The 57,306-nt window shown below is 56.1% G+C and carries 51 protein-coding genes, 1 tRNA gene and 2 pseudogenes (1 of these 54 only partly in view); 23 read left to right on the top strand and 31 right to left on the bottom strand.

Annotation, left to right across the window (positions count from 1 at the left end):
- Both RUA4292_RS08210 and RUA4292_RS08205 read right to left on the bottom strand, forming a co-directional pair.
- A protein-coding gene (locus RUA4292_RS08210; protein WP_058277241.1) for an adenylate/guanylate cyclase domain-containing protein crosses the window boundary here: on the bottom strand, nucleotides 1–650 show its start. It extends 1,120 nt beyond the left edge of the window; only the first 650 of its 1,770 coding nucleotides appear in the window; its start codon is at nucleotides 648–650; its stop codon lies off the left edge, out of view.
- Between the two features lie 94 nt (nucleotides 651–744).
- Nucleotides 745–1,386 carry a GNAT family N-acetyltransferase gene (locus tag RUA4292_RS08205; protein ID WP_233493383.1) on the bottom strand — a complete coding sequence of 214 codons (642 nt, stop codon included), beginning with the start codon at nucleotides 1,384–1,386 and terminating at the stop codon, nucleotides 745–747.
- 239 nt (nucleotides 1,387–1,625) lie between these two features.
- Between RUA4292_RS08205 and RUA4292_RS08200 the strand changes: the two are divergent.
- Nucleotides 1,626–2,434: pseudogene (locus RUA4292_RS08200) on the top strand (fumarylacetoacetate hydrolase family protein).
- A gap of 55 nt (nucleotides 2,435–2,489) precedes the next feature.
- On the opposite strand, the gene phnY reads toward RUA4292_RS08200, so the two are convergent.
- Both phnY and RUA4292_RS08190 read right to left on the bottom strand, forming a co-directional pair.
- Nucleotides 2,490–3,950, bottom strand: a complete 1,461-nt coding sequence (gene phnY / locus RUA4292_RS08195) for a phosphonoacetaldehyde dehydrogenase (protein ID WP_058277173.1) — start codon at nucleotides 3,948–3,950, stop codon at nucleotides 2,490–2,492.
- Nucleotides 3,951–4,124: 174 nt separating this feature from the next.
- On the bottom strand, nucleotides 4,125–5,144 hold the full coding sequence (locus tag RUA4292_RS08190; RefSeq protein ID WP_058277172.1) for a GlxA family transcriptional regulator: 1,020 nt from the start codon (nucleotides 5,142–5,144) through the stop codon (nucleotides 4,125–4,127).
- Between the two features lie 150 nt (nucleotides 5,145–5,294).
- On the opposite strand from RUA4292_RS08190, the gene RUA4292_RS08185 reads away from it, so the two are divergent.
- Nucleotides 5,295–5,975, top strand: coding sequence for a GntR family transcriptional regulator (locus RUA4292_RS08185; RefSeq protein ID WP_058277171.1), 681 nt, complete (start codon nucleotides 5,295–5,297; stop codon nucleotides 5,973–5,975).
- A gap of 13 nt (nucleotides 5,976–5,988) precedes the next feature.
- On the opposite strand, the gene RUA4292_RS08180 is transcribed toward RUA4292_RS08185, so the two are convergent.
- The 6 genes from RUA4292_RS08180 to RUA4292_RS08155 all read right to left on the bottom strand — a co-directional run bounded on the left by RUA4292_RS08180 (nucleotide 5,989) and on the right by RUA4292_RS08155 (nucleotide 12,579).
- Complete coding sequence (locus RUA4292_RS08180; protein WP_058277170.1) at nucleotides 5,989–6,945, bottom strand: ABC transporter ATP-binding protein; 957 nt, start codon at nucleotides 6,943–6,945, stop codon at nucleotides 5,989–5,991.
- Complete coding sequence (locus RUA4292_RS08175; RefSeq protein ID WP_058277169.1) at nucleotides 6,942–7,919, bottom strand: ABC transporter ATP-binding protein; 978 nt, start codon at nucleotides 7,917–7,919, stop codon at nucleotides 6,942–6,944. Before RUA4292_RS08175 ends, RUA4292_RS08180 begins: the two co-directional genes overlap by 4 nt.
- Nucleotides 7,920–7,923: 4 nt before the next feature.
- Complete coding sequence (locus RUA4292_RS08170; RefSeq protein ID WP_082637042.1) at nucleotides 7,924–8,829, bottom strand: ABC transporter permease subunit; 906 nt, start codon at nucleotides 8,827–8,829, stop codon at nucleotides 7,924–7,926.
- Nucleotides 8,826–9,833 carry an ABC transporter permease subunit gene (locus RUA4292_RS08165; RefSeq protein WP_058277167.1) on the bottom strand — a complete coding sequence of 336 codons (1,008 nt, stop codon included), beginning with the start codon at nucleotides 9,831–9,833 and terminating at the stop codon, nucleotides 8,826–8,828. The genes RUA4292_RS08170 and RUA4292_RS08165 overlap by 4 nt, the downstream gene beginning before the upstream one ends.
- A complete protein-coding gene (locus tag RUA4292_RS08160) occupies nucleotides 9,833–10,927 on the bottom strand; it encodes a M24 family metallopeptidase (RefSeq protein WP_058277166.1) in 1,095 nt (364 codons plus the stop codon). The genes RUA4292_RS08165 and RUA4292_RS08160 overlap by 1 nt, the downstream gene beginning before the upstream one ends.
- 68 nt (nucleotides 10,928–10,995) lie before the next feature.
- Nucleotides 10,996–12,579: an ABC transporter substrate-binding protein gene (locus RUA4292_RS08155; protein ID WP_058277165.1), complete on the bottom strand. Its 1,584-nt coding sequence runs from the start codon at nucleotides 12,577–12,579 to the stop codon at nucleotides 10,996–10,998.
- A gap of 372 nt (nucleotides 12,580–12,951) precedes the next feature.
- On the opposite strand from RUA4292_RS08155, the gene RUA4292_RS08150 reads away from it, so the two are divergent.
- Nucleotides 12,952–13,542: a beta-barrel domain-containing protein gene (locus RUA4292_RS08150; protein WP_058277164.1), complete on the top strand. Its 591-nt coding sequence runs from the start codon at nucleotides 12,952–12,954 to the stop codon at nucleotides 13,540–13,542.
- A gap of 70 nt (nucleotides 13,543–13,612) precedes the next feature.
- Here RUA4292_RS08150 and RUA4292_RS08145 read toward each other — a convergent pair whose 3' ends face one another.
- A complete protein-coding gene (locus tag RUA4292_RS08145) occupies nucleotides 13,613–14,230 on the bottom strand; it encodes a TetR/AcrR family transcriptional regulator (protein WP_058277163.1) in 618 nt (205 codons plus the stop codon).
- Between the two features lie 207 nt (nucleotides 14,231–14,437).
- On the opposite strand from RUA4292_RS08145, the gene RUA4292_RS08140 reads away from it, so the two are divergent.
- The 5 genes from RUA4292_RS08140 (at nucleotide 14,438) to RUA4292_RS08120 (ending at nucleotide 18,979) form a co-directional block, all read left to right on the top strand.
- Nucleotides 14,438–15,367, top strand: a complete 930-nt coding sequence (locus RUA4292_RS08140; protein WP_058277162.1) for an AEC family transporter — start codon at nucleotides 14,438–14,440, stop codon at nucleotides 15,365–15,367.
- Nucleotides 15,368–15,468: 101 nt separating this feature from the next.
- Entirely contained in the window at nucleotides 15,469–16,302 is an 834-nt protein-coding gene (fghA, locus tag RUA4292_RS08135; RefSeq protein ID WP_058277161.1) for an S-formylglutathione hydrolase, read from the top strand.
- A 3-nt stretch (nucleotides 16,303–16,305) separates the two neighbouring features.
- A complete protein-coding gene (sthA, locus tag RUA4292_RS08130; RefSeq protein ID WP_058277160.1) occupies nucleotides 16,306–17,763 on the top strand; it encodes a Si-specific NAD(P)(+) transhydrogenase in 1,458 nt (485 codons plus the stop codon).
- Nucleotides 17,760–18,215: a YaiI/YqxD family protein gene (locus RUA4292_RS08125; RefSeq protein ID WP_058277159.1), complete on the top strand. Its 456-nt coding sequence runs from the start codon at nucleotides 17,760–17,762 to the stop codon at nucleotides 18,213–18,215. Before sthA ends, RUA4292_RS08125 begins: the two co-directional genes overlap by 4 nt.
- Before the next feature lie 143 nt (nucleotides 18,216–18,358).
- A complete protein-coding gene (locus tag RUA4292_RS08120; RefSeq protein ID WP_058277158.1) occupies nucleotides 18,359–18,979 on the top strand; it encodes an HAD family hydrolase in 621 nt (206 codons plus the stop codon).
- Between the two features lies 1 nt (nucleotide 18,980).
- On the opposite strand, the gene RUA4292_RS08115 is transcribed toward RUA4292_RS08120, so the two are convergent.
- Complete coding sequence (locus tag RUA4292_RS08115) at nucleotides 18,981–20,219, bottom strand: MFS transporter (RefSeq protein ID WP_058277157.1); 1,239 nt, start codon at nucleotides 20,217–20,219, stop codon at nucleotides 18,981–18,983.
- Between the two features lie 146 nt (nucleotides 20,220–20,365).
- Between RUA4292_RS08115 and zapE the strand changes: the two genes are divergently transcribed.
- A complete protein-coding gene (gene zapE / locus RUA4292_RS08110) occupies nucleotides 20,366–21,424 on the top strand; it encodes a cell division protein ZapE (protein ID WP_058277240.1) in 1,059 nt (352 codons plus the stop codon).
- Nucleotides 21,425–21,501: 77 nt separating this feature from the next.
- Here zapE and RUA4292_RS08105 read toward each other — a convergent pair whose 3' ends face one another.
- The 4 genes from RUA4292_RS08105 to RUA4292_RS08090 are packed head-to-tail and all read right to left on the bottom strand — an operon-like array spanning nucleotide 21,502 to nucleotide 27,753.
- Nucleotides 21,502–22,776 carry a bifunctional folylpolyglutamate synthase/dihydrofolate synthase gene (locus tag RUA4292_RS08105; RefSeq protein ID WP_058277156.1) on the bottom strand — a complete coding sequence of 425 codons (1,275 nt, stop codon included), beginning with the start codon at nucleotides 22,774–22,776 and terminating at the stop codon, nucleotides 21,502–21,504.
- Nucleotides 22,773–23,705, bottom strand: a complete 933-nt coding sequence (gene accD / locus RUA4292_RS08100) for an acetyl-CoA carboxylase, carboxyltransferase subunit beta (protein WP_058277155.1) — start codon at nucleotides 23,703–23,705, stop codon at nucleotides 22,773–22,775. Before accD ends, RUA4292_RS08105 begins: the two co-directional genes overlap by 4 nt.
- Before the next feature lie 60 nt (nucleotides 23,706–23,765).
- Nucleotides 23,766–24,662: a CPBP family intramembrane glutamic endopeptidase gene (locus RUA4292_RS08095; RefSeq protein WP_058277154.1), complete on the bottom strand. Its 897-nt coding sequence runs from the start codon at nucleotides 24,660–24,662 to the stop codon at nucleotides 23,766–23,768.
- The gene (locus tag RUA4292_RS08090; RefSeq protein ID WP_058277153.1) at nucleotides 24,655–27,753 is read right to left on the bottom strand and encodes an ABC transporter transmembrane domain-containing protein; all 3,099 of its coding nucleotides are present in this window, start codon (nucleotides 27,751–27,753) and stop codon (nucleotides 24,655–24,657) included. The genes RUA4292_RS08095 and RUA4292_RS08090 overlap by 8 nt, the downstream gene beginning before the upstream one ends.
- A 245-nt stretch (nucleotides 27,754–27,998) precedes the next feature.
- Here RUA4292_RS08090 and RUA4292_RS08085 point away from each other — a divergent pair, with 245 nt between their 5' ends.
- From RUA4292_RS08085 to RUA4292_RS08075, 3 genes are all read left to right on the top strand, one after another.
- Nucleotides 27,999–28,760, top strand: a complete 762-nt coding sequence (locus RUA4292_RS08085; RefSeq protein ID WP_058277152.1) for a DUF6478 family protein — start codon at nucleotides 27,999–28,001, stop codon at nucleotides 28,758–28,760.
- A gap of 11 nt (nucleotides 28,761–28,771) precedes the next feature.
- Entirely contained in the window at nucleotides 28,772–29,131 is a 360-nt protein-coding gene (locus RUA4292_RS08080) for a hypothetical protein (RefSeq protein ID WP_058277151.1), read from the top strand.
- A gap of 89 nt (nucleotides 29,132–29,220) precedes the next feature.
- Nucleotides 29,221–30,747, top strand: a complete 1,527-nt coding sequence (locus tag RUA4292_RS08075; protein ID WP_058277150.1) for an MFS transporter — start codon at nucleotides 29,221–29,223, stop codon at nucleotides 30,745–30,747.
- A 48-nt stretch (nucleotides 30,748–30,795) separates the two neighbouring features.
- On the opposite strand, the gene RUA4292_RS08070 is transcribed toward RUA4292_RS08075, so the two are convergent.
- The 6 genes and pseudogenes from RUA4292_RS08070 to RUA4292_RS08045 form a co-directional block, all read right to left on the bottom strand.
- A complete protein-coding gene (locus RUA4292_RS08070; protein ID WP_058277149.1) occupies nucleotides 30,796–32,136 on the bottom strand; it encodes a S41 family peptidase in 1,341 nt (446 codons plus the stop codon).
- Between the two features lie 6 nt (nucleotides 32,137–32,142).
- The gene (locus tag RUA4292_RS08065; protein ID WP_058277148.1) at nucleotides 32,143–33,273 is read right to left on the bottom strand and encodes a murein hydrolase activator EnvC family protein; all 1,131 of its coding nucleotides are present in this window, start codon (nucleotides 33,271–33,273) and stop codon (nucleotides 32,143–32,145) included.
- On the bottom strand, nucleotides 33,270–34,787 hold the full coding sequence (gpmI, locus tag RUA4292_RS08060; protein ID WP_058277147.1) for a 2,3-bisphosphoglycerate-independent phosphoglycerate mutase: 1,518 nt from the start codon (nucleotides 34,785–34,787) through the stop codon (nucleotides 33,270–33,272). Before gpmI ends, RUA4292_RS08065 begins: the two co-directional genes overlap by 4 nt.
- 103 nt (nucleotides 34,788–34,890) lie before the next feature.
- Nucleotides 34,891–36,564, bottom strand: a pseudogene (locus tag RUA4292_RS08055) (sulfatase-like hydrolase/transferase).
- 75 nt (nucleotides 36,565–36,639) lie between these two features.
- A complete protein-coding gene (gene nqrM / locus RUA4292_RS08050) occupies nucleotides 36,640–36,876 on the bottom strand; it encodes a (Na+)-NQR maturation NqrM (protein ID WP_058277146.1) in 237 nt (78 codons plus the stop codon).
- 15 nt (nucleotides 36,877–36,891) lie between these two features.
- Nucleotides 36,892–37,917, bottom strand: a complete 1,026-nt coding sequence (locus RUA4292_RS08045) for an FAD:protein FMN transferase (RefSeq protein ID WP_058277145.1) — start codon at nucleotides 37,915–37,917, stop codon at nucleotides 36,892–36,894.
- A 374-nt stretch (nucleotides 37,918–38,291) separates the two neighbouring features.
- Between RUA4292_RS08045 and RUA4292_RS08035 the strand changes: the two genes are divergently transcribed.
- From RUA4292_RS08035 to tviB, 3 genes are all read left to right on the top strand, one after another.
- On the top strand, nucleotides 38,292–38,816 hold the full coding sequence (locus RUA4292_RS08035; RefSeq protein ID WP_058277144.1) for a CBS domain-containing protein: 525 nt from the start codon (nucleotides 38,292–38,294) through the stop codon (nucleotides 38,814–38,816).
- An 83-nt stretch (nucleotides 38,817–38,899) separates the two neighbouring features.
- Nucleotides 38,900–39,913: a GDP-mannose 4,6-dehydratase gene (locus RUA4292_RS08030; protein ID WP_058277143.1), complete on the top strand. Its 1,014-nt coding sequence runs from the start codon at nucleotides 38,900–38,902 to the stop codon at nucleotides 39,911–39,913.
- A 12-nt stretch (nucleotides 39,914–39,925) separates the two neighbouring features.
- Nucleotides 39,926–41,209, top strand: coding sequence for a Vi polysaccharide biosynthesis UDP-N-acetylglucosamine C-6 dehydrogenase TviB (tviB, locus tag RUA4292_RS08025; RefSeq protein ID WP_058277142.1), 1,284 nt, complete (start codon nucleotides 39,926–39,928; stop codon nucleotides 41,207–41,209).
- Between the two features lie 44 nt (nucleotides 41,210–41,253).
- Here the strand turns inward: tviB and nqrF are convergent, their stop codons facing one another.
- The 6 genes from nqrF to RUA4292_RS07995 are packed head-to-tail and all read right to left on the bottom strand — an operon-like array spanning nucleotide 41,254 to nucleotide 47,114.
- Nucleotides 41,254–42,477 carry an NADH:ubiquinone reductase (Na(+)-transporting) subunit F gene (gene nqrF / locus RUA4292_RS08020; protein ID WP_058277141.1) on the bottom strand — a complete coding sequence of 408 codons (1,224 nt, stop codon included), beginning with the start codon at nucleotides 42,475–42,477 and terminating at the stop codon, nucleotides 41,254–41,256.
- A 10-nt stretch (nucleotides 42,478–42,487) separates the two neighbouring features.
- Nucleotides 42,488–43,096, bottom strand: a complete 609-nt coding sequence (gene nqrE / locus RUA4292_RS08015; protein WP_058272100.1) for an NADH:ubiquinone reductase (Na(+)-transporting) subunit E — start codon at nucleotides 43,094–43,096, stop codon at nucleotides 42,488–42,490.
- Complete coding sequence (locus tag RUA4292_RS08010; RefSeq protein ID WP_058277140.1) at nucleotides 43,096–43,749, bottom strand: NADH:ubiquinone reductase (Na(+)-transporting) subunit D; 654 nt, start codon at nucleotides 43,747–43,749, stop codon at nucleotides 43,096–43,098. Before RUA4292_RS08010 ends, nqrE begins: the two co-directional genes overlap by 1 nt.
- Nucleotides 43,749–44,564 carry a Na(+)-translocating NADH-quinone reductase subunit C gene (locus RUA4292_RS08005; protein ID WP_058277139.1) on the bottom strand — a complete coding sequence of 272 codons (816 nt, stop codon included), beginning with the start codon at nucleotides 44,562–44,564 and terminating at the stop codon, nucleotides 43,749–43,751. The genes RUA4292_RS08010 and RUA4292_RS08005 overlap by 1 nt, the downstream gene beginning before the upstream one ends.
- Nucleotides 44,557–45,765: an NADH:ubiquinone reductase (Na(+)-transporting) subunit B gene (locus RUA4292_RS08000; protein ID WP_058277138.1), complete on the bottom strand. Its 1,209-nt coding sequence runs from the start codon at nucleotides 45,763–45,765 to the stop codon at nucleotides 44,557–44,559. The genes RUA4292_RS08005 and RUA4292_RS08000 overlap by 8 nt, the downstream gene beginning before the upstream one ends.
- Nucleotides 45,766–45,770: 5 nt before the next feature.
- Entirely contained in the window at nucleotides 45,771–47,114 is a 1,344-nt protein-coding gene (locus tag RUA4292_RS07995) for a Na(+)-translocating NADH-quinone reductase subunit A (protein ID WP_058277239.1), read from the bottom strand.
- 288 nt (nucleotides 47,115–47,402) lie between these two features.
- Here RUA4292_RS07995 and RUA4292_RS07990 point away from each other — a divergent pair, with 288 nt between their 5' ends.
- From RUA4292_RS07990 to RUA4292_RS07955, 8 genes are all read left to right on the top strand, one after another.
- Nucleotides 47,403–48,518, top strand: a complete 1,116-nt coding sequence (locus tag RUA4292_RS07990; RefSeq protein WP_058277137.1) for a THUMP domain-containing class I SAM-dependent RNA methyltransferase — start codon at nucleotides 47,403–47,405, stop codon at nucleotides 48,516–48,518.
- A 95-nt stretch (nucleotides 48,519–48,613) separates the two neighbouring features.
- A tRNA-Pro gene (locus RUA4292_RS07985) sits at nucleotides 48,614–48,690 on the top strand.
- 157 nt (nucleotides 48,691–48,847) lie between these two features.
- A complete protein-coding gene (locus RUA4292_RS07980; protein ID WP_058277136.1) occupies nucleotides 48,848–49,840 on the top strand; it encodes a site-specific integrase in 993 nt (330 codons plus the stop codon).
- A gap of 432 nt (nucleotides 49,841–50,272) precedes the next feature.
- Complete coding sequence (locus tag RUA4292_RS24430; RefSeq protein WP_058277134.1) at nucleotides 50,273–50,872, top strand: helix-turn-helix domain-containing protein; 600 nt, start codon at nucleotides 50,273–50,275, stop codon at nucleotides 50,870–50,872.
- Nucleotides 50,862–51,740, top strand: a complete 879-nt coding sequence (locus RUA4292_RS07965) for a DNA-primase RepB domain-containing protein (protein WP_058277133.1) — start codon at nucleotides 50,862–50,864, stop codon at nucleotides 51,738–51,740. Before RUA4292_RS24430 ends, RUA4292_RS07965 begins: the two co-directional genes overlap by 11 nt.
- Complete coding sequence (locus tag RUA4292_RS24740; RefSeq protein ID WP_158506985.1) at nucleotides 51,740–51,901, top strand: hypothetical protein; 162 nt, start codon at nucleotides 51,740–51,742, stop codon at nucleotides 51,899–51,901. Before RUA4292_RS07965 ends, RUA4292_RS24740 begins: the two co-directional genes overlap by 1 nt.
- Before the next feature lie 242 nt (nucleotides 51,902–52,143).
- Complete coding sequence (locus RUA4292_RS07960) at nucleotides 52,144–52,986, top strand: hypothetical protein (RefSeq protein ID WP_058277132.1); 843 nt, start codon at nucleotides 52,144–52,146, stop codon at nucleotides 52,984–52,986.
- A complete protein-coding gene (locus RUA4292_RS07955) occupies nucleotides 52,983–53,474 on the top strand; it encodes a hypothetical protein (RefSeq protein ID WP_058277131.1) in 492 nt (163 codons plus the stop codon). Before RUA4292_RS07960 ends, RUA4292_RS07955 begins: the two co-directional genes overlap by 4 nt.
- A gap of 274 nt (nucleotides 53,475–53,748) precedes the next feature.
- Here the strand turns inward: RUA4292_RS07955 and RUA4292_RS07950 are convergent, their stop codons facing one another.
- The 3 genes from RUA4292_RS07950 to RUA4292_RS07940 all read right to left on the bottom strand — a co-directional run.
- Nucleotides 53,749–54,513, bottom strand: coding sequence for a hypothetical protein (locus RUA4292_RS07950; protein WP_058277130.1), 765 nt, complete (start codon nucleotides 54,511–54,513; stop codon nucleotides 53,749–53,751).
- Nucleotides 54,514–54,979: 466 nt separating this feature from the next.
- On the bottom strand, nucleotides 54,980–55,222 hold the full coding sequence (locus RUA4292_RS25215; protein ID WP_233493392.1) for a VPLPA-CTERM sorting domain-containing protein: 243 nt from the start codon (nucleotides 55,220–55,222) through the stop codon (nucleotides 54,980–54,982).
- A 1,628-nt stretch (nucleotides 55,223–56,850) separates the two neighbouring features.
- Nucleotides 56,851–57,306, bottom strand: a 456-nt coding sequence (locus RUA4292_RS07940) for an integrase core domain-containing protein (protein ID WP_145974897.1), incomplete at its 5' end; no start/stop codon positions are given.

The raw sequence follows: 57,306 nt of genomic DNA, 5'->3' as shown, positions 1-57,306 counted from the left end.
TCCCCGCCAGAGCTGCTGAAGGGCAGAACGGCCACCGACGGCGTATCCGGCCGTTCGAATATGTCCCCTTTCAAATCCGGGCGCATCGTGCCGGCCATGGTCGCGCCGGCCACTTCGCTGCGGACGCAGTAGGTCGAGACAGGATTCATGATGTTCTTGAGCTGTTTTGGCCCCAGAAACTCGTACCCAAATCGCAGGCGATTGCAGACCTGATCATACACGGCAGAGCTGACATAGACCCGTTCAGGCTCGGCTATTTCTTGCAACCGGGCCGCGATATTGACGTTATCGCCGTGAATGCCACGTTCGTCTATCAGTATCTCACCAAGGTGAATCCCAGCCCGGAACTTGATTCGCTGATCCTGCGCGCGGGATTTATTCTGATCGCTGGCGATTTGATGCAATTCGACCCCGAATTCCACCGCGCTGGTGGCAGTTTCGAACAGGGCCAAAATCCCGTCCCCACGTACCTCAACCACTCGGCCGTTGTACTTTGCGCACGATACCTCAAGCAAAGAAATCAATTTTTTCAATTCATTATAGGTATCCAACTCATTCTCGCTCATAAGCCGGGAGTATCCTACGACATCAGCGAACAATACTGCGCCAAGCCGTTGAGTAATTGGAATGTCAGAAATTATCGTACTCACAAGTGTTACTCTTTTTTCGGATTCATAGCGCACCCGTAACGAACATATATCAAAAATCGTTTTTGACGACCGAAGCAGTTTTGATTGGAACTGATCACACCTCTGCGATCCGAGGTGGCCATGACCAGGCGGCGCAATCATTCGGCCCCAATGTCACGACCGTATTCGCATCAAGTTCCTGTGCCAGAACGTTTCGGCGCACCATCCACTCGGACTTCAGAATGCCCACAACAACCATATCCTGAAACTCACCTTCAGCGAACCACGCTTGACGCATCGTCCCTTCAATCTGGAATCCTATCTTGGCAACAAGATCACGGCTGTGATGATTGTCCTTACGATAATAAGACGTTATGCGGTTCAGCCCCAGTTGTCGAAATGCCAGATCCAGCACCAAAGCGGATGCCCGGAGCCCGACGCCGGATCTGCGCATTGCCTTGTTAACGAAAACTGCGACCACTGCATCGCGATTGATGTTCGAGATAGACTCGAGCCCGGCCAGCCCAACGGCCTCACCTGCGGAGGACTCGACGACAAACCAACATTTGCGGCTGGCATCGGAAGACGTAAATGAATCTCTCCAAAATTCTTCGGCATGCGATGTATTGAGGGGCACGCGCGTTGTACGATCGAAACGCGCAAGGTCTTCAGCGTCCTGAAACCAAATCAGAACGGAATCCAGATCTGCCCTTTCCATCGGGCGCAACCTGAACGTGTTTTGTGAATTGTTGCTCACGATAAATAGTACCTTTGAAAGAAATCAGTAAAATCTACTCGGACACTAGCACAAAAAATTAAAAATTACGAAATGAGATTACAGTATCTTTGCCCTCTGTTTAATTCGCTGCAAGATTTGAGTTTATGATGCAGTGGGTCGACAAGTTTGCTGTCCGGGCAAATGCAACGGAATTTCCCATCCACAACTCTGTTTGCTAATGGTGGCCCCGGACGCTCTGAGCAAAGGGAACACCATCAATGAAATTGCTGCGGTTCGGTCCCAAGGGCGCACTTCGTGATTTGTCGGGTGTGATTGGCAATCTCACAGGCGAGTCGCTTGGCGATGAGGCTCTGGACCGATTGCGCAGGTTGGATACGGCAAGCCTGCCTCTGGTGGATGGTCAACCGCGGATTGGCGCTTGCGTCGGTCAGGTCGGCAAGTTCGTCTGCATTGGTCTGAACTATGCCGATCAAGCGGCCGAAAGTGGGATGGAGCTGCCGCAGGAACTGGTGATCTTTTTAAGGCAACTTCAGCCATTATTGGCCCCAACGACACGGTCGAAATTCGTCGTGGCTCGGTCAAAACTGATTGGGAGGTGGAACTGGGCGTGGTGATCGGGAAAGAGGCCAATTATGTCTCGGAAGCCGAAGCCTTGAGCCATGTCGCCGGTTATTGCGTCATCAACGAGATATCAGAGCGCGATTTCCAACTGCACCGTTCGGGCCAGTGGGTCAAAGGCAAATCCGCCGACACGTTCGGTCCTATAGGTCCATGGCTTGTGACACGGGATGAGGTACCCAATCCGCAGGACCTGCAGATGTATCTTGAGGTGAACGGGCAACGGTTTCAGAATGGATCGACCCGAACGATGCATTTCGGCGTGGCGACAGCAATCTCTCATCTGTCGCAGTTCATGTCGCTACAGCCGGGAGATGTGATTTCGACAGGCACCCCTCTGGGCGTGGGCATGGGCCAAAATCCGCCGACCGATCTAAAACCTGGCGACAGGATGGAGTTGGGCATCAAAGGCTTGGGCATGCAACGGCAGAACGTTGTGCAGGGCTGAGCCCCCTGTTTGTGCAATTGTCACAATTTCCCGCAACAGAAAAAGGGCTGAAAAGTCACTCGGGCCAGGGCAGTGAATAAGTTTTGACGTTGGTGAAAAATTTCATCGCCTCGATCACGCCTTCCTTGACGCCGTTGCCGCTGTCCTTGATGCCGCCAAAAGGAGACATTTCGATCCGGTAGCCGGGCTGTTCCCAGATGTTGCAGGTGCCGACTTTCAAACCGTTGATGTAGGTAATCGCCCGGTTCAGATCATTTGTACAGACACCCGCCGACAAACCAAATGCGGTGCCGTTTGAGATCTGCATGACTTGCGCATCATCATCTGGAACACGAACGATCGGCACGATTGGACCAAATGTCTCTTCCATCACCAACTCGCTGCCGTGGGGCACCTTGTCGACGACGATCGGCGGCAACAGTGCACCGTCGCGGCCGGGGTGATAGAGGATTTCTGCGCCCTCTTGCGCAGCCTTGAGCACGCGGTTTTCGAACAACTCGGCGGCTTGTGCGTGGATAACGCAACCCAATTGCGTTTCTGGGTCCTGAGGGTCACCAAACCGGATCGCTTTTGCCTTTTCCAGAACGAGTGGCACAAATCTATCTGCCACTCTTTCCTGAACCAGAATGCGTTTGATCGCGGTGCAGCGTTGCCCCGAATTCCCTGTGGCCCCGGCCACAGCTATACTGGCGGCCTTGTCCAGATCGGCGTCATTCAGATCATTCAGCACGATCAGAGGATCGTTGCCGCCCAATTCCAGTGCCTGCCGTTTGTAACCCGCCTTGGACGCGATCATCTTGCCTACCGGCACACCGCCCGTGAAGGTGACTATGTCAATGTGTTCATTGGTGATCATCTCATCGCCGATATCTTTTGGCCAGCCAGTCACGACCTGAAACATTTCGGGCGGCAGCTCCGCCTCGTATAGTATGTCCGCCAGCGTCAGGGCCGTCAGTGGGGTCAGCTCGGTCGGTTTGCAGACCATGCTGTTATTGGTGGCAATGGACGGTGCAATCTTGTGGCTGACCATGTTCAGAGGGTGATTGAACGGTGTAATTGCGCTGATGGTTCTGACCGGCTCGCGTTTGGTGAAAATCTTGCGCGCCTTGCCGTTGTGGGTCAGATCGCACGAGAAAACCTCACCATCGTCCTTCAGGGCCTCGGAGGCAGCGAACTGAAAAACGTCCTGCGCGCGCCTGGTTTCATAGATCGAGTGCTGATGGCAGATGCCAAGCTCAAGCGTCAGCCATTTTGCGAGGTTTTCGCGATTTTCACCAATCAACGCGCCGGTGCGCCGCAAAATCTCGCTGCGTTCGTGACGCGTCAATTTGGGCGTGTAATTTGCGGCGATCTCAAAAGCTTTGCGTACATGTTCAGAAGTGCCGGCAGGGACGGTACCGACAACCTCACTCGTGTAGGGGTAGTGGACCGGGATTTTAGCATCGGTAAAGACAATCTCGCCGCCAATACGCATGCCTTCGTTGCGGATACCGGATGTGTTCATGATAACGTCCATGATAAAGGGGCCAACGCTATGCTGGCAAAAAACGGTGCTTCAAAATTGCGCAATGGCAGGCGCAGCGAAGTGTCGATCACGCAATTGAAGATGAAGGGAACGCCCCGCTCGGTCAATCCACTGTGGCAGTCCAGAGCTGGATTGCACCTCGGTATCCAAGTCTCACCAACGGTCTTAGTTGCCACTTTCGTGCGACCACGATCTGCGGAAGTTATGCGGCGAAACATTGTACCGGCCTCGGAAATGAACTGAAAGCCTGTCCGTGCTGGAAAACCCGGATGCAAAGGCAATCTCGGATACGCTGAGGTCGGTTTCATTCAAAAGGGCGAAGGCACGATCTAGCCTGAGGTTGTTGTAATACTGGCCGGGCGACATCTTTGTGTGCTGCTGGAACAGCCGTTCCATATGGCGTCTGGACAGAGACGCCTGATCCGCTACCGCCTCAAGACTGAGCGGCGATTCAATGTTGTCCCGCATTATTTGGACAGCTTCGACCAGCTTGGCGTTGCGCGTCCCCAAAAGGGCCGAGACTGGCGAAACTTGATTGCTGCCACTTTCTCCGACGCGTCGGTGCAAGCACATCTCGGACACGTTGATGGCCAGGGCGTTGCCGAACAATTCCTCGATCACTTCCAGCATCATATCGGTGCTGGCGTGACCTCCCCCGCAAGTGCGCAGCTTGCCGTCAATCTCGTACAGACTCTGGGTTGGCGTCATTGTCGGAAAATACTCGCAAAACCCGGGGCGGTTTTCCCAATGAACGGTGAACTTCTTGTCGCCGATCAGGCCTGCCTTGGCCAAGGCAAATGCTCCCGTGCAGATACCGCCAAAATCGCATCCATGTGCCTTTTGCCGACGGATCCAATTCAAAACCCGGGTGTCAAACGAAGCCATCGGCTCAGTGCCGGAACACACGAAGGTATAAGCCCCCTGCTCCAGATCATGCATGGGTTGGTCGGCTTGAATGCGGATTCCGTTCGAACACGTGACCGGCGCGCCATCTGCTGACAGGACATACCATTCGAACAATTGCTTTCGGGCCAGTTGGTTTGAAATACGCAAGGGTTCAATCGCTGCGCTAAACGCCAACATCGTGGTATTAGGCAGCAACAGGAAATGAAAGGCCTTGGGTGGTCCATCATAAGGAACGTCGACGGAAATCGCCCCCTTGGGCAGGAAACGTTGACTGACCACTACACCCCTCCTTCGCGTTCGAATACCGCATCGTTGCTGGCCTGCTGGAACGCTCGAGCAACTTAAAGTTATCAATAGATGTAAGACCCTTGGAAATCGAACGCTCATTTTGTATTTTGGATACAACTTACACCGACTGAGACCACTCTTATGCCCAGAACCCGCGCGATCGCACGTCAAAGTCTTCCAGAAGTCATCACAAATGATCTGCGGGAACGTATCCTAAGTGGAGAGATGGCCGAAGGTGAAACCATCCGGCAAGAGGCCCTTGCCGAGGATTACGATGTTTCGCGTATGCCGATCCGCGAAGCCCTGAAACGGCTGGATGCCGAAGGCCTTGTGCAGCTGACTAACAACCGTGGTGCATCGGTGACTTCGCATTCGCTTTCGGAAATTGGCGAGATTTTCGACCTTCGCGTTCTTTTGGAAGTTGACCTGTTTAGACGGGCCATTCCGCAGATGACGGAAGCTGATTTCGCCAGATGCGAGAAGCTGCTCGACGACATGGAAAGGTCTTACGAAGCTTACAATGTCGGGCGGTGGGGCAGCCTGAATTATGAATACCACAAAGCCCTTTATGCGGCTGCTGATCGTGGGCTGACCAGTGAGATTCTTCAACGGGTCAATCTGCAATCGGACCGCTATGTACGCATGCATCTAAGCGTCATGGAACAGCGCGAGCCCGCCAAGCAAGATCACCGACAGCTTTTGTCGCTGGCACGCAAACGTCAGGTTGATGCCGCCGGTGAACTGCTAACCAAGCATATTCAACGGACCAAGGATCATTTGTTGGCGATGGTTATTAAGACGCGGAAAGGCGAAACTGGCTGAAGGTCCCCCATCCCTACCACAGTGGATGCAGGCACGCCACTTTGTGGTCTGACCCGCTCAGTTCTGGTGGCGCGGCGCGGCATTCTTCGGTTGCAAGCCAGCACCGTTGTGCAAAGGCACAGCCTTTGGGGATGTTCATCGGGGACGGAAGCTCGCCTTCCAGTTTGATCCGATCCTTTCGCGCGTCGGGATCTGCGCGAGGCGTCGTCGACAAAAGAGCCTTGGAATAAGGATGTCGAGGGGCAGCAAACAGCTTTTCTTTCGGAGCTTTTTCAACTGCGCGGCCCAAGTACATGACAATTACGTCGTCGGCAAAGTGCTTTACCACCGACAAATCATGCGAAATGAACAGATAGGCAAGGTTCAGACGTTCCTGCAATTCGACCAGCAGGTTCAGAATTTGCGACTGGATTGAGACGTCCAGTGCTGAAACCGGCTCATCCAGCACCAGCACCTTGGGGTTCAGCATCAAGGCGCGGGCAATCGCAATCCGCTGCCGCTGCCCGCCCGAAAACATGTGTGAGTAGCGGTCGTAATGTTCGGGGCGCAAACCCACGAGGTCGATCATTTCACGAGCGCGCGCCTCGCGGTCGGCTGCGGACATCTCGCGGCGGTTAATTATCAATGGCTCTTGCAGGATTTGACCGATCCGTTGGCGCGGGTTGAGCGAGCCGTAGGGATCCTGAAACACAATCTGCACAGTTTCACGCATCAGGGCCCATTTCGATGGAGATATTTCAACGCCATCGATGGTCAGACTACCCGAGGTCGGTTCTTCGATCATCGTCACCACCCTTGCGAGGGTGGACTTCCCACAACCGGACTCTCCTACGATCGCCAACGTTTTGCCCGGCCGCAGTTCGAAGTCCACGCCGGACAAGGCCTTTACCGTTGCGGCCTTCGACAACACCCCGCCTTTTACGGTATAAAACCTGGCCAATTCACTGGCCTGAACGATGGGGGCGGTCATGCCAGCTCTCCGGTTGTTATCTTTTCAACGTAATGGCAACGCGCCTTGCCGAACTCCGCGCTGTGCGGAGTTGGGGGCAACGATCGGCACAGATCATCTGCATATTGGCATCTGGGGCTGAACAGACACCCTTTTGGCCGGTCAAACTGCCCTGGAACGACGCCGGGAATAGTAGGCAGCATCTTCGACGTCGCCCGTTCTGGAAGCGCGTTAAGCAACGCAGTTGTGTAGGGGTGACGCGGGGTGCGGAACAGGTCTTTGACTGCCTGTTCCTCGACCTTTTGGCCAGCATATTGGACCTGCACCCGCTCGGCGGTCTCGGCGACAACGCCCATATCATGAGTGATAAGGACCAAACCCATGCCCTGTTCGTCCCGTAGGCGAACCAACAGATCAAGGATTTGCGCCTGAATTGTCACGTCCAGTGCCGTTGTCGGCTCGTCCGCAATCAACAGCTTGGGTTTGCAGGCGATGGCCATCGCAATCATCACCCTCTGGTTCATGCCGCCGGACATCTGGTGCGGAAACGTGTTCAGGCGGCTTTCCGGTGCGGGGATGCCGACCTGATCAAACAGTTCGATGGCGCGCTGGTGGCGGTCCTTTCGGTTCAGGCCCAGATGGATGCGCAAGGCCTCCTTGATCTGGAAGCCAACCGTAAAACAAGGATTCAGCGATGACATCGGTTCCTGAAAAATCATGGCAATGTCTTTGCCGATAATCTTGCGACGATCACGGGCCGAGATTTTGGTCAGATCAATGCCTTCAAAGCTTAGTTGGTCGGCCGTAATTGTGGCCGTCCAGGGCAGTAAACCCATCAATGCCAGCATCGACACCGATTTGCCCGAGCCACTTTCGCCGACGATGGCCATCAACTCTCCCTTGTCGACCGAAAGGTCAACACCATCCACAGCCCGGAACTGACCCGAGGCGGTTGCGAATTCGACAGTGAGGTTTCGGATATCCAACAGGCTCATGTCGTCAGCTCCGCTTTAGCTTAGGGTCCAGCGCGTCACGCAGACCGTCGCCCATCAGGTTGATGGCCAGCACCGTCACCAGGATGGCCAGACCGGGGAACGTCACAACCCACCACGCGCGCAGAATAAACTCACGCGCTTCAGCCAGCATGGTGCCCCATTCCGGCGTGGGCGGCTGCGCCCCCATGCCCAGAAAGCCAAGGGCTGCAGCATCCAGAATGGCGGTCGAAAACGACAGCGCCGCCTGCACGATGATCGGGGCCAGGCAATTCGGCAGCACGGTCTTGAACATCAGTCGGGCCTTGCTAGCACCGGCAACGCGAGCCGAGGTCACATAGTCCTTTTGCCGCTCTGCTAACACTGATGCCCGTGTCAAACGCACGTAATGCGGTTGGAAAACAATGGCGATGGCGATCATTGCGTTGGTCAACGAGGGACCAAGGATCGCAACCAGAACCAGCGCAAGCAGCAGTGAGGGGAAGGACAGGATGATGTCCATCACCCGCATGATCATCGTATCGACCCATTTGGGCGCGAAACCCGACAGCAGGCCGACAATCACCCCGCCCGTCACGGCCACACAAACCACCACGATGCCGACAAAGAAGGAATAACGCGATCCCATGATCAGCCGCGACAGCATATCCCGACCCAACGGATCGGTGCCCAACGGGAAGGCCCAACTGCCGCCCTCTTGCCACGCAGGAGGTTGCAGAATGTGATTGCGGAACTGTTCAGTCGGGTCGTAGGGGGCCAACAAAGGCGCAAAGGCCGCGCAGAAGACAAAAGCGGCAAAGACCCAAAGGCCCATCACCGCACCGCGGTTTTCGCTGAAGTAATACCAGAACTCTCGCAGAGCGCTGGGGCGGTCTTCGGTTTTTGGTGGGGTCGCGGACAATTCAGCCATCATCGCCTCCGGATTTTGGGGTTGATGACGCCGTAAAGGACATCGACCAGCAGGTTTACCAGCATTACGATCACGGCGATCATCAGCAGGCCGCCCTGCACCACCGGGTAGTCGCGGCGGAAAATGCTATCGACCATCCACTTGCCGATGCCTGGCCAGCTAAAGATTGTCTCGGTCAGGATCGCCCCGGCCAGCAAAGTGCCGACCGACAGGCCGATCACTGTAATCACCGGGATCAGCGCATTGCGCAGCGCATGCAGCCCATTGATCCGCGCGGGGGCGAGGCCCTTGGCGCGGGCCGTGCGGATGTAATCCTCACCCAACACTTCCAACATGGCCGAACGGGTCTGGCGTGCAATTACGGCCAAAGGGATCGTGCCCAAAACGATGGTCGGCAGAATTAGATGGCGTACAGCCGATCCAAACGCCCCCTCCTGCCCGGACAGCAGACTGTCGATCAACATGAAGCCAGTGACGCTTGGAAAGTAGTACAGCAAGTCGATCCGGCCTGAGACAGGCGTCCAACCAAGGTTGCCGGAAAACACGATGATCAACAACAGCGCCCACCAGAAGATCGGCATGGAATACCCGATCAGCGCGGACGACATCAGCGCCCGGTCGAAGAATTTGCCCCGGTTCACAGCTGCAATAACGCCCGCAGGCAGCCCCAAAGCTACTGCAAAGATCATGGCGCAGATCGACAGTTCCAGCGTGGCGGGAAACAGGGCAAAGAATTCGTCCCAAACCGGCTTCTTGGTGACAAAGCTCTCGCCCAGATCACCATGCAACACGCCAACCAGGTAGTCCCAGTATTGCTCTAGCACCGGTTTGTCGAAGCCCAGCTTCTCAACCATCTCCTGATAGCGTTCTTCGGACATGCCGCGTTCACCGGCCATGACGATGATCGGATCGCCCGGAAGGACCCGAATGAACATGAACGAGATCAGTGTTACGCCCAGGAATGTCGGAATGAACATGCCGAGGCGGGTAAGGAAATAGCCAAACATCAGCGGCCTATGATTGTTAGTTCTTTGGGAAAGCTGGTCAGCGACCGGCAACCGTCATTGGTCACCAGTACGTCATCTTCGATCCGAACGCCGAAATTGTCCAGGTCATAGAGGCCCGGCTCGTTTGTCCAAACCATGCCCGCGCGCATGATCTGGCCGTTGCCACGCATGATGTAGGGCGCTTCGTGCACATCGCGGCCCAGCCCATGACCGGTCTTGGTGCGGATACGATCTGCATAGGGCGAGGCCTCGAGCACGCTGGTCACCGCGTCGTCGATATCGTGGGCCGTTACGCCGGGTCGGCAAGCTTCGAACCCGACCAGGTTGGCACGCAAAACCGTGTCGTAGACCGCCCTGCCCTCATCTGAGACTTCGGCGACAAAAAAGGTGCGTGTGATGTCGGCGGCAAACCCGTGTTTGCGTGCGCCGAAATCGAACAGCAGCGCGTCGCCTGCTTTGATCTGATAATCCGCGCGCGCTTTACCATGCGGTTGAGCCGAGTTTCCTCCGGCCGTCACGATAGGCGAAAAGGCCAGCCACGCGGCTCCTTCAGCGAACAGCGTTTGGATCAAGGCCTGTTCAATCTGTACTTCTGTCTGACCAACACGAACATCCGCAATGACTCGTTCTAGTGCTCGTTCCGAGATATCAATCGCCGCTTGCAGCGCTGCAATGTCATCGTCCGTCTTGATGATGCGCAGGCCGGAAATCTCGCGCTCAGCATCCACGATCCGCAAGTTGGGCAGGGCTCCGGTAAATGCCTTGGAGACAAAGACGCGCATCACCTGCCCCTCGACCGCCAGAGATCGCAACGGCATATGTTCAGCCAGTGCCGCGAAGGCATCGTCATAGCCCGTCTGATCGCGCCAGTCGAAGACAGCGCCGTCAAACCCGACCAGCGCCCAAGAGCCCAATTCTAGGTTCGGCACAATCGCGGCCGGTACGCCTTCGGCCGGGATCACGACCACAAAGGGCCGCTCGTTGCTCATGAAGGGTTTTCCCAAAGCTCGGGTAAAATTCGGGCCGGGCACCAGTGCCACGGCATTTACTGACATGTCCTTTGCCAGTTGTTGGTACTCGGACAAATCCGGCATTCGCGCCGACCTCCCAATAAAGAAAACCGGAGCCGCCAATTGGGCGGTTCCGGTCGTTGAGCGGTGGTTTATTCGACGCTCACACCGTAGAAGATGTGGCCGCCCAGCGGGTGCACTTTATAGCCCTGAACCTTATTGCTCATCGGCATGTAAACAACCGAGTGCGCGATGGTTGCCCAAGGGGCCTGCTCTTTGAAGATGACCTGAGCATCTTCGTACAGCTTGGTGCGCTCAGCCTGGTCCGTGGATTGCTTGGCCTTCAGGATCAGGTCTTCGAAGGGCTCGTGGCACCATTGTGCGCGGTTCGACGCTTCGCGACCGTCACAGCCCAGAAGGACCGCCAGGAAATTGTCTGGGTCACCATTGTCACCGGTCCAGCCCAGCAGAACGGCACCGTCACGGTCCAGATCTTTCGAACGTGACAGATATTCGCCCCATTCGTAGGACACGATCTCGACATCCACACCGACCTTGGCGAAGTCCGCCTGGATCAGTTCGGCCATACGACGGGCATTCGGGTTGTACGGACGCTGTACCGGCATCGCCCAGACCTTCATCGACAGGTCGGAAACACCTTCGGCTTCCAACATCGCCTTGGCCGCTTCGGGATCATAGGCGTCGTCGGTGATGGCGTCATTATAACCCCACATGGTCGGCGGGATCGGGTTCTTGGCAACCTGGCCCGAGCCTTGGAACACAACGTCGATGATGGCGTTCTTGTCGATCGCCATGTTCAGCGCCTTACGGACGTTCGGATTGTCAAACGGCGCCATGGTGGTGTTGTAAGCCAGATAACCGACGTTCAGACCCTCTTGCTCCATCATGTTGATGTCGGCGTCATCCTGCATCGCCTGAATGTCGGCGGGGTTCGGATAGGGCATGATGTGGCATTCGCCGGCCTTCAGCTTCTGATAGCGCACAGACGCGTCAGGTGTGATCGCAAAGATCAGATTTTCGACATCCGCCGGGTCTTTCCAGTAGTCGGCATTCTGAGCATAGCGGATCACGGCGTCTTTCTGGTAGGCCAAGAACGAGAATGGACCTGTGCCGATGGGCGCGGTGTTCAGCTTTTCAGGCGTCCCTGCTTCCATCATCGCATCTGCATATTCTGCGGACAGGATCGACGCAAAATCCATCGCCATGTTGGCGACAAATGGGGCCTCGGGTTTGCTCAGGGTGAATTTGACGGTGTAGTCGTCGACCTTTTCAATGGACTCGACCAGATCCGGCATGCCCATACCCTTGAAGTATTCCCAGGTTCCGCCGGACACCTGATTGTAGGGGTGGCTGTCATCTTTCTGACGCATGAACGAGAAGATTACGTCATCGGCGTTGAAATCGCGCGTCGGCGTGAACTCGTCGTTCGAATGGAATTTGACGCCCTGACGCAGCTTGAACGTATACTCCAGGCCATTATCGCCGGCCTCGACGCTTTCGGCCAGACCGGGGATGACGTTGGTTGTGCCGGTTTCGAATTCCAGCAGGCGGTTGTAGATCGGGTGAGATGAGGCATCAAATGTGGTTCCGGCTGTAAACAGTGCGGGATCGAACCCCTCGGGTGAGCCTTCTGAACAATAAACCAGAGTGTTGGCCTGCGCGGCTGCACTGGACAGGGCAATTGCCGCTGTTGCAGCCAAAAATTTGAGTTTCATGATTGTCTCCCAGAAAAATTATCAATCGGCTTTCGCGTTGCTTTTGTTGACCAAGCAATTTCTGACGACTCTCATCATCGCGAAATCTGTGCCCGATGTATCCAAAATACAAAATCCATTGTCAACTCACTTTGATAGCTCTTGCACGGCTTGACCAAATGCAAAGGAAGCAGCCGAAAGTCTGCCTCTCTTCATTGCGTTGTCTGATCAAAAGGATCGACGGGTACCTATTGTGAGAATGTTGGGGTCACACCAATCGGTGGCCGGTCCTGAATATATGCCCCGACACGGTTCAGCACGGGGCTTCTGGGGCATCCCGGGCGGGTCGCGGCCCCAAGGTTGCGCACCCAGATTGCGAAGGCCTAGGACCAGGTGCAAGAGTTGCAGCTGTCCCTGCTCAGCCAACAGAAGCTGCGCGACGAGGTGATCGCCGGAGAGCTTGCGGTTGTGGAAGCCCAGCTTGATCTGATCCGGTCGCAATATTCAGGAGCATCGGAACGGTTGAAACGAACACAGGTTCTGGCCCCTGCCAGCGGGCGGGTCGTCAATCTGGCAGTATCCACAACCGGCGGCGTCATTCGCCCCGGAGAGTCGATGATGGATATTGTTCCCGCCAATCAGGCCCTGATCGTTGAAGCGCGGATCAAAACCGGCGATATCGACAAGCTGCAGATCGGTCAGGCAACGCGCATTCGCCTGTCTGCCTTTACGCAGACCGATGTGCCCGAAGCCAGCGGTCGGATATTTGACATCTCAGCCGACGCGCTGGAGGACGACCGTACCGGCGAGCCTTATTACAAAGCACGGGTGAAACTGGATGCCAATCAACCCACCGAAGTCGCCGCCCTGGATCTGTTGCCTGGAATGCCCGCGGATCTGTTTGTGAAAACCGGCGAGCGCGCGGTAATCAGCTACCTGTCACAACCAATCAGTGACCGGCTGGCCAAGACTTTTATCGAGTGACTTGTTTTGCCCGCATCCGGCTTGTCGGGTGCGGGTCGTTCACATCTTTCTCGTGATTAAATGCAGCAGGTTAGACGCCGTATCGGGCCATGAACATATCAACGGCTTGCGTCGCAATGGCATCCAACTCTCCTTTGGAAAAGCTCTTTTGAACGCCAATGGCAGCGCGGGTCCAAATCCGAACCTTGCATAGTTCACTGAACTGTTCGGCTGCCAATTGCAGGTTGTCGATGGCCAACTCACCCTTGTTGACTGCCTTTTCCAGATACTCGACCATCTGGCGCTGACCGTTCTGCGGCCCGGCTTCGTAAAATGTTTGGCCCAGCTCAGGGAACCGGTCACGTTCGGCGATGCAGATGCGGAACATTTGTTGCGAGAACTCCGAGACCAAAAAAGTCGTCAGCTCTGTTGCAGCGATTGTCAGAACTTCGCGTGCCGGTTTGCAATCGTCGACCATCGCCACGACGTTTTCCGCCATCCGTCTACACTCGACCTGCGCCACTTCCATGAAAAGCAGCCGCTTGTCGGGGAAATAGCTGTATAGCGTGGCCTTAGAGACCCCGGCGGCACGGGCTATATCGTCGACGCTTGCACCTTCGAAACCGTCTGCCATGAAAACTTCTCTGGCCCCGCGTAATACCTGATCAAATTTTCGGCCTGTACGCAGGATGGCGGCAGCTTCGGTCATGTGCTCTCCTTGGGTGATATATCAGACAAATGTATAAACCGTTCAGTTCAGATACAACGATTCTCACGTTTTGCAGCCACCTGGTGCCACAGATGACGTCAGGTTTATGATTGACCGGTTAAGTTAATTGGCAACGCAGGACCTCAAAACCCGGCGACCGGTCCGACATGGCTTGCGGCCTGCGTTTTCCATGTTACCAATTTGCGAATGGTCGATATCTTCCTGCGCACCCTACCCTTTTTCGCGATCATCGGCCTGGGATACTGGGCCGGGCGTAGTCGGTTCTTCTCGGAAGAGGCCACTGCCTATCTGACTAAATTCGTATTCTATTTTGCGCTGTCGGCAATGCTCTTCCGCTTTGCTGCTACGCTACCTTTCGCGGAAATCTTTAATGCAAGGCTGGTCGTTGGATACTTGTTGGGAACCGCCGCTGTATACGTGCTAGCAACGGTTGTCGCATGGATACGCAGGCTTGATATCCCGACCGCAGCGGTAGAGGCGCAATGCGCGGCCATCGGCAATGTCGGCTTTCTGGGCCTGCCCATGCTGGCGCTGCTGTTTACCGAAGCCGCGATTGGCCCGGTTATGCTGGTTCTGACAGTTGATCTGGTGGTGTTTTCATCCCTGATCGTCATCTTGATAAATGGCGGGCACGACGGGCGGTTGAAACCTGCAACCTTCCGACTGATCGGGATCGGGTTGATCAAGAATCCGATGATCGCTTCGATCTCGGCGGGAATGCTCTGGTCCGCGTTGCAGATTCCTGTTCCTGTCCCATTGAATGATTTCCTGACAATTCTGGGCGGGGCCGCGACGCCGGGTGCCCTGTTCGCTATCGGAGCTTCTCTGGCCAGCAAATCCGCCGAACGCTTTCACATTGCAGGATGGCTGAGCTTTTGCAAACTGGTCGTACACCCTGCCTGTGTTGCGGTTGTGTTGCTGTGGATTTTGCCTGTGGCGGCTTTTCCTGCTTCTGTCGCCATTGCTGCGGCGGCCCTGCCAGTGGCAGGCAACGTCTATATGTTGGCCGCGCATTACGGCGTGGCCCCGCACCGCGCGTCTGCTGCGATACTACTGTCTACAGCAGCCAGCATTCTGACGGTGCCATTGGTGATAGCCTGGGTTGGAACGCCCTGACCCCGACCTTTTGAAAAATCGCGCGCCAAAGCCGCTCAGCCTTTACGTATCGAGCGTGTAAGGATAGCCATGTCGCAAACCCAACGTAAGGACGAAACCAAATGGAAACCCTTTCGGAAAATGCATGTTTCGGAGGCGTTCAGGGCGTCTACCGCCACGCCTCGACTGCCTGCCAATGCGACATGACCTTTGGCTTATTCCTGCCGGCCGAGGCCAGAGACGGCCCGGTTCCGGTTTTGTGGTATCTGTCAGGCCTGACCTGCACCCATGAAAACGCAATGACTAAAGCAGGCGCGCAGGCCTGGGCGGCTGAACAAGGCATCGCGGTGGTCTTCCCGGACACCTCGCCGCGTGGTGAGGGTGTTGCCGATCACGATGACTACGATCTGGGTCAGGGCGCCGGGTTCTATCTGAACGCCACGCAGCAGCCTTGGGCGCCGCATTTCAATATGTGGGATTACGTGGCTGAAGAATTGCCTGCTTTGCTGACCGAAAACTTCGCAATCGACGCGGAGCGACAGGCCATAACCGGACATTCGATGGGAGGGCACGGAGCGCTGACTCTGGCCATGAACCTGCCGGGGCGCTTCCGGTCTGTGTCCGCTTTCGCACCCATTTCAAACCCGACGGGTGCGGATTGGGGTCGCAAGCAACTCAGCGCTTACCTGGGCGATGATCAGACGGCATGGGCCAAACACGACGCCTCAGTCATGATGAAAGAAGTCGGCTTTGACGGCCCTATCCTGATTGACACTGGTGCCAATGACCAATTCATCGACCTGTTGCGCCCCGAAACTTTGGCGCAGGCGATAGCGGAACGCCGCCAGCAGGCAATCTTCCGTCTTCAGCCAGGCTACGATCATTCGTATTTCTTCGTGTCGACCTTCATGGAAGATCACATCACATTCCACGCCGAGGCGCTGTACGGAGACTGAGGCATGAGCAAATACGACTATGACCTGATCATCATCGGGTCCGGCCCCTCGGGTCGTTCGGCCGCGATACAGGCGGGCAAACTGCAACGGCGTGTTCTGGTGATCGATCGCAAGGATCGGTTTGGTGGCGTATCCGTCCACACCGGCACGATCCCATCAAAGACCCTGCGTGAAACGGTACTGAACCTGTCCGGCTGGCGCGAGCGCAGCTTCTATGGCCGCTCTTACCGGGTCAAAGATCAGATCCGGGCCGAAGACCTGAAGGCACGTCTGCATATGACGCTGGATCATGAAGTTGACGTGCTGGAACACCAATTCAACCGCAACCATGTGGAGACCCTGAACGGGTTGGCTAAATTCGTTGGGCCTCACGAGATTGAGGTTGCCACTGATGCCGGTGAGACAACGAGACTTACGGCGGCCAAGTTCCTGATAGCAACCGGAACAAAAACCTATCGCCCGGATTATGTGCCATTCAACGGAAAGACCGTTGTGGACGGTGACGACTTTCTTGAGATGGCAGAGATCCCGCGCTCGCTGGTCGTGATAGGTGCCGGAGTAATTGGTGTGGAATACGCCACCATGTTCTCGGCATTGGACGTTCGGGTGACGTTAATCGAACCTCGTGAAACCTTCTTAGATTTTATCGATACCCGCTTAATCCATGATTTTACCCATCAGATCCGCGAAAACGGCGTGGACCTACGTCTGGGCTCAGCCGTTCAAAAGATAGAAGACGCTGGGGGCCATGTCGAAGTGACTCTCGAGAATGGCCGCCACGTGCGAGCTGAGATGCTACTGTTCGCCGCCGGGCGCATGGGGGCGACATCGGCATTGAACCTGCAGGCCGTTGGCTTGGAAACCGATCATCGCAACCGGATCGACGTGGATCGCAAGACGTATCAAACTGCAGTGCCACATATCTACGCGACTGGCGATGTGATTGGGCACCCATCATTGGCCTCAACCTCGCTGCAACAGGGCCGCGTGGCTGCATGTCACGCGCTGGAAACCCCTACCCTGCCGGAAAGTCCGTGGTATCCTTACGGCATTTATTCGGTCCCCGAGATCTCAACTTGCGGCATGTCCGAAGAGGAACTGCAAGAACGCGGCATCCCATACGAAGTCGGCGTGGCGCGGTTCCGGGAGACTTCGCGCGGGCATATCATGGGGTTGGAGCACGGTATGCTGAAGATGCTGTTTTCACTGAAAACCCGCCGGGTGCTCGGCGTGCAGATCGTGGGTGAAGGAGCGACCGAGTTGATCCATATCGCGCAGGCGGTCCTGAATCTGAAGGGCACGGTGGATTACTTCGTGCAGAATACGTTCAACTATCCAACCCTTGCCGAGGCCTATAAGATCGCTGGTTTGGATGCATTCAATCGGATGCCAATCCCGGACGAGTTCAAAGTGCGCAAGAAGCCCGCTGAAAAGGCCGAGAAGAAGGCCGGGAAAGCGTGACGACGCTCTATATCGATGGCGATGCCTGCCCCGTGAAAGCCGAGGCTGAACGGGTTGCAACCCGGCACAAAGTTCCGATGGCACTGGTGTCAAACGGTGGCTTGCGGCCGTCTTCAAACCCATTGGTGCAGGTGGTCATCGTGTCTGAGGGTGCGGATGAGGCAGACAAATGGATTGCCGAACGATGCGGCGCTGGGGACGTAGTGGTAACCTCGGATATCCCGCTGGCCGCAAAATGTGTTGAGGCCAGCGCTCGGGTCCTGCGTCCAAACGGTGAAGCCTTTACCGCGGCCAATATCGGCCAGCAACTGGCCATGCGTGATTTGATGGCCGACTTGCGCGCATCCAACCCATTGGGCGCGGGTGGCGGCGGAAAACCCTTTGGCAAAGCTGATCGATCCCGGTTTTTGGACGCCCTGGAACGGGAATTGAGGGCTGCGCAGCGAGGCTAATCCTCCCGCTTGCCAGCGACGCATCAAAGATGCGTCTTTGACAATTGGGCCGGGCAGCGCTGCGCGCTGCGGTTGTGCCTTGAACGATCCCGTCGCGCTTGGTTCAGTGGCACCAACTAAGGAACGAGAAGACAGGTACGTACATGTCGGTGAAAGCTGTTGTTTTTGACATCGGGAATGTTCTGATCGAATGGCAACCCGAACGCTATTACGACCAGGTCATCGGGGAAGAGCGCCGTCGTGCCATGTTCTCGGAAGTTGACCTGCACGGGATGAACGACCTGGTTGACCAGGGTCATCACTTCACTGACACAATCTATGATTGGGCCGAGAAATACCCGGAATGGCGGGATGAAATCCGCATGTGGCACGACAAGTGGATCGAACTTGCCGCGCCCGAGATCCCCCATTCGGTCCGCCTGCAGCGGGCATTACGCGCCAAAGGCGTGCCGGTTTTTGCATTTACCAATTTCGGGGTGCAAAATTTCGACTATGCTACGACGGTTTACCCGTTCCTCAACGAGTTCGACAAACAATACGTGTCAGGGCGGATGCAGACCGTCAAACCGCACGTTCCGATCTATGAAATGGTCGAAGCAGATTGTGGACTGCCGCCCGAGGCGCTTTTGTTCACCGACGACCGGATCGAAAATATCGAAACGGCGCGCGCCCGTGGATGGCAGACGCACCACTTTACCGACCCACAGGGCTGGGCGGACCGGCTGCTGCAAGAAGGTCTACTGACGGTCGAAGAGTCGCTATAACTCAGACGGTGACGGGCGTTGGGCGGTTTTCGCGAATGGGAAGGTGGACGATGGCACTGAACGCCCCAATTGCGACTCCGATCCACCAGACCATGGTGTAGTCGCCGTACTGGTCATACATGCGCCCGCCCAACCAGACGCCCAGGAAACTACCGACCTGGTGGCTGAAAAAGATAATCCCATACAGCGTTCCCATGTAGCGCAGTCCGTAGAGATGCGCGACCAACCCCGAAGTAAGCGGAACGGTGGCAAGCCAAAGCGAACCCATGACCAGCGAAAACACGATGACCGACAGGGGCGTGATCGGGAACACGATGAAGGCCGCCGCCGCAAGTGTGCGCGCCGTATAGACACCTGCCAGAAGGTATTTTTTGGGAAAGTGGTTCCCGGCCCAACCCGCCAGCAGTGTGCCCGCGATATTTGCCAGGCCTATCAATGAAATTGACACGGCCCCTAGTGCTGATGTGGTTGTGATGCCAATAGAATGCAGAACGCCACCGGGTTGTATAGGTCCGCACATCTCTGTCACGAAAGCGGGGAAATGTGCGGTGATGAAGCCAAGCTGATAACCGCAGCTGAAAAAGCCCAAAAAGATCAGCGTATAGGATGGATCGCGGAATGCCCTGGTCAGGATCTGACTCATGCTTTCTTCAATCTCTGCTTTACTGGCAGTCTGAGGGGCGCGCATGAACGGCAGTGTCAGCACCAGTGCCAAGATCGCTGCAGCGAATACAATGAACACCTGCTGCCAAGGCATAAAGCTCAGCATCCATTCGGCTGTAGGCGCCCCCAGAACCTGACCGAAACTGCCAGCAGCTGTGATAATCGCAAGCGACATAGAGCGGTTTTCGTCCGACGATGCCCGCGCCACCACGGCAAGCACCACGCCAAATCCTGTTCCCGCGATACCGAACCCCACAAGCCATGCGTACATTTGGTGCTCGAACGGAGTGACGGACCAGGCCGACAGAACCATACCCGCCGCGTAGGTCAGAGCCCCTAGAATAATTGCGCGCCTGTCGCCGACCTTTTCGGCGATGGCCCCGAAAACCGGCTGCCCAATGCCCCAGGCCAAATTCTGAATTGCGATTGCCATCGAGAAGTCCGAGCGCAGCCAGCCGAATTCATCTGCGATGGGGATCTGAAACACGCCAAACGATGCGCGCACGGCAAAACTGACGGTGATGATGATACATCCGACGATCAGGATGGGGTTCAGCAAGCGCGTGTGTTGGGGCATTAGGTCCTCGGGCGTTCAAGAACCAGACGTTACCGCGTTTAGGTTGTGCGTCAATTCAGGAGTTTTGCGATCACGGATCAGCAAAATTGATGCGTCCGAGAAATGGCTGCTTTTCAACGGGCAAACCGGGCGCTATGCCTCAAAACATGACGGGTTTGATATCGCTTTATGACACGCAGGTGGCCGACGGCACCCTGACCAGAGACGACGCTCAAGAGGCCGTTCTTCCTCATTTCGAACGTATCCGGGCGGCATTGGCCGAACCTGTGAAACGGGGGTTCTTTCGAAAAGCCCCGCCGCCGCCCAAGGGTTTATATCTGTGGGGCGGAGTCGGGCGCGGAAAATCCATGCTGATGGATATGTTCGTCGACTCTTTGGCAGACATCCCCGCCCGCCGAGTGCATTTTCACGCCTTTATGCAGGAAATCCACGCAGGCATGCACAAGGCCCGTAAGGACGGGGTCGAGGACGCACTGGCCCCTGTCGCCGCCTCGGTGATCAAGTCCGCGCGCGTACTAGCATTTGACGAAATGCAAATCACCGATATCACGGACGCGATGATTGTTGGTCGTCTGTTCGATCTGCTGCATGAAGGTGGCACCGTGGTCGTGACGACATCAAACCGCCATCCGGATAACCTGTACAAGGACGGGCTAAACCGTCAGCTATTTTTGCCCTTCATCGCACATATCAAAGAACAGCTTGAGGTATGGGAGCTGATCTCACCCACGGATTACCGCCAAAACCGACTGGAAGGCGCACCTGTTTACTTTACACCCATAGGCCCCGAAGCACGCGCGAGCATTCGCAGCGTCTGGATCGACCTGGCCGGGGGGACGGCGGACCCGCTGATCCTGCAGGTCAACGGTCGTGCGGTAGAACTGCCCGCCTTTCGAAATGGCGTGGCGCGGGCCAGTTTTTACGACCTTTGTGGAAGGATGCTGGGCCCGGCAGATTATCTTGCTATCGCGGAAGAGGTCAAAGTTCTGGTCCTTGAGGACATCCCGCGCCTGTCGCGCAATAATTTTAACGAAGCCAAACGGTTCGTAACGTTGATCGATGCACTGTATGAGGGAAAAGTCCGCTTGATCTGTTCAGCTGCGGCAGAGCCCGAGATGCTGTATGTCGAAGGTGAAGGCACATTTGAGTTTGAACGCACCGCGTCGCGCCTGCGCGAGATGCAGGATCAGGATTGGGGGCAATAGGGGCGCTGCCCCCGCCGTGCTTTGCGCGACACCCCCGGGATATTTTGGCCAGATGAAGCTGTGCGGATGCGCCTTTTTCAGCCGTTCTCGCGCAGAATATTACCGGCCAGGTACAGTGATCCACAGATCAGAACCCGCACCTGCGGGTCATCTTCAGTAATTTTTCTCAGGGCTTCGGCCACACTATTGGCAGTAGACGCTGCTAGCCCAACCCGAGAGGCGGCTTCAGCGGTGTCGTCTGCGCTCAGCGTATTGACCTCACCCGGGATAGAGACTGCCGTCAGGCTTTGCGCCTGTGCGGCAAGCGGAGCCAGATACCCGGTGACGTCCTTTGTGTTCAACATCCCACAGATCATATGGGTTGGACGTGCAGGCAGCTTCGCCAGTAGATCGGCCAATGCCAAACCTGCGGCCGCGTTGTGACCGCCATCCAGCCAGAGCTCGGCCTCGGGGGCCTGTTCGACCAGAGGGCCGGTTTTCAATCGCTGCATGCGGGCTGGCCATTCAGCCTTGGTCACCGCAGCCTCATAGGCGTCTTCCCCAAGATCCAGATAACGCAAGACCGCTAGCGCAGCACCGGCATTTTGATACTGATGTGCGCCCAACAGATTTGGCAGCGGTAGATCGCGCAGGCCAGTTTCGTCCTGATAGACGAGCCGCCCGTTTTCTTCGGTGACGTGCCAGTGTTGGCCATGCACCAACAAAGGTGCACCCAGACGCGCGGCAGTGTATTCAATGACCTCCAGCGCCTCATCCTTTTGCGGGCCAACGATGCAGGGAACACCGGGCTTGATGATGCCGGCCTTTTCCGCCGCGATTTTGCCCAAGGTATCGCCCAGAAACTGTTCATGGTCGATTGAAACCGGCGTGATGACCGTTGCCGCCGGGTCGTGAATGACATTGGTCGCATCCAACCGGCCACCCAACCCGACTTCAAGCAACGTGTAGTCCGCCTTGGACCGGGCAAAAGCCAGCAGGGCCGCGCAGGTCGTGATCTCAAAATACGTGATGTTCTCGCCACCATTGGCGGCATAACATTCGTCCAGAACCGCTGTCAGATCCGGTTCGGAAATCAGTTCACCCGCCAGACGAATACGCTCATGAAACCGGGCCAGGTGGGGTGAGGTGTAGGCATGGGCGGTCCGCCCTGCCCCTTCCAGCCCCGCTCGGATCATGGCCTGGGTCGAGCCCTTGCCGTTGGTTCCCGCGATGTGAATCACCGGCGGCAATTTGTTTTGCGGATTGTCCAGCGCGGTCAGCAGACGCCAGACACGATCCAAGGTCAGGTCAATGATCTTGGGATGCAGCGCCATCATCCTTTCCAGGATGACGTCCGATGTCTGAGGGGTCATTTCTCTTCCGCGTCTTCAGCCGGGGCTTCTGCCACTGCATCTTCGGATTCGGGCGCTGGCAGATCGCCTTTGACCGCCGGAGACTGGTTCATCAACATCCGCGTGATCGTGATCAGCTCATCGCGCATTTCGGTCCGCTTGGTCACGCGGTCCAACATGCCGTGGTCCAACAGGTATTCGGCACGCTGAAACCCTTCGGGCAGCTTTTCCCGGATCGTCTGTTCGATCACACGCGGACCGGCAAAACAGATCAGCGCATTGGGCTCTGAGATATGGACATCACCCAGCATCGCGTATGAAGCCGTCACACCGCCCGTCGTTGGGTGAGTCAGCACTACGATGTAGGGCAGATTTGCCTCTTTCAGCATTTCTACTGCCACGGTTGTGCGGGGCATCTGCATCAGGCTCAGGATACCTTCCTGCATCCGTGCGCCGCCAGCGGCCGAAAACAGGATCAGCGGGCGCTTTAGCTTCACCGCCTCTTGCGCGGCCGCGATGATCGCGTTGCCGACATACATGCCCATGGATCCGCCCATGAACGAAAAGTCCTGCGCAGCTGCCACAATCGGGGTTCGGCCAATTTCACCCAGGGCGACCAACATCGCTTCTTTCTCGCCCGTTTTCTTTTGGGCGGCTTTCATCCGGTCGGGGTACTTTTTCTGATCGCGGAATTGCAGCGGATCGTCTTTGGGCGCGGGAACCTCGACCTCGGTAAAGATTCCACCATCAAACAGATGACCGAACCGCTCGCGCGGAGTGATCGCCATGTGATGATCGCACTGGGTGCAGACATTCTGGTTTTCTGCCAGCTCACGGTGAAACAGCATGGTTCCGCATTCATCGCATTTATGCCAAAGATTCTCAGGCACTTCCCGGCGCGAGAAGATCGAGTTGATCCGGGGGCGGACGTAGTTTGTAATCCAGTTCATATCGGAACCTTGGCTTGTGCGGCTTTGACGTCAAATAAGACGCTACGGAAAGAAATGCAATCAACGCCTGAGCGCAACCCGCGCTGTTAGCCAACTGACGATCATCACAGCAAAATCCACATACAGCCATTGCCGCAGCGCCCCGGTATCCGACATGTCGTAAGGAAGCAGATACAATGCCAGACCACTTAAGCCATCGGGTAAGGAAACAAACAGCAGAGCGACCATATTATTGAACAGGTGCAATGCGATAGCAGGCCCCAACGTCCCTGACCGTGCCGTCAGATCCGCCGCCATCAGGCCGAACATCCCGGACCACACGGCAACCAATAGCGCGTTGTCTCCGGCCGCGCCGGGGGCATAGTGACCTGCCGCGAACAAAATCGACGGTACGCCCAACCAAATAACCGGCGATCGGAATCGCGCTGCCAGACTTTGCTGGATGTAACCCCGAAAAAGCACCTCTTCAGCGCTTGTCTGAATCAGCACTGCAAATAGCGAGAAAGGCAGAAACAACAGCCAGGTCGACAGTGCCAAATTCTGCGTCAGCGTTGCGCCCATGCCATATGGCGGCAAGATGGCCACGACGATCCCAACGATCAGCAATGCCTTAAATACATTCCAGAATTGCCCAATGCCCTCGCGCCATGGACCACAGATTGAGCTCAGAGTTCGATGTTGTAGGCGTTTTGCAGCGATGGACACGCCCAATGTGATGAAGCCAAAGCTTGCCAGTAGCACCAAAAGTGCAACCGGGGATGCGCCGGTCAGCAAACCTTGGGCCCATTCGACGGATCCAAGACCCGCAACCAATCCAAAAAGTAGAAAGTTCAGAAGGATGCCAACCACGCCAACAATGGTCAGCCCGACCAGCAGGCGCCAAAGCTCTGGCCGTGCGCGCGAAGGTGCAACAAGTCGTTCATGCGCTATGTATCTGCCGGGGCGGGCGTCAGACATTGTCGGCCGTGTCCCGGTTCGGCTCGTCATCATCGAAGATCAATGAGGTTGCATTGGCGGCGTTTAGCCTTTTGGAAATCGTAGTCAGATAGCCGGCAACCGTTTGCAGCAGCTGCATTGCAACACCTGCGTCACTTTCAATAACTGCGCGCAATTCCTCGGCCCCAATGCGCAGGAACGAACAATTCTTGACCGCGACCAAATCAAATTGCCGAATTTCGCCCGTGATAATCGACAAGTCTCCGATCAGACGCCCCGGCTCGATGACCGAGATCGTACGCGCGGTTCCGTTCCCTTCATTCCAGATCAGGTCAGCTTCGCCTGAAATACACAGATAAGCGGCATCTGGCGTTTGCCCTTCGGAGAAGATGATCTGTCCGGCTGCGGCATCGTACCATTGCGCCGAAAACGCCAGAAGGCGCTGGTTGCGACCGTCAATGCCGGAAAACAGCTCGGTCGACGAGATAATCTTGAGTTTACGGCTCAGGTCATCCGTTGAGCTGGCCTCTTCTTCTGGGCGGGTCCGCGAGACGCCGTCAATTCGACCATCCTTGATCTCGACGAACAGATCATAGGCTTCGGGATGGGCAAAGTAATCCTCCATGAAGACCATGATGGAATCCGGCAACAATTCCCGCAGTTTCAGCCGGGTTCTCAGCCTGCTCTCGGAATCATGGCTGGCCAGAGCTTTGTCCAGGATCAACACATCAGGACGCTTGATTCCAGCGCGCGAGAACGCGGCGCGTTCCTGAAATACCGTCGGCAGATTATTCCCACCCAGACCCGAGGGCAGGTCATAGATAATGGCTGCCGCCCGGCGGCGCAGGCCAGCTTCGTTCATGGCTTCGGCGACGACATCTTCGATTTCATCCGTGTGCGCCCCGGCCATCAAAGAAACCCGCCCGAACAGGGCATTTTCCATGACAGTCATGCGTTCAATATATGCATCCGGCGTGACCGGAACGAACATCCCATCCATCGAGGCACGCAGCTGTTCCGCTTGCCCCCATCGGATGGCCAAGATCTTATCTTTGTACTCGTCCGGAAAATCAGGCCCGATCTGTTCCGCGGTCAGCAGGAACGGAACGGTCAGCAACAAGGCACGCTCGCCCTCACTGATTGCTTCATCCCCTTTGGCTTTGCGCCGGTCCTCGATATCAAGCAGACGGTGGAACATATCCTTGGCCATACCCAGACGAAGGAACAGCGGGTGATCTGCCCCGTCCCGCCCAAACGTCTGGTGCAGTGTTTCCAGCACCGCGCTTGCAATGCTCATTGCGTCATCGTCCAGATCGTGATGGCGCAGCATCCACATGAACCGATCATCGCCCGCCAGAATATCCGGTGAGATATCGCGGGACGGAGCGGCAAACAGCAGGTTGCCCCCCAGCGGAACAGCCGGGTTAAAGCGGTCCGGTTCGAACCGATAGACATACCGCGCCAGGTCTTTTTCTTCCAACCTCTGCGCGACCGTGTCGCGCAGATTTACGATATCACGCGCAAGGGCAGAATGTTGCACTGGATCGAACTGGGTACGTAATGTCCGGCGGAACATGAACTCGTCGATGCCCATCGCCTCGACCAGCTGGAACCACCAGTTGCGGATATCCTCGATGTCTTCCAACCCTGCCAGGCCGGGATCGATCCACTCATCCGACAGGGAATCCGGAGGGTTCCCGGCCCGCACCGCTTCGATTTGCCACCGGCTTGGGGCTTTCTTTGCGTCGGGTTCGTGTTGTGGATGGGTTCGCAACGGCATCAAAAGGTTATCGCCCAAAGTCCCGTCAAACAGATAGGGTCGCGAATAGGCATAGCCGATCCGCGCCGCAATTACCGTCTGATGGAGTTTTAGCAGATCGTGACCCGCAATTGTGACGCTGCCTTGTATCGGCAAAAGCTCTCGTGTCAGCAGTTGCGCCAACGCGCCGCGCTCGGCGGCGCTTGACGACTGAATAGCAACGCGGGCACCCTTGGGGATGGTCAGGTCGATATCTTCAAGGATGGTTTTCCCGTCATCATCGCGCACTGTTACATTGCGCAGTTCGATATCGCCGCTTAGATGCGGAATGGACTCTGGCTCACCCACAAATAGCTCTTCAGGGATCATGTTGTCCGGGGCAAAACGTTCAATCACGATTTCCCAGCGCAAAGACATATCCTGAACCTGGTTGTAATAGGTCAGCAAGTCTTTCCATGGGCCACTAAGGTCCTTGTATGCCCCAAGCGCCGCGACCAACGCGCCCACTGTCACCTCACCCGTGATCGCCAGATAGCCACCGACCGAATAGAACAGGAACGGCGTCATCTGAGTAATCAGATTGTTGAGGAACTTCATAAAGAACTTCTTGTTGTAGATCTTGAACCGGATCTCGAACAAGGTTCCCAACCGATGGCTGAATTGTGCCAACCGATAGCGCCAGCCACCATTGGCCCGCAAATCGCTGATGCCCGCCGCGCTTTCGCCAATTTCCGAGCTCAGGTGGCGGACCTGCTGAATACGTTCCTTGTTCAGCAGGTTGATCTGGCGCTGCAGTTTTGGGATCAGCCATGCCTGCAACGGAATCAACGCGATGCTGGCCAGACCGAACCAAACGCTTTGCATGAACAGAAAGGTGACAATGGTCATCATCTGACCAAACTGGAACACCGGCTGGGCAATCGCATCACCCATCAGGCCGCCCATCGGTTCGGCCTCAGAGGTGATCATTGAAACAAGTTCACCTTGGCTGGTGGTGGCAAAATACGATTTCGGGAATCGCATCGCGCGGTGAATCAGCGTGAACCGAAGCCGGCGCAGCATACGCTCGGCCAATATGCCCTTCATCGTGTTGATGCGCATCTTCATCAAGCCGCTGGCGATTACAGTGGCCAAAAATGCAAAACAGAGGATTAGCAGATATTGGACCTGCGTGAAGGTGAACCCAAAAAGTGTAACGCTATCGTTGGGCGCACCAATTGCGTCGTTGATGATCTGTTTTGGCAGCTCAAGCGAGGCGTATAGAAACGGAAACGACAATACCGTCAGAAACAACAGCACAAGCTGCTGCTTTTTCGAGTGTTTCCAGATGAACGAAAATAGTGTGGGTTCCATGCCCCGGCCTTGCCTCAAAGAATTTAGTACGCGGTTTTTCGGATAATCCAAAGCAATCAGGTGCCGGACGGTACGCACAGTCCCAGGTGATTGCAAGAACGGCGATGGGGGCCTTAGCAGACACAACCAAAACCGCCCAGTCACAACCACGTTAGTGTCGGGCAGTTTTATGCGGATTTCACCAATTCGGCCTTATCCTCGCCGTTGTCTTTGACTAAAGAAGGTCAAGTTCAGACGATGGGATCATGGGCAAACTTCTCGAACGATATCTACACCGCAAAACTATTGCGCGTTGGCAACGCGCCGTTCAAGACGCGGCCGGGGCCACGAACCCCCAATTGCGTCAACAGCGCGACGAGGCGCGCAAACTGCGTGCGCAATTGGACCGTTTGCTACGGGAAGCAAACGAAAGACTGACGCTGCCCCTGATTGGCTCAAAGCAATTTCCCAAGCCGCTAGGTACTGACTGGTGCTGGCGACCTGATTTGTGGCGGGGTCCCTTGCCCCGGCCTGGTCTCGCCTCAATCCCGCGTAAGGTCGAGTTGGATCAACAGGTAAAGATATTCCACGACTGCGCTCTATCCGAGATCAGTGTGCGACAGGCACGAAACATGGACGAAAAGGACCTGGCCGCTTTTGGACTTGGCGTCGAAGTGTTTGGCTTTGCGGGGTCATTCCTTTCCGTGTCGCTGGATTTGCCGCCTGAGGCAGTGCAAGGATTGACGCGGCAGCACCTGATGCGGGTCGATGCCCAGATTGAAACAGAACGTCCGCTGGACGTGACCGCGCGATTGAATATTCGGCACGGCCCAAACACTGATTCCGTTCCACGGTCTATAGATTTGTCGACAAGTTCGAATGTCCTGGATTTCGATCTTGCCAATTTGCCGCTGAACGAACGGCGTATAGACAAGATCTGGCTGGATCTGGTTCTGACCAATCCGGCGATGAACCGCATAGTTCTGCGGGACCTGACCCTTTGTCGCCACCACCGCGCCGACATGTGAGAGCATTGGCAATGACACAACCAACCTTGACCCCAACCCTGTTCGAAAACGGCATCTGGCGCGGGTACCTACAGGCCGACACTGAACCGCATGTCGAAGTCCGTTATATGGGGCAGGCGCTGGAGGGTGTACTCATGACCGCCACCGATGGTGGTTGGGAGCTGAGTGTGCCAGTGCCATCAACCGCGATTGCCGACGGGGTTCATTGCTTTGTAATAGCCGATGCAAACACATCACAGAAGATCGGTGAATTCACAATCATTGCGGGCGCATCAGCCGCGGATGATTTGCGGACCGAAATCGCTTTGTTGCGGGCGGAGCTGGACTTGTTGAAACGGGCATTTAGGCGGTCTCAGGCACCTTCGGACTGATCCGGGTTTTCTTCGTTTCCAAGGCTTTGTCTATCTTTCAGGCGAAATCCGTGCATCATAAATGTCATCCGAAGCAACCCGGGTGCAAAATGGACCGCAGCAGTATCGTCAAGGTCATCGCTCTGATGGTGACAGGGTTCGGGATCGGTATCGACTTTACCGGCGCTCTTATTCTTGTCCCAGCCATCGAAAACAGCTTTGACGCTGATATTACCAGTACCCAGTGGGTTCTGAACATCTACGCCTTGTTTTTTGCCATGACCATGGTCGCCGGGGGGCGCATGGGGGACATGTTCGGGCATCGCAAGATGATGATCATCGGGCTGGCAATCTTTCTATTTGCGTCCGTCATGTGCTTTGTCTCTCCTAGTCTCGACTTCCTGATCGCCGCGCGTGCTTTGCAAGGGATTGGTTCGGGTTGCGTCTGGCCTTGCACGCTTGCTTTTGGCGCCACCAAAGTCTCGCGCCCCGAACACCGCGCCATGATCATGGGTATGATCCTCGCCGGTGTGACCAGCGGCAATGTCTTTGGTCCGCTCATCAGCGGCGCCGCAGTCAGCTTTGGCGACTGGCGCTTGTTCTTTCTTGCAAACGTGTTGTTTTCGTCCATTTCGATGGTTACGGCCCTGATCCTTATGGAGCGGGAAACTCAACACAAACAGGGCGAACATATCGATTTCGCCGGAATAGGTATTCTTTCGTTTGCTGTTCTTTTGCTTCTTTACGGGCTGGACATCGGTGCGGACTGGGGCTGGACGTCTGTCTCGCTGCTGATGTTGTTTTTCGTCAGCGCCGCGCTGTTCTTCTTTTTCCCGCAGGTCGAGAAGCGCGTGAAAGAGCCTCTTTTACTGCCTCAAATGATGCAAAACCGCGAGTTTCGGATCACGCTGGGACTGAACATGTTCAACGTGTCGGCGGCATTTGTAGGGCTGCTATACTTCCCTCAATACATGCAAAAGGTCCTTGGTTGGTCCGTGTTTGAATCCGCGATTGGGCTTGCCCCGCTAACGCTCCTGCTGGCCGTTGGCTCGATTGTTTCGGGCACTCTTTATAATGATTTTGGGCCAATGCGCCTGCTGTTCTGGGGGTATTTGATCGCAACGACCGGCGCTCTCAGTATTATTATCTTGCCGGCGGGGCTGGGCTATTTTCAGATTTTGCCCGGCATGGCGATGATCGGGCTGGGCGCAACGTTGACGGTTGGGCCATCAGGCACTGCAGCCGTGTGCGCCGTCAAACCTGAACGCGCTGGACTTGTCGGCGGGCTGAGCTTTATGACCCATCTGGTATACGGCGCTATATCCGTCGCCTTCGCGACCGCAATAATGTATGTCGTCGGCCTGTCCAGCCTCAGTAAACAGCTGGTTGCGGATGGGATCAACATGTCTGCAACCGATCAAAAGGCGATCAACGGTGGAACGCTTACGACCGGTACGGCCCGCGCTATAGTGGAAAAGCTAAGCTCGGCAGAAGCCGAAAAGGTCAAATCCGCCGTCGCTGCCGCATTCGATGCGGGTATGAACATGGCCTTTGTTTTTGCGGCCATCTCGGTCTCGGTAGGCATTGTTCTGGCGATGATGCTTGACGAAGAAAAACTGCACAAGGTTGAGGGCTGATCCTGGCCTTTGCAGAAAGGGCCGCCTGTATCGGCGGCCCTGTTTGTCTTACTGAGACGGTCCGTTGGGATTGAACGCCGACAAACCTTTGAGGATGTCGATGGCGTAAGCCAGCTGATAATCCTCTTCCCGCAATTCAGCCGTGGCTTCGGCTTTGGCGCGGTCTTCTTCGATCTGACGAATTTCATCTTCGCTGAGGCTGTCATTGTTTAGGCTGCCGCGCAGGTCAGCTTCGGACCGTGTCCGTGCGTTGGCTTCCTCTTCCTCGGCATCCGGCGCAGGGCGCGGTTGTTCAACGATGATGTCGGGGCTGACGCCAAGTGCCTGAATTGACCGGCCCGAGGGCGTGTAATAGCGCGAGGTCGTCAGACGCATTGCACCATCGCCACGCAGCGGCATGACCGTTTGCACCGATCCTTTGCCAAAGCTCTTGGTGCCGACAACGATCGCGCGACGGTGGTCTTGCAGCGCGCCGGCCACGATTTCCGATGCAGAGGCGGACCCGCCATTAATCAGGACAACGATTGGTTTACCTTCGGCCAGATCACCCGCTGTTGCATTGAAACGCTCACCGTCGCTCGGGTCACGACCACGGGTGGACACGATCTCGCCTTCGTTCAGGAACGCATCCGAAACTTTGATCGCCTGGGTCAGCAGCCCGCCGGGATTGTTCCGCAGGTCAAGGACAAAACCATTGACCTTGTCCAGACCTCCAGCTTCTTCGATCTGTTCATTCAGGCCTTCCTGCAGGTTCGGGAAAGTTTGGTCGTTGAATGTGGTGACACGCAGAACAACGCTGGTGCCTTCGGTTCGCGCACGCACGGCTGTTAGTTTGATGGTGTCCCGGATGATGGTGATATCAAACGGCTCTTGCTCGCCCTCACGAACGACGGTGATCACGATTTCCGACCCGACCGGGCCACGCATCAGATCGACGGCCTTGTCCAATGTCAGGCCAAGGATGCTTTCACCATCGACATGCGTGATGAAGTCACCGGCCTCGATTCCCGCTTCGTCGGCCGGGGTATCGTCGATCGGCGAGACAACTTTGACATAGCCTTCTTCCTGCGTGACCTCGATGCCTAATCCTCCGAATTCGCCACGTGTCTGCACACGCATCTGCTCAGCATCATCTGGCGAAAGATAGCTGGAATGAGGATCAAGCGACGTTAGCATGCCGTCGATGGCCGCTTCGATCAGCTCTTCCGGCTCCACGTCTTCGACATACTGGGCGCGGATACGTTCAAAAATATCCCCGAACAGATCCAGTTGCTCGTACACGCTGGCCTTCCGGTCAGCCTCTTGCGCCAGCAAAGGACCAGCAATTTGTGTAGTTGCGATTACACCTGCCACGGTTCCGGCCAGACCGGCCATCAGAAATTTCTTCATACTCGTTTATCCATCCTTGTCGGTTCGAAACCATGATTCCGGGTCCACGGGGCTATTATTCTGTCTTACCTCTATATAGAGCGTTTCTGACCGGCCAGTTCCAGTGCCATCACTGCTTGTTGACAAAATTGCGCCGATTTCGGGCGATTCACCCGGCATCAAACCCACCGGAGTGCCTTCGGGGATCACCTCGCCCATGTCTCCGTAAACATCTTGCAGCCCGGCGAACACGAACAACAAGCCCGGCTGCGGCTCGAGTATCATGACGTTCCCGAGTTCCAGCAATGGTCCACGGTACCGGATTGTTGCCGCGGTTGGCGCTGTAACAATTGCCCGAGGACGGGTGGCCAGAACCACACCGGGGCGCGTCACACCAGCCGCGTCAGTCTCATCCGCGCGGTGCAAAACAACGCCTTGGGTCGGCAATTCAATCCGCCCCTTGCGGTCAGAGACATCCGCATCTGTTTCGGCAATTTCGCCTTCCGAAATTTCGGACAATCCACTGGCAAAGCCGTCCAACGTCTCGGTTGATGAAATCAGGATGGCCGTGCGTACCGGATCTTCGACAAAGCGACGGGGCAAATCCGTGCGGTCAGCGATGGCTTCACTGAGGCTGGTGCGCGCGTTTTGCACACCGGTCAACCCTTCGACCAGGGTATCCGCAGCGCTTTGTTGCAGTTTCCTAAGGGTCTGGACCTCTTGCAGATCATGGGCCAGTGCCTGCGCGCGCGCGTTCAGGCCGGGAGTAACTTCGGACAGCATCATGCCTGCCCGTGCGGAACCAAGGGGGCCGGACGGATGCAGCATCAGAACGGGTGGTGCTGTGGTCTCAATGGTCTGCAGCACGCCCAATAGCTGCGCAACCTCCTGTTCCCGCGACCGCAATTCTGCCGTCAGCTGCGCCTCTCGGGTCGCCGCCATGCGCAACCCGTCGCGCATCGCCGAAAGCCCGGCCTCGTATGCTTGAATGGTTTCGGTCAGGGCACGCACGCGATCGCGGGCACCATCCGCTTCGGTCAGGTTGATCGAGGCCTGTTCCAGCATGCGCGCAGCATTCAAGGCCGCCGAGGACGGATCATTCTGCGCGCTGGCAGGCGACGCAAGACACATCGCAAAGATAAGCGCGCGCATCCTCATGACAGCAGGCTCTTCCCCGTCATCTCGGGCGGTTGCTCAAGACCCATCAGGTCTAGCAGCGTCGGGGCCAGATCGGAAAGACGGCCGTTTCGCAGCGATGCATCTTTTGGTCCACCGACCAGCGCCACGGGAACCGGGTTCAGAGTATGCGCGGTGTGCGGCCCGCCGGTTTCGGGGTCAACCATGACCTCGCAATTGCCGTGATCCGCAGTGACGATCATCGCACCACCAACCTTGTTCAGCGCCGCGACAACCTGTGACAATCCCTGATCGACAGCCTCACATGCCTTGATAGCAGCCTGCAGATCGCCCGTATGACCAACCATGTCAGGGTTGGCATAGTTGGTGATGATCAAGTCGTATCCGGCCTCGATCGCCTCGACAAACTTCGCCGTCACCTCGGCCGAAGACATCTCGGGCTGCAGGTCGTAGGTTGCCACTTTGGGCGATTTCGGCATAAACCGGTCTTCGCCTTCCTCGGGCGTTTCCTTGCCGCCATTGAGGAAGAATGTGACATGGGGGTATTTTTCGGTCTCGGCCAGACGGAACTGACGCAACCCCTTCTTGGCAACCCATTCACCCAAAGTGTTCACGATTTTCCGCTTCGGGAACACGGTTGTCATATAGGCATTGTGACCGTCGGAATATTCGACCATTCCCAACAGGGCGGAAAGCTGCGGGCGCGGGCCGGTATCGAAGTCCGAAAAGCCCGGTTCGCCAATCGCGCGCAAGATTTCACGGGCGCGGTCCGCACGGAAATTCAGACAGAAGACTCCGTCACCATCCTGAATGCCGTCGTAGCCTTCCAGTATAGTGGGAGAGATGAATTCATCGGTTTCAGACTGGCTATATGCGTGATCCACAGCGCCATGCGCGGTTTTGGCTGCCCGACCCTGGCCTTTGACTATCGCATCATAAGCCTCGCTGACGCGTTCCCAGCGATTGTCCCGATCCATTGCAAAATACCGACCACAAACCGTGACGATACGCGCCCCGTCGGGCAAACGATCTTCAAGCTCGGACAGGTAAGTAAATGCCGATTTCGGAGCGACGTCGCGCCCGTCCGTCATGGCGTGCAGCGCCACCGGAACGCCTGCATCAGTAATAGCCTTGGCGGCCGCGACGATGTGATTCAAATGGCCGTGGACCCCACCGTCCGAGACCAAACCCATCAGATGCGCCGTTCCACCCGCTGCCTTCACCTTTGTGATGAAGGTCTGCAATGCGGCATTGTCGAAAAAGCTGCTGTCTTCAATCGCCAGGTCAATCTGCCCCAGATCCATCGCAACAACGCGGCCCGCCCCGATATTGGTGTGACCTACCTCGGAATTGCCCATCTGGCCGCTGGGCAAGCCCGCATCCGGGCCATGTGTAATTATGTTTGCGTGCGGACCATTGGTCATGATCGCATCAAAGGTCGGAGTATCTGCAAGAAATGGCGCGTTAGACCGAGTGTCTTCGGACAGGCCCCAACCATCAAGAATGCACAGGACGACGGGTTTGGGGGCGGTCATTGCGGCTCTCCGGATTTCTGCTCTGGTCGGTCTTGTATCGCCTGCCCTCCGGCAATTGAACCTTATTTTGTGCGCGGTTGTGCAGATTTAATACTTAGTCCGCTCAACCCTTGTTTATCAAATCCGTATACGGACGCGCCGTGCGACCGCGATACTTGACGGTCAGGTCCAGCGGCGCATCGTTTTCATCATAGACCCCGACCACGATCCCCCTGCCCCGGCTTTTGCTCCGCATCGCAATCAGCTGCTGTTCCGACCGTTTCGTGCGCTGCGACTGGCGGCGTGTCCAAACGAACAGGTGGTCGTACATTGTGGCAACAATATCGGCGTGATCGGCACTGTTCCCCAAATCGACAAGCTCGTTAGGGTCATTTTCCAGATCAAACAGGATAGGCCGATGACCGCCTTCGCAGTGGATCAGCTTCCACTTTTTGTTGGCTGCCATGAACATGACTGCGTCCCGGACAGAGGCATTCAACATGTCTGCAATTGGTGATGCAGAGTAATCGTACTCACAAATCACCGCGTGGCGGGGTGTTTCGTTCTGCTGCCCATGCAGGATCGGAAGCAAGGAGTGCCCCTCAAGGATATGCCCTGCAATCTCACCGCCCGCCACATCCACAAATGTCGGAGCAAGGTCGATGGATTCAACCAGTGCATCGCTGACGGTGCCACGCGTTCCGTCTGCCTCGGGTGACGGGTCATAGATGATCAGTGGCACCTTGGTTGATGCGTCCTGAAAGAACGTTTTCTCGCCCATCCAGTGATCGCCCAGAAAATCGCCGTGATCGGATGTCAGTACGATCATCGTGTCCTCCATCCGGCCGGTTTTCTCCATCCAGTCAAACAGTCGCCCCATCTGGTCATCGGCCTGTTTGATCAGCCCCATATTGGCCGGGATCACCGCATCCCGCACATCCTGCCGCGAGAATGTCTGCCCGACCTTAGTATCCATGAATGCCTTGAGCACCGGATGCGCATTCTGACGTTCCGCGTCGGAGCGCACGACCGGCAGAACATGTTCCGGCCCGTACATCGAGGCATAAGGTTCCGGCACGATGTATGGCCAATGCCGCTTGATAAAGCTCAGATGACAGCACCACGGGCCATCATGGGTGTCCATGAATTCGATGCCACGTCCGGTCAGATAAGGGGTTTCGCTGTCCTCTTCCGCTATGTTGGCCGCCTCGGTTGGGTTCTTCAAAAACCAGCCGGACAGGACATTGCCGTCCTCATCCAGCCCCGAATTGGCAAAGTCGTGCCAGGGGTTGTCACTCTCATACCCTTTAGCAGCCAGATGCTTATTGTATTCCTGTGCGCCATCCGGATCATAAAATCCGTCGGGTCCTTCAGGCAACATACCGTCATCGCGTTCATAAATATCAAACCCGCATTCCGCGACGCGCGCGCCGATCAGACTGTCAGGCTCCAACCCCAGCCGCTCCATTCCTTCCGCATCTGCGCGCATATGGGTCTTGCCGACCAACCAGCAGTCCATGCCTGCCTTGCGCAGGTGATCCCCCATCGTGATTTCACCAGCTTTCAGCGGAATGCCATTCCATGAGGCGCCGTGTGAATGCACTTAGCGGCCGGTATAAATCGACATGCGCGAACTGCCGCAAATCGGGGACTGGATGTAGGCCCGATCACAGCGGACTCCGTCAGCAGCCAGCCGGTCAATGTTGGGCGTATGCAAATGCGGATGCCCGTAACAGCTGAGGTAATCCCAGCGCAGCTGATCGAACATGATAAACAGGATGTTTTTGGCTTTGGCCAAACCCGCGCCCTCCCGCAAGATGCCTCAGGGGTTTATTTAGCCATTACCATCACTACAGCGAAGCGCAATCTGCGCTTAAGCCTGACGCTCCATCTGTTCAAGCATCTTTTTGGCACGTTTGCATTGCAACTGATCTCGCAGGGGCGAATCCGGGTCGACATCCTTTTGGCAGACCACGCATTTGTCCGCGCCCGAGATTGCGTTCAGACCACCACAGCTGCCTTTGATCGTCTTGCCCATCAACATGACACCCAGCGACATGCCAACCACGATGATCAAAAGCAGAAAAAAAGCTATGATAAAGGTGCTCATCCCGGTTCCTACCTGTCAGTTGGTGCCTAGTGCGTCTTTGAACGCAGTACTGTGAACCGTAATATAGGCATCGTCGCCGCCTGTCACATCCCGCGAGATGAAATACACGGCAAGTTTATGTTCTTCAGCCAGCTCCAGGCCCTTATCCTGACCCAGCGCCAGCATTGCCGTCGCCCAGGCATCCGCCATCATCGCATTTTCGGCCAGAACTGTGACCGAGGTCGTGCGATGCGTGATCGGACGACCTGTTGTTGGATCGATGATATGCGAATACCGCACGCCGTCCTGTTCAAAGAAATTCTTGTAGTCGCCAGAGGTCGCCATACCGAGGTTGTCCAGCTCAACTACCAACTGCAGGTTTTGGGCCCCTGCTTCGGGCTTTTCGATCCCGATCCGCCAGGCCTCACCCTTGTCGTTCTGGCCCATGGTGACCAGATCACCACCGATCTCGACCATATAGTTTTCGATCCCAGCGTCGCGCAGCGTCGCAGCCACCGCGTCGATGCCATATCCTTTGGCGATTGCTGACAGGTTGATGCCCACGCCAGCATCTGATTTGGCCAAAGTTCCGTTGTCGCTGTCCAACATCAGCAAGCGTTCCTGACCAACGCTTTCCAACGCCGCCTGTATCTCGGCATCTGATGGCACCGGATCTTCTGGCTTGCGCGGACCAAAGCCCCACAGTTCGATCAGCGGGCCAAGCGTCACGTCGAACGTGCCGCCCGATTTTTCGTGCACGTCATTTGCTGCACCTAAAACCAGCGCAAATTCTTCGGAAACCTCGGTGGGTTCAGTGCTGGACGACGCCGAAAATGTCGAAACCTCTGAGTTGGGGTCCCAGTTGGACATCTTGGCGTTCACGTCTGCCAACGTCTCTTCGACGGCAGAGCCCAATGCAGTCTCATCCACATCCGTGCCGATAGCGGTGATGTTGAATGTGGTACCCATGGTCTCACCGGACAGGCGCACAACCTCGGGTTCTTTGTCAAAGAGACAACCGGAAACAAGTGTTGCAACAGCCAGAACAGGCAAAAGGTGCATCGAGAGACCTCCAGAGGAAAACCGTGCCCGGCATATGCCAGCGGCCCTATGCAGAGTCAAACCGACTTCACAGCTTTAGTGGCAGGAAGCCCAACATAAGTAGCCCAATGCCGGCCGGGACACCGAACAACCAGGCTTTTTTTTGCCAGCCAACCGGCTGCTGTTTCCAGGCCATTCTAAAGTTATGCCCGCATACGACCACGGCAAAGAAAATCAGCACTGCGACGGGCGGGGTAAGGTACAAGTCAGACAACAGGCCGGATATCCTTGTTTAGCGGCAGTTTTCCCCGGTTTGGGCATTTGAACCCTATACAGATCGCATTGCTGCGGTAAGGTGTAAGGGAAGCCATCTCAAAAATAAGAGGAGATTGCCAATGGCCCCAACCTCATATCAGCCCCCTACCCGCGGCGACAAGACCGATACAAGCACGCATAGCCAATCGGTTGAATCCAATCTGTCGCACTCGCAGACGACGGTGGCAAAATTGCTTGCGGGTAAAGGGGATGCTGTATTTGCGGTGCGCCCAAACGACACGATCCATTCGGTCGTGAATACCCTCAGTGAAAAGCGGATTGGTGCCGTGGTCGTGACCGATCAGAACGGTACCCTTCAGGGTATTCTGTCCGAACGCGACATCGTCCGGCGCATGGCTGACACGCCCGGCCAGACCCTGCCACAATCAGTTGAGGATCTGATGACGCGCGAGGTCAAGACATGTTCACCAGACGATTTGTTGAATGATGTCCTGAAAACAATGACCGAAGGACGTTTTCGCCACATGCCCGTTGTTGGCGACGGCAAACTGCGCGGCGTCGTCACAATCGGTGACGTTGTTCATTTCCGGCTGAAAGAACTGGAGTATGAAGCGTTACGCATGAAACAAATGATCGTAGGCTAATCCTTCCGGCAGAAATCCCTTGACCTTGGCTGACTGACAGTATCCTTGATGCCAAAATTTGTTCGGTTATAGGTCGAGGGTAAATGAAGCACGTTCTGGTAACGGGTACAGCGGGATTCATTGGGTTCCATCTTGCAAAACTGTTGCTTTCGGAAGGATTCCGGGTGCACGGCTATGACGGGATGACTGATTACTATGATGTCGCGTTAAAAAACCGCCGGCATCAGATGCTGTTGCAAAACCCTGGGTTTTCCGTCACCGAGGACTTGCTGGAAAATCACGAAAAACTCAAACAGGTTGGTGATGAATTTCAGCCTAATGTGATCGTGCACCTGGCCGGTCAGGCAGGTGTGCGTTACAGCCTAGAGAATCCGCGCAGCTATATCGACTCGAATATTGTGGGAACATTCAACGTGATGGAGGTTGCCCGCGAACATGAGGTTGAACACCTTTTGATGGCATCCACCTCGTCGGTCTATGGCGCGAATGAAGTGATGCCCTTCACCGAGGTCGAAAAGGCCGACACGCCTCTGACCATCTATTCAGCCACCAAAAAGGCCAACGAGGCCATGGGGCATTCCTACGCGCATCTTTGGAACCTGCCCACAACGATGTTCCGGTTCTTTACCGTTTATGGCACCTGGGGGCGCCCGGACCTGGCACTTTACAAGTTTGTGGATGCCATTCTGGATGACCGTCCGATCGATATCTACAATCATGGCGACATGTATCGCGATTTTACCAATGTGGATGATCTTGTCCGCGGAATCCGGCTGTTGATCGACAGCCCGCCCGTGCGCCCCGACAGCGCAGATGACATCGAAGAAGGCGATAGCCTTTCGCCCGTAGCGCCCTGGCGCGTGGTCAATATCGGAAATGGCGACAAAGTGCGCCTGTTGGATTTCGTCGAGGCGATCGAAGAAGCTGTCGGCAAGAAAGCAATCAGAAACTATATTCCCATACAGATGGGCGATGTCCCGGCCACCTGGGCCGATACCGATCTGTTGCAGCGGTTAACCGGGTATCGCCCACAAACCGATTTCAAGGTCGGGATTGCCCAGTTCGTGGAATGGTTCCGCGACTATCACGGAAAATGAACTGAGTACCGCATGCTCGAAACAGACCCCAATTCCCGTAAAATTGCCGTCATCGGTCTGGGTTATGTCGGCCTGCCACTGGCAGTGGCTTTTGCCGGGCTGGGCGCGGTCATTGGGTTTGATATCAACGCCAAACGCATTGACGCGTTGCGCGCGGGGCAGGATAGCACTCAGGAAGTTGACCCCAATGATCTGAGCGCTGCGACAGGATTGACCTTTACTTCGGAACCTTCCGATCTGGCGGGATGTGATACCTTTATCGTGACGGTTCCAACGCCAATCACGGCGGGCAAACAACCGGATTTGTCGCCCTTGCTGAGTGCGTCCGAGACGGTCGGGCACATTCTGAAAAAAGGTGACCTTGTGATCTACGAGTCCACGGTCTATCCCGGCGCGACCGAGGAAGACTGTGTGCCAGTGCTCGAACGGGTCTCCGGTCTTAAATTCAACAGGGATTTCTTTGTCGGATACAGCCCGGAACGGATCAATCCCGGTGATAAGGCCCATCGCATCTCGGACATTTGCAAGGTCACCTCGGGCTCGACACCCGAAGTTGCCGATTTGGTAGATGCGCTTTATGGCCGGATTATCGCGGCAGGTACACACAAAGCGGAAAGCATCCGCGTAGCCGAAGCCGCGAAAGTTATCGAAAACACTCAACGCGACCTGAACATCGCGCTGGTCAATGAATTGGCGATGATTTTTGGACGCCTGGGCATTGATACCGATGCCGTTTTGCGCGCAGCTGGAACCAAGTGGAATTTTTTGCCCTTCCGTCCTGGCCTGGTCGGCGGGCACTGCATCGGCGTCGACCCTTATTACCTGACACATAAGGCAGAGGCGGTCGGCCATCATCCACAGATCATTCTGGCCGGGCGACGCCTGAACGACAGCATGGGCAGCTATGTGGTGTCGCAACTGGTGAAGCGGATGACTCGCGTCGGGATTGACGTCGGATCGGCGCGCGTGCTGGTCATGGGGCTGACATTCAAGGAAAACTGCCCGGATCTGCGCAACACCAGGGTCGTCGACATCATAGACGAACTGAAGGATTACGGTATTGAGGTAGATGTGCATGACCCGCACGCCGATGCCTCCGAAGCACAGGTCGAGTATGGCATTTCCCTGGTCGACACCCCTAAGGAACACGCCTATGACGGCGTCGTTTTGGCCGTCGCACATCGAGAGTTTTTGGATGTAGAGCCCGCGCAAATCAGAGCGTTCGGAAAAGACACAAGCGTGGTCTTCGACGTCAAGTCGGTCCTGCCGATAGAGGCCAGCGACCTTCGCCTTTGAGCACAAAAGAAAACCGGCGCGTATGAGCGCTGGTTCTTTATTTCTTACCCGCCGAAATCGTCAAGCATGATGTCTTCGCGGTCCACGCCCAGATCCAGCAGCATGTTGATGACCGACTGGTTCATGATTGGTGGGCCACACATATAGAACTCACAGTCCTCAGGCGCAGGGTGGTTCTTGAGATATTCTTCGAACAGAACGTTGTGGATAAAGCCGGTGTAGCCTTTCCAATCGTCCTCTGGCTGCGCATCCGACAGGGCAACATGCCATTCAAAGTTGTCGAATTCCTCGGCCAGAGTGTCAAAATCCTCGACAAAGAACATCTCTTTCTTCGAACGCGCGCCGTACCAGAAGCTGATTTTGCGGTCGCGATTTTCCAGACGCTTGAGCTGGTCGAAAATGTGGCTGCGCATGGGCGCCATACCGGCGCCACCGCCGATAAAGACCATCTCTTTCTGGGTGTCGCGGGCAAAGAATTCGCCAAACGGGCCCGAGATGGTGACCTTATCACCCGGTTTCAGGTTGAAGATGTAGGACGACATCTGACCCGCTGGGATACCCTCGGAACCAGGAGGTGGCGAGGCAACGCGGACGTTCAGCATGATCATGCCTTTTTCGTCCGGGTAGTTGGCCATTGAATACGCGCGCTCGATCGGTTCGTTCACAACCGATTCATACTGCCACAGATTGAAGCGGTCCCAATCTTCGCGGTATTCCTCTTCCACGTCGAAATCAGTGTATTTCAACGCATGCGCAGGGGCTTCGATCTGGATGTATCCGCCAGCGCGGAAATTCACGTCCTCGCCCTCGGGCAGATCCAGCGTCAGCGCTTTGATGAAGGTTGCCACGTTTTCGTTCGAGCGAACCGTGCATTCCCATTTTTTGACACCAAAGACCTCTTCAGGAACTTCGATGTTCATGTCCTGCTTGACCGCAACCTGACAGGACAGGCGATCGCCGCAAGAGGCTTCGCGCTTGGTGATATGGCTTTCTTCGGTAGGAAGGATTGAACCTCCACCTGAATGCACACGCACACGGCACTGCGCACAGGTGCCACCACCACCACATGCGGACGGCACGAACAACTTCTCAGCCGCCAATGTTTGCAGCAGTTTGCCACCTGCAGGAACGGAAATGGTTTTTTCACCGTTGATAGTGATGTTCACATCGCCGGTCGATACCAGTTTCGAACGGGCGGCCATGATGAGGGCCACCAAAGCGACAACGATCAGGGTGAAAAGGACGACGCCTAGGCTAAAAGTTTCCATTCGTCCCTCCTTACAGCTTCACGCCCGAGAAAGACATGAAGGCCATCGCCATCAGTCCCGCGGTGATGAAAGTGATGCCAAGGCCCTGCAAGCCATCCGGAATATCCGAGTACTTCAGCTTTTCACGAACACCCGCCATAGCGGTGATCGCCAGTGCCCAGCCAAAGCCCGAAGACACACCATAAGTGGCTGCTTCGGCAAAGTTATAGTCACGCTCGACCATAAACAGCGATCCGCCCAGAATGGCGCAGTTCACTGTGATAAGCGGCAGGAAGATCCCCAGCGCGTTGTAGAGCGGCGGGAAGTACTTATCCAGAACCATCTCAAGGATCTGCACCATCGCCGCGATCACGCCAATGTAGGAGATCAGACCAAGGAAGGTCAGGTCCACATCAGGGAAACCCGCCCAGGCCAACGCACCGGGCTTCAGCAGATAACTGAGCAGCAGGTTGTTCGTGGGAACGGTGATCGCCTGAACGACCATGACCGAGATGCCCAGACCCAGCGCGGTCGAGATCTTCTTGGATACGGCGATGAATGTACACATCCCGAGGAAGAAGCTGAGTGCGAGGTTTTCAACAAAGATGGCCTTCACGGCCAGTGAAATCAGACCTTCCATCAGTGGGCCTCTACCTGCTGAATTTTGTATTCACGTTCTTCGACCTGGTTCGGCTTCCATGTGCGGAAGGCCCAGATGATCAGACCGATGATAAAGAACGCGGACGGCGGCAGCAGCAGCATGCCGTTGGGCACGTACCAGCCACCATTGTTGACGGTCTGCAGAATGGTGACGCCAAACAGCGACCCGTTGCCGAACAGTTCGCGAATGAAGCCAACAAGCAGCAGGATCAGACCGTAGCCCATTCCGTTGCCCAGGCCGTCAATGAAGGACGCGACGGGCGGGTTCTTCATCGCAAATGCTTCGGCGCGGCCCATCACGATACAGTTGGTGATGATCAGGCCGACAAAAACCGACAAGGTTTTGGAAATCTCAAAGGCGTAAGCCTTGAGAACCTGATCCACCAGGATCACCAGCGACGCGATGATCACCATCTGTACGATGATCCGGATCGAGCCCGGGATCTGGTTGCGTAGGCAGGAGATGAAGAAGGACGAGAACGAGGTCACGAAGGTAACCGCCAGCGCCATCACGAAGGACACCTGCAGCGAAGAGGTCACCGCCAGCGCCGAACAGATACCCAGCACCTGCAGTGTGATCGGGTTGTTGTCGACAAGCGGGTCGACCAGCATCTCTCTCTTGGTCTGGGACATCAGAAATCTCCTGCTTGCAGTTTGGCCAGGAACGGAGCGAAGCCCGCATCACCCATCCAGAATTTCACCAGGTTATCAACACCAACCGAAGTCAGCGTGGCACCGGCCAGCGCATCTACATAAAAGTCGGGGCCAGCGGCAGGTTGCGACTTGGATACTGTGATCTGCAGATCACCGGCATCATCCCGCAGCTTCTTGCCGTTCCACAACGCTTTCCAACGCGGATTGTCCACCTCGGCGCCAAGACCGGGGGTTTCGCCGTGCTGATAGAATTGAAGGCCGTAGATATCGTTGCCGTTGTTTTCCAGCGCGATAAAGCCATAAAGCGTCGACCACAGACCATAGCCGTGCAGCGGCAGGATCACCTTGTCCAACTCGCCGGATTCGTCGCGCAGCAGGTAGACAACACGGTACAACGCCTTGCGACCAATACCAGCCGGGTCATCGTCCAGCGCGACGCTCAGCTCTGGATCGCTTGCGGCGGCCAGGTCATCGAATGTTGCCGGATCGAACTGGTCGTCGACGAACTCACCCGTCGAAAGTTCAACAACGTGCGGCTCGAATGCGGCGAACGCCTCAGACACGTCGGTGCCGGGTTCATAAACACCAGCTACCTGCAGAACGTTGATCTGCTTGTCCTTCAGCGCGTTGGCTTCCTGGACCGGGCGCAGGCTTACGGCTGCGGCTGACACAACCATCGAGGCCACCAGACAAACGGCGACGGCGATAAAGATCGTTTTACCGACCGAGTCCGGCGAGGCCGCCAGAAACTTGGCAATCGCGCCCTTGGGTTCTGGGGATTGCGTATCAGACATGGCGACGCGCCCTCCGTTTGATGTTTGCCTGAACGACGAAGTAGTCGATCAGCGGTGCAAAGACGTTACCGAACAGGATTGCCAGCATCATGCCTTCGGGGAAAGCGGGGTTCACCACACGGATCAACACAACCATGATACCGATCAGAGCACCGTAGATATAACGGCCCATGTTGGTATGGCTGGCTGAAACGGGCTCGGTCACCATGAAAGCCAGACCGAAAGCGTAACCGCCGACGACGACGTGCCAGTACCATGGCATCGCGAACATCGGGTTGGTATCCGACCCAATGAGGTTGAACAGCAGCGTCAGACCTATGGTCCCAGCCAGACAGCCGACAATCAGTCGGAAATTGGCGATGCGGGTCGTCAGCAGGAATGCCAGGCCGATCATACAGGCCAGCGTTGATGTCTCACCAAAGCTGCCCTGCATCTGACCCAGAAACGCATTCCACCATGTCAGCCCCTCAGTGGCCAACGCCTGATATCCTTCCGATGCGGATACCGACAGCGCCGTCGCGCCTGAAAAGCCATCAACCGGCGTCCAGACCGTGTCACCCGACATGTTCGCCGGGTAGGCAAAGTACAGGAACGCACGACCAACAAGTGCTGGGTTCAGGAAGTTCTTGCCAGTGCCGCCAAAGACTTCTTTACCGATCACCACCCCGAAGATGATGCCCAACGCAACCTGCCAAAGTGGCGTAGATGCGGGCAAGATTAGCGTGTAAAGCATGGAAGTTACAAGGAAACCCTCGTTCACTTCATGGCCGCGAACAGTCGCAAAGATGACCTCGAAGATACCGCCTGCAACCAGAGTGACGATGTAAATCGGCAGGAAATACATCATCCCGTGCATCACATTGGCAAAGATGCTGGCGGGGTTCAGCGAGATACCGAACATCTGCAGGATGGCGATCCGCCAGCCAGTGGCTGAATCGGGTCCAAGCGCGGCAATGGCCGAGTTTGCCTGAAAGCCGGTATTGTACATTCCCCACAGGATACAGGGGATCGTGGCGATCACGACATAGGTCATGATCCGCTTCATATCCACGTAGGACCGCGCATGGGGTGCAACGGAGGTTACGGTTTTCGGAGTGTAGACGAAGCTTTCGACCATCTCGTAGATGGGGAAATACTTCTCGTACTTGCCGCCCTTAGTAAAGTTCGGCTCGATCCGGTCAAAGAAGTTGCGCAAACCCATTCGGATCAGCCCTCCTTTTCAATCTTTGTCAGGCAGTCGCGCAGCGCCAGCCCATATTCATATTTCGCCGGACAGGCAAAGCCGATAAGGCCAAGGTCCTCTTCGTCCAGCTCCAGCGCACCTAGCGCCTGTGCAGTATCGGTATCCATTACCAGCAAAGCGCGTAGCAATTGCGTCGGCAAATAGTCCTGCGGCATCAACTGTTCGAATGTACCGGTCGGAACCATCGCACGGCGTCCACCATTCAGATTGGACGTGAATGCAAACAACTTCTTGGCAAAGGCCGAGCCAAGAACCGGCTGAACCGCGTATTTCGACGGCATCGGAAGAATCCAGCCCAACGTATGCTGATCATGGTCTTCGCGGATGATGCTGATCTGACGCGCGAAACGGCCCAGGTAAGCTTGTGGCCCCTCTGCATGACGGCCCGACAGGATCGAGCCCGAGATCACACGGGCCGTGCCGTCCACATTGATTTCGTCACGGGTCAGATCATCGGTCGATGCCCCCATGACAGTGCGGATCAGGCGGGGCTGACGCGCGCCGGGGCCTGAAAGGGCAACCACGATGTTCGGATCCAGATGGCCGGTTTGCATCAGACGGCCAATCGCGATGACATCCTGATAGCCGATTGTCCAAACCTGCTTTTCACCGGCCAGCGGCTCAAGGAAGTGGATGTGGGTTCCAGCCAGGCCTGCGGGGTGCGGTCCGGAAAATGCTGCGGTTTCAACACCCGGAACGTCGGCGCCCGGCAGGGCTGCGCCCTCATTTTGGCACAGATACGTCTTGCCCTCGGTCAGCTTGGCAACTGCGCTCAGGCCGACAGCAAAGGCGTCACCTGCATCTTGGATAATGATCGCCGCATCAGCGGCCAGAGGCTCACTATCCATCGCGGTCACGAAAATTGCTGTAGGCTTGGTACCCGGTGCGGGCATCTTGGAATAGGGCCGCGTGCGGAAAGCGGTCCACAGGCCAGCCGCACATAGACGTTCGGTCACACCCTCGGCGGTATCGGCGTTGCCCACAGCCGAGAAATCCAGACCTGTGTCATTGACGTCCGAGACTTCGATTACGACGCTCTGCAACACCCGACGCGCACCACGGTTGATGGCCACGATCTTGCCGCTGAGCGGGGCGACCATCATCGCCTCGGGCACGTCCTTGTGGCAAAACAACGGTGTGCCCCGCTGAACCTCTTCACCCTCTTGAACCAGCATGCGCGGTTTCAGGCCCAGATAATCAGCCCCCAAAACCCCGACAGACCTGAATTCAGGACCCGGTTGGATCGTCTGCTCTGGCGCGCCTTGCACCGGCAGCTCCAACCCTTTTTTCAGTTTGAAAGTTTGCATGTCGCTACTGTCTTCCAAGCCTCTTTCCTGCAACACATCGTTCCCACCACTGCATAGTGGCACAAAACGATCTGTATGTGGGAGCCTGAGAGCAAAAAAGGCGCATAGCACCCGTTTTCATTCCAAGCTTCGTTTTGATCACGGTCCCTTTACGCGGGGATGTTGCCAAACGCAAACCCGTTGCCGCCTAAATTGCCGATAATTTGTCAAATTAACTTGAAGGGCTGCATTTTGGACCTGTTGAAATTGCATATCGCACCCGCAACACTTCCGGTGTAAGCACCCGGGATGGAACCAAACAACGATTTTGAGATTTTTCTGGTGGCAACGCCCGGCCTTGAAGCCCCGCTGCATGCCGAAGCGGTCGAGCAGGGATTCGCAGATGCAAAGCCGGTACCCGGCGGCGTCACTTGTCGCGGAGGCTGGCCTGAAGTCTGGCGCGCGAACCTGTGTCTGCGTGGCGCGAACAAAGTTCTGGTGCGATTGGGCGGGTTTCCCGCAGTTCATTTGGCCCAACTGGATAAACGGGCCCGAAAATTTCCCTGGGCCGAATATTTGCGCCCCGATGTGCCCGTCAAAGTCGAAGCGACAAGTCGCAAATCCCGAATCTACCATGCAGGGGCCGCCCGGCAACGTATCGAAGTGGCAATTACGGAAACTCTGGGCGCACCGGTCTCGCCCGATGCGGCCGTGCGCGTCCTGCTGCGCATCGAAAAGGACCTGTGCACATTTTCGATCGACAGTTCCGGCGAGCCTTTGCACAAACGCGGCCACAAACCGGCTGTCGCCAAAGCCCCGATGCGCGAAACGATGGCGGCAATGTTCCTCCGAGAGTGTGGATTTGATGGGTCTGAACCAGTTCTGGACCCGATGTGCGGCTCTGGCACTTTTGTCATTGAAGCCGCCGAAATCGCGCTGGGGCTGCGCCCCGGCCGTACCCGCAACTTTGCCTTTGAAAATCTGCCAAGTTTTGACCCCAACGCCTGGTCCTCGATGCGCCAGCAACAACCTTTGGCCAAACCGGACGTGGTTTTTCATGGCTCAGACCGCAATAGCGGAGCGATTGAGGCCTCGACCAAAAACGCTGACCGGGCCGGGGTTGCCGATTTCACCATGTTTCAGACGCGCTCGGTCAGCGACATAAAACCCCCGTCGGATGCCGCAGGTCTTGTTATTGTCAACCCACCCTATGGTGCCCGGATCGGGGATGAAAAACGCCTGCGATCCGTTTACGGCAGCTTGGGCAAGGTACTGCAAACCAAGTTCAAGGGCTGGCGTATCGGTATCGTGACCAGCAACGCAGGCCTGGCCCGATCCACCCGCCTGCCGCTGTTGCCCCCCGGGCCAATTGTGGACCACGGTGGCACCAAAATCCGACTGTATCAAACTGGTGTTTTGACCTGATCCGATGCCCGGGAACGACGAAGGCAATTCGCACAAACGACACGGAAACCCCCCTTGCACATCCAAAAATGCAAGTATAGATCACGCGCCACGGTCGGAGTGTAGCTCAGCCTGGTAGAGCACTGTCTTCGGGAGGCAGGGGTCGGAGGTTCGAATCCTCTCACTCCGACCAAATTAACTGCTTGATGTGCAACAACATCTCGAAGCAGTTGCACACAACGTACGCGCGTTGTTCGTCTGATCGCTGCACTTCCGCTGCACTCAACACGCCAACCGCACGCAATCTGCTACACCAAGCACGTCCCCTATCGCACAAAGAGAAATGCGAGATGGCGACGATCAACAAGCGACCGAGCGGCAAATGGCAAGCGACGGTACGACTTGCAGGCCGCAGTACGAGCAAGACATTCACCAAGCGAGCCGACGCCGTGAAGTGGGCGAGAGTTGTTGAGACTGAAGCCGAACGCACTGACAGCGTGAGCCACCGCGCGTTGGCAGGTGCCGATACAGCAAATGCGTTTACTTTGGCATATGCCCTACGTCATTTGGCAAACGAGCAAGTTGGCGAACGCTGGCGGCTGCACGCACTGGCAAGAACACAGGTGGCAAAGTTGCGCATCAACGTGCTGACTCTCGATGACTTCGCACAGTGGCGTGACCAGCGCATGTTAGATGCCAAGCCATCAACTGTGGTGCGTGAATTGTCACTTATGCAGACTGCCATCGACAGGCAGCTTGGCGAGTATGCCGACAGTCCCGCAAACCCGGTACGGCACTTGAAACGGCCACGCGTTGTTGACCGACGCGAGCGCAGACTAACAGATCGTGAATGGCAACGGTTGCTTGATGCTGCCGGTGAGTGTTTGAACCCATTGATGCGGCCCCTACTCGTGCTGGCACGCGAGACAGCGATGCGGCGGGGCGAGTTGCTGTCTATGGAGTGGCGCAACGTTGACCTTGAAGCATGCACCGTGTTGCTACCGAAGACCAAGAATGGACACGCTAGACTGGTGCCACTGTCGCCACAAGCAGTTGCCATTCTTGCCAAGTTGCACCGCAACGATGAACGCGTACTGCCGATGACAGCAAACGCGGTAAGGCTGGCTTGGCAACGGTTGCGTGCCCGTGCTGGCGTTGCCGACATAAGACTGCACGATCTGCGTGCGCAAGCCGCGACGGACAAGCTACTCGACGGTTGGTCGGTGGCCGAGGTGCAGGTTTTGACCGGCCACCGAGATGCTGGTGTGCTGCTCGAACGATACGCGAGACTTCGTGCAACGGACGTGGTTGCGAAGTTGCACGCACAGGGCGCAAGGGAGTGACACTGTAAGCAGATGCATACACTTCATATTGTACCATAAACGTTGTAAAAGACCTAAAAAACACAATATATAGATTTCTGGGGCTTGACCTTTGGTCTGTGATGGACTATGGTGAACTCTGATAGCAAGTGCCACTACGGCTGGACCTCAAGCCAGACTGAATGCCCTAGCTCGGAAGCACCAACGAGACCGGTGCCAGCAACGCACTGCAACACGCGTTTAAACATCCGAGGCTATCGACTTGCACGACAACATTTTCCTAACAACCCAAGAACTCGCTGATCGGTGGAAGGTCAGTGCCAAATCGCTTGCCAACGCACGCAGCGCATCCAAATCGCCTGTACCTTACGTCAAGATCGGCAACTCCGTTCGTTACCGGCTGTCTGAGGTCTGCGCGTTTGAACAGCGCAACTTGACCGGAGAGGCAGGTCGATGAACGTACTTACGGACCAGTTGGCTACGCTCGATGTGCATCCTGACGACCGGGATATTCTTGACCGTATCTTAGAAAGGTTCGAACGCGTTACGGCTGACGGGTGCATCGTGTTGAGTGGAAACCACGGAGACAACAGTAGACCTCAGATCGGTAGTGGCAGAAGCAAAATGCGCGTAGCTCGATTTATCGTCGCCTGCCGTGATGACCTAAACATGCGCGACGAGTGGGACACTCGGCGCACATGCAACAACCGCGCTTGCGTCAACCTTGATCACCTGCGGCATGGTACAAGGCAGCAGAACGCACTTGATCGTTTTGAACAGGGTACCGCGCCTGTCGGTGATCATGCGCCAAACGTGAAACTGACCGCCGAACAAGTTTGGCAGGTGTTGGACATGGTCAACGCTGGAAGCATGTCACTGACCGATATCGCACAACGGTTCGAGTGTAGTCTGACTACGATCAGCAACATCAAGCGCGGGCACACTTGGCGGCACATCCGGGATGCTTGGCAGGAGAACGTCCACAGGTCCCCAAGGGGCGGCTCCGCCGGGGTCGAGGTCGGTTCCACGGGAGGGCAATCTGATGGCCGTTGACTGGCGCAGATGGGTTCTGCGGGATGTGATTCAAGCGCTACCCTGCAGGCGCTTCGAGATCAGACTGATCACGCAGCCAACCGACGGTACACAAGGCCGATGCATCAAGACGTTGATACTATCGCCGGACGAGATGATCAGCCAGTGGAAGCTGTTTGGCGGATTGTCGGCAAAACGGCTGAACGTGTTCATGCGACCCGTCGGCGGTCCGATGCACGTGTTGCTAGACTTGGATACGCCAGACACGCTCGATGAAGTACGCAACCTGATGGCCTTAGACGGCATCACGCCATCGCTGGTCGTTGAGACATCGCCGGGACATGCGCAAGCGTGGTGTTCACTTTCGGGGCGTGACCACAGCGTCGAAGTTCACAGAGCGGCATGCAAGATGTTGGCCGAGCGCTATGGCGGTGACCCCGGAAGTGCGAAGCCATCCCAACTCGGCAGACTTCCCGGCACTAGGAACCCCAAACCAAGTCGCGCGCTGTCAGAAGGCAAGCCACCTTTAGTTACTGTGAAGCGCGCAAGGTTTACGCCATCGCCGCGTTTACTTGCCGACGCAGAGGATCGAGCAGCGCAAGACGTGCAAGATGCCCCAGATATCGCGCATGTGCGCGGTTTTGCGACTACTTGCGACGGTGATAGCCGCCGAGAAGTTGCTTCGATGTTGGCCGAAGCGCTCTCACGGCATGGCGGTGATCGGAGCGGTGCTGACTTCGAGGTTGCGTGTGTGATGCTCCGTGCCGGTGAGAAGGCCAAAGAGCGCGAGGCTCGGAAGACAGGAGCAGGTGTTCAGTACGTTCAGTTGGCTATTCAGCGGGCGATGACTGCGACCGGCATCCGTCCAATGCAGGAGGCAGAAGCTTGATGATAGCCCAGATCGACATACGAGCCGTTCTGACCGCTTGGCTACGGGGGTTCACCCTGACCATCGTGGGGGATGCCAGGGCGATTGTGATGTCGCTAATTGCCGAGGCTAAACTTGCCTGCAAAGCCGAAGCGATAGACCGGATGGAGGCAATAGGATGACGGAAGAAACCTCTGATCCGAAATGTTACGGGGGTGGTCGTGCAAGGGCAGATAGAAGTGTCGCCCAAACTCCTTTTCCCCAAACGACCACCCCTGTAACAAACGCAGATCGGTGGCTGAACCGGGCCTTAGACGAGCGGAGACTAACTCTGCCGCTTCTGCCTGCCTTAGCCTACCTCGACGACCAAAAACGCCCCCGCCTGACGCCAGACTGCCGGGTTGTCGGTCACAACGTCGTTCTGATGTCACAAGCGCAGATGCAGTACGCAGTCGTGTTGGCCGCCGGTGTCCCTGCGATGCAGGTGTTAGGTTGCATCACGCTTGATCTGATCTGGTGCGCGAACCGTGAAGTTAAGCAGTTGGCAGAACGCCCACGCAAGAGCAGCAGAGGCAGTGCGCGAGTCGAACGCAAACCGGGCCGCGAGATAGAAGTTGACGATGCGATACGATGGCCGAACACGGTGCCGTCAAGCTGTCTCGTGTTACACGATGCATCGCCGTCCGGCTTCATGCGTCGACTGCGGCGGATCGAACGCGAACCATTGCGGCAGGCATTGATGGACGGCACGGGACCCTTCGGCGGATGGGATAACGACGCAGACGAGGCGTTCGATGCTACCTTTGATCGATTCGAAGCAATGATGCCTGACGAGGTGGCGGTGGCCAAAGCACTTGACCAACTGGAGCGCACAAAGACGATCAAGCGCCCAACCCATCGCAACCTGATCGTGTTGCCGCAGCGGCTGATGCAGGCAAACCCTGCCGTGGCAACGCAGGTGCAGGCTTTCCTAACTGCAGCGACGATGAACGATGGCGCGCAGTCGTTCGGGCAGAATATCGCGGAGTCATTAGAACCGGTGCCGCAGAAGCCTAGGAGTAAGCTGACACGTAAGGAGAGGCACATTGCAGACCGACAAGAGTTGCTGCTGCAGACAGACCGCGCGGACGCAGCAGAAGCACGCATCGCAGAGTTGGAACAGTTGCTTCAACAGATGCAGCCAGTGCCGGACGTGCCAATGGGCGGCGACGTGACTGATGATCGCTCGCTGACAGCACCAACGCAAGGAAGGAGGAAAACGAGATGACAAACCGAGCGAAGAGACGCCAGACAGCAGCACAAGACAAACCGCATTTGCAGCAGTCAGCCGAGTTGCACGCGTGGAGACGGCTCGAACAGATCAAGCAGGCCGGTGCGCAGGTGCCGTTGTCGAACAACGGGGCCGCACGTGCGCTCGCTACTATCTCCCCACCAGCACGTCGGTTGTTGTTTGGCATGGTTGTTGTGCACGCAGATGCGGGTGCCGGGCAGTGTGTGTTTGAGCAAGCGGTAACAGCGATGGGTGGCAAAACGCTGACGTGGCAGGTTCTCGACGAGTTACATGCCGCTGGTTTGATGCGCTTCAACGACCTCGGAAACCACGAGATGCATCCGTTGTTTGGTAGCATCGCACATCGGTTGTTTGAGTTTGGTCACGATGCAGATGGCGGAGGCAATGGTGTTGAAGTAGGAACGAACTCTTCGTTGCATGATAAACGGGGCCACGTGGTCCTAGCGAGCAGTTCAATCGGCTAAGCTTGGCTACAAGCCCCGCAACCGATCCCGCCGAAGGCGTCCGAAGGGACCTGTGCACCGTCATTACTCGACGAACGGCAACCTCTCAAACTTCGAGCGAGGAAGTATCGTAGCAGTCACAGTGATGCGTGTACCGGTTCAAACCTATGAAACAAGGGGATGCACACTTGCTGAAAACTGCAAAAGTTCACGTTTGGTGCGCTCAACGACGTAGCCCTTTGCACAACGCTGCCAAAGGGTGCCGATTGGTAACTTCGTGGTGCGAACGATCGAGCTATGCCGCAGACCCATCGCGCGCCTCACGCATTGCCCTGTTGAACATGTGCTTGATCACTCGCTCGCGCACGTCCTCGTCCTGCATGAAGATATTTTTCATCTCCGCATCACTACCGAACGACTTGATCGCACCCATGAAGTACGCCTGCTTGAACGCGTTGAAGACGACATCAGGCGCGTTGTTGCGAAGCATCTCTGTTAGGTCATCGTCCATGATGTTTTGCTTTACGCCTTCGTAGCGCAGCATGTTAGCCTCGGTGAAATCAGTGCCATGTCGGTCGTTGAACGCCTTGACGATTTCCGACAGTTCTTTCTGCTCGTCCTCAGTGTACGGTTTCGCGCCGAACTCTTCGATGGCTTTCAACGCTAAATGATCGCCCGGTGACAACGACGCGTCGCTGCGTTTCTTTTCTCCGATCTTGAACTTTTGCAGTGTCAGCATGTCGTCAGTTACTTCGATCTCGGGTGTAACGTCGCGGTCTGGCGGCATGCGCACCAGCCATGACAGATACACGTGTAGTTTCTCAAGCCATGTGTCCGCGAGGTTCATCACCTGCGAGACGAAAGTGTAAAACCGCAGGTAGCTGCGGCACAGTTGTCGGAACTCTTCCTGCCGCCCTTCGTCATCCTCGATCTCAAACCGACCCACGGCTTGTTTGACCAAACCCTGCGACATGGCGCGATCACCGCCGCCCAACTCGCCCTTGAAGAACGTTGCCGCAAACTTTTCGATCTCGTCGCGGTCAAGCCGGCCAAACGTCATCAACCGACCCTCAAGTACAAAAAAACTTCGGTTAGATCGGTTATCGCTTGAAGTTCTGTAACCTCGAAGTACGGGCGGAACGCAGTTTGGATTTCCTCGATGGTATTCCGAAAGTCGAGCACGAACGTCTTCTTGTTTGGCTCGATCGGTTTCAAACAAGACAGCGTCGGCACCACTATCAACCCGCCAACTTATTGTCGACATGAATGGCGCACGGTCGGAGTTCGTCAAAAACAATTTGCTACTTCTGCCAAACCGCTGAAGTCTGGTGAGCAGTGCCTTGTTAAATATTCACTACTACTTTCTGACAAGACATAACGTCCCAGCCTGACCTCGGGGACGGAACGGAGGGTTACCCTGCGTTCCTAGTAACGGCAGTTTGCTATTGCCGCTTCGGATGGCTAGCCGTTGGGCAAAACGAAAAGAGCGACCGATACACAGCCGCTCCTAGAGTTTGCTTGAAGTATCAAGTTCTACGAGCAAGCCGCTTTCGCCGACCTAACGCCACAAGTCCCCCAATACCGCCAATTAGCAGCCAACCAGCAGCAGGAAGAGGTATGGGACTCGGGCTAGCAACGTAGACTGACAAGTTCGAGAGCCCTGCAGTATTTTTTCCGTTAGGAGTGAGGATCTGCCCACTAAGGTCCCAAGTACCGAAAAAGCCCGGTGTCTTAGGGATCCAAACGCCCCAATCGTTAGCGCCTTTCATTAAGATGGCATAAATCGAACCCGCTACCGGTGAGGAAATACTCCAAAGCCCCGAAGTTTGGCCCACACCAGTGGCCGTGTTAGTGTCATTCCTAACGGTAAAGTTAGCGTTCGTTAAGTTTCCTTCTTCGATCTTTCCGAGGGAGTTCCAAAATAGCGGGTCAACTATTCCTGCGTCTGCGGCAGCACCGTTCAGCCCAACGAGGATTTCTGCCGAGCTCGGCTGACCGTTCTGATTTATTATCCCATAACAACCAGCAGCAGAATCTGCGGGTGTGTTAGTCGTCTGCACCGCGGCAACGTTGCACGGTCGTACTGTACTTGCCGTCGCGCAATTCGACCAAGCGATTAGAGCCGCAACACCAAGCATTCCCATCTGAGCAACTAATCTCATATTACCCCCTAAACCATACCCAAACGTTAATCTAAAAGGCTATCCTACATTATTTTTGGTCGAAATCCAATTGCACCATGGAAAATCTTAAACCAAGTCCCTCGGTATAGCTTCTTAACGCGCCCCACAGCATACCAATTTGCCTAAGGTGCTTCGGGAAATCAATGAACAGGAACCCGTCGAGAATGATGTAGCAAACGTTGGGTTAGAACTTAGTGATGTCGCCGATCAGGTTGTCATGCAACTGACCCGGTTCCGGTTCTTGCCTCTTGGATCTGTCGCAAGCGAAGCGTGACAGGTTTTAGACCTTCGCATTGCAGTTGACCGAGCCAAACGACATTATTTCCGGCGTTCCATCATCAAAGCGGCCGGGCAATGCATCGAAGGAGTCGAGCATGCTATACTTCATGTCAGCAAGGATGCAGTCGAAACACTGGTTCACTGCGAACGGAAGTAGATAGTTTATCACACTCGGACTGCCTGAAGTCACTGCGCAGTATCTCTGCGATGGTCCTTACGAACGAACTGATACTGCTCACCTTGGGATCGGCCATCAACCCTACCTCTCCGCTGTGCTTTGTTGTGTCGTGTCAGCGGATACACCACAGAGTCGTGTAAAATTTAAACAGTGTTGTTTTGGATGACCAGACGTGCTGCTGCACGTAGCAGACATCGTTGTACGCTCCCAGTTCGCATCAAGGGGTGAGCGACCGACATCCCCGCGCACAGCATGGCATCAATTACCCCATGTTTGGTTTAGGCTGGGGGATGTTGCGCGTATCGAGGTGGGCGGTTCAGTGCGGCACGCAGAACGTACATCGTGACGGCGCAGCCAACATCTTCGTATCGGTGCTTGTTTGGTCAGCGTCATCGAAATGTGCCGCTGGCTGCACTTCCGCTGCGATGCGCTGCACTCTGCTCCCATCAAGTGCAGCGGTGCCCCAAGCGATGCGTGCGAAGCATGTTGCAACCTGTGTCAATGCGTGCGACCGTCAACATACTGACAACACGGACGTTCTTGCGCTTGTAGATGACGTGCAGTGCGTGTCAGCGACAGACGAAAAGCCGACCAAGCACTGTCTTCGGGAGGCAGGGGTCGGAGGTTCGAATCCTCTCACTCCGACCAACTCAACTGCTTGATGTGCAACAACAACTCAAAGCAGTTGCACACAACGCAAGCGCGTTGTTCGTCTGATCGCTTTGTTCAGCCCCACTTGTGTGGTCCAAGTTGATTGTTAGTGCATGACCGGCCTTTGGTCCATTTGAACGATGGTTTCCGGGGCCGGCGGTTTGTGTCCCAGAGCACTGTGCGGGCGTTTTGTGTTGTAGTGTTTCCTCCATTCTTCGATCAAAATCTGCGCTTCTCTTAGATTGTAGAAGACTTCTCCATTCAGGAACTCATCTCTGAACCGCGCATTGAAACTTTCACAGTAACCGTTCTCCCATGGGCTGCCTGGCTCTATGTATGCGGTCTTTGCTCCAACTGCATTGATCCAGTCTTGCACCGCCACGGCAATGAACTCAGGGCCATTGTCGGAGCGAATGTAGCTTGGCACACCGCGTATGATGAACAGGTCACTCAGCACGTCGATGACATCGCTGGAGTTCAGCTTGCGGTCCACACGTATCGCCAAGCACTCCCGGCTGTACTCATCGATGACGTTGAGCGTGCGGAATGCCTTTCCGTCATC

Source organism: Ruegeria atlantica (genome assembly GCF_001458195.1).
Lineage (GTDB): Bacteria > Pseudomonadota > Alphaproteobacteria > Rhodobacterales > Rhodobacteraceae > Ruegeria > Ruegeria atlantica.
The sequence above is the reverse complement of the archived record's forward strand: the minus strand, read 5'-3'. Positions and strand labels throughout refer to the sequence as shown.

Excerpts from the sequence above, each read along its gene's own strand:
- RUA4292_RS08045 (WP_058277145.1), bottom strand. The coding sequence starts at position 37,917 with ATGCACCTTTTGCCTGTTCTGGCTGTTGCAACACTTGTTTCCGGTTGT.
- phnY (WP_058277173.1), bottom strand. The coding sequence starts at position 3,950 with ATGGACGTTATCATGAACACATCCGGTATCCGCAACGAAGGCATGCGT.
- RUA4292_RS07965 (WP_058277133.1), top strand. The coding sequence starts at position 50,862 with ATGGCCGTTGACTGGCGCAGATGGGTTCTGCGGGATGTGATTCAAGCG.
- RUA4292_RS07960 (WP_058277132.1), top strand. The coding sequence starts at position 52,144 with ATGTCACAAGCGCAGATGCAGTACGCAGTCGTGTTGGCCGCCGGTGTC.
- RUA4292_RS07950 (WP_058277130.1), bottom strand. The coding sequence starts at position 54,513 with ATGACGTTTGGCCGGCTTGACCGCGACGAGATCGAAAAGTTTGCGGCA.
- RUA4292_RS08035 (WP_058277144.1), top strand. The coding sequence starts at position 38,292 with ATGGCCCCAACCTCATATCAGCCCCCTACCCGCGGCGACAAGACCGAT.
- RUA4292_RS08180 (WP_058277170.1), bottom strand. The coding sequence starts at position 6,945 with ATGACCGCCCCCATCGTTCAGGCCAGTGAATTGGCCAGGTTTTATACC.
- RUA4292_RS24740 (WP_158506985.1), top strand. The coding sequence starts at position 51,740 with ATGATAGCCCAGATCGACATACGAGCCGTTCTGACCGCTTGGCTACGG.
- RUA4292_RS08090 (WP_058277153.1), bottom strand. The coding sequence starts at position 27,753 with ATGGAACCCACACTATTTTCGTTCATCTGGAAACACTCGAAAAAGCAG.
- RUA4292_RS08075 (WP_058277150.1), top strand. The coding sequence starts at position 29,221 with ATGGACCGCAGCAGTATCGTCAAGGTCATCGCTCTGATGGTGACAGGG.
- tviB (WP_058277142.1), top strand. The coding sequence starts at position 39,926 with ATGCTCGAAACAGACCCCAATTCCCGTAAAATTGCCGTCATCGGTCTG.
- zapE (WP_058277240.1), top strand. The coding sequence starts at position 20,366 with ATGACGGGTTTGATATCGCTTTATGACACGCAGGTGGCCGACGGCACC.
- RUA4292_RS08080 (WP_058277151.1), top strand. The coding sequence starts at position 28,772 with ATGACACAACCAACCTTGACCCCAACCCTGTTCGAAAACGGCATCTGG.
- RUA4292_RS08165 (WP_058277167.1), bottom strand. The coding sequence starts at position 9,833 with ATGTTTGGCTATTTCCTTACCCGCCTCGGCATGTTCATTCCGACATTC.
- RUA4292_RS08085 (WP_058277152.1), top strand. The coding sequence starts at position 27,999 with ATGGGCAAACTTCTCGAACGATATCTACACCGCAAAACTATTGCGCGT.
- RUA4292_RS08030 (WP_058277143.1), top strand. The coding sequence starts at position 38,900 with ATGAAGCACGTTCTGGTAACGGGTACAGCGGGATTCATTGGGTTCCAT.
- sthA (WP_058277160.1), top strand. The coding sequence starts at position 16,306 with ATGAGCAAATACGACTATGACCTGATCATCATCGGGTCCGGCCCCTCG.
- RUA4292_RS25215 (WP_233493392.1), bottom strand. The coding sequence starts at position 55,222 with ATGAAAGGCGCTAACGATTGGGGCGTTTGGATCCCTAAGACACCGGGC.
- RUA4292_RS08105 (WP_058277156.1), bottom strand. The coding sequence starts at position 22,776 with ATGACCCCTCAGACATCGGACGTCATCCTGGAAAGGATGATGGCGCTG.
- RUA4292_RS08115 (WP_058277157.1), bottom strand. The coding sequence starts at position 20,219 with ATGCCCCAACACACGCGCTTGCTGAACCCCATCCTGATCGTCGGATGT.
- RUA4292_RS08095 (WP_058277154.1), bottom strand. The coding sequence starts at position 24,662 with ATGTCTGACGCCCGCCCCGGCAGATACATAGCGCATGAACGACTTGTT.
- RUA4292_RS08070 (WP_058277149.1), bottom strand. The coding sequence starts at position 32,136 with ATGAAGAAATTTCTGATGGCCGGTCTGGCCGGAACCGTGGCAGGTGTA.
- nqrM (WP_058277146.1), bottom strand. The coding sequence starts at position 36,876 with ATGAGCACCTTTATCATAGCTTTTTTTCTGCTTTTGATCATCGTGGTT.
- RUA4292_RS08005 (WP_058277139.1), bottom strand. The coding sequence starts at position 44,564 with ATGTCTGATACGCAATCCCCAGAACCCAAGGGCGCGATTGCCAAGTTT.
- RUA4292_RS08155 (WP_058277165.1), bottom strand. The coding sequence starts at position 12,579 with ATGAAACTCAAATTTTTGGCTGCAACAGCGGCAATTGCCCTGTCCAGT.
- RUA4292_RS24430 (WP_058277134.1), top strand. The coding sequence starts at position 50,273 with ATGAACGTACTTACGGACCAGTTGGCTACGCTCGATGTGCATCCTGAC.
- RUA4292_RS08160 (WP_058277166.1), bottom strand. The coding sequence starts at position 10,927 with ATGCCGGATTTGTCCGAGTACCAACAACTGGCAAAGGACATGTCAGTA.
- RUA4292_RS07990 (WP_058277137.1), top strand. The coding sequence starts at position 47,403 with ATGGAACCAAACAACGATTTTGAGATTTTTCTGGTGGCAACGCCCGGC.
- RUA4292_RS08065 (WP_058277148.1), bottom strand. The coding sequence starts at position 33,273 with ATGAGGATGCGCGCGCTTATCTTTGCGATGTGTCTTGCGTCGCCTGCC.
- RUA4292_RS08170 (WP_082637042.1), bottom strand. The coding sequence starts at position 8,829 with ATGATGGCTGAATTGTCCGCGACCCCACCAAAAACCGAAGACCGCCCC.
- RUA4292_RS08010 (WP_058277140.1), bottom strand. The coding sequence starts at position 43,749 with ATGTCCCAGACCAAGAGAGAGATGCTGGTCGACCCGCTTGTCGACAAC.
- fghA (WP_058277161.1), top strand. The coding sequence starts at position 15,469 with ATGGAAACCCTTTCGGAAAATGCATGTTTCGGAGGCGTTCAGGGCGTC.
- RUA4292_RS07980 (WP_058277136.1), top strand. The coding sequence starts at position 48,848 with ATGGCGACGATCAACAAGCGACCGAGCGGCAAATGGCAAGCGACGGTA.
- RUA4292_RS08175 (WP_058277169.1), bottom strand. The coding sequence starts at position 7,919 with ATGAGCCTGTTGGATATCCGAAACCTCACTGTCGAATTCGCAACCGCC.
- nqrF (WP_058277141.1), bottom strand. The coding sequence starts at position 42,477 with ATGGAAACTTTTAGCCTAGGCGTCGTCCTTTTCACCCTGATCGTTGTC.
- gpmI (WP_058277147.1), bottom strand. The coding sequence starts at position 34,787 with ATGACCGCCCCCAAACCCGTCGTCCTGTGCATTCTTGATGGTTGGGGC.
- RUA4292_RS08000 (WP_058277138.1), bottom strand. The coding sequence starts at position 45,765 with ATGGGTTTGCGCAACTTCTTTGACCGGATCGAGCCGAACTTTACTAAG.
- RUA4292_RS08120 (WP_058277158.1), top strand. The coding sequence starts at position 18,359 with ATGTCGGTGAAAGCTGTTGTTTTTGACATCGGGAATGTTCTGATCGAA.
- RUA4292_RS07995 (WP_058277239.1), bottom strand. The coding sequence starts at position 47,114 with ATGCAAACTTTCAAACTGAAAAAAGGGTTGGAGCTGCCGGTGCAAGGC.
- RUA4292_RS08140 (WP_058277162.1), top strand. The coding sequence starts at position 14,438 with ATGGTCGATATCTTCCTGCGCACCCTACCCTTTTTCGCGATCATCGGC.
- accD (WP_058277155.1), bottom strand. The coding sequence starts at position 23,705 with ATGAACTGGATTACAAACTACGTCCGCCCCCGGATCAACTCGATCTTC.
- nqrE (WP_058272100.1), bottom strand. The coding sequence starts at position 43,096 with ATGGAAGGTCTGATTTCACTGGCCGTGAAGGCCATCTTTGTTGAAAAC.
- RUA4292_RS07955 (WP_058277131.1), top strand. The coding sequence starts at position 52,983 with ATGACAAACCGAGCGAAGAGACGCCAGACAGCAGCACAAGACAAACCG.
- RUA4292_RS08145 (WP_058277163.1), bottom strand. The coding sequence starts at position 14,230 with ATGACCGAAGCTGCCGCCATCCTGCGTACAGGCCGAAAATTTGATCAG.
- RUA4292_RS08185 (WP_058277171.1), top strand. The coding sequence starts at position 5,295 with ATGCCCAGAACCCGCGCGATCGCACGTCAAAGTCTTCCAGAAGTCATC.